The following is a 55,214-nucleotide window of genomic DNA, read 5'->3' on the forward strand; positions in this document are numbered from 1 at the left end:
CGACGGCGACCCGCGCACCTCGGTGATGTACGTGGGCGCGCCCATTCGCTGGAACAACGAGATCGTCGGCATGGTCAGCGTGGGCAAGCCGGTGCAGAGCTTCGGCCAGTTCGTGGAAGACGCGCGCGCCCGCACCATCTGGGTCGGCGTGGGTTCGGGCCTGGCGCTGCTGCTGCTCGCGCTCATCGTCTCGGTGTGGCTGGTGCGGCCCTTCGGGCTGATCCGCGACTACTGGACCTGGGTGCGCGCGCAGCACCGCGTGGGCACCCTGAGCATCGGGCGCATGGCGCGGCGCGCGGTCGACGGCGTGCGCGCAGGCTTCGGCGAGATGCGCGACGCGCTCACCGGGCGCAACTACGTGGCCGACTACGTGCAGACCTTCACGCACGAGGTGAAGAGCCCGCTGTCCGCCATCCGCGGCGCGGCCGAACTGCTGCAGGAACCGTCGATGCCGCACGCCGAGCGCGAGCGCTTCCTGACGAACATCGAGCGCGAGACGCAGCGCATCCAGGAAATCGTCGACCGCATGATGGAGCTCACCGCGCTGGAAACGCGGCGCCGCCTCGACCGCACCGAGCCGGTGGCGCTGGGCGCGCTGATCGAAGACATCGCGCTCAGCGCGCAGCCCGCGGCGGCGAAGCGCAACATCCGCCTGCTGGTCAACGTCCGCGGCGAGGCGCGCACCGAGGGCGACCCCTTCCTGCTGCGCAGGGCCATCAGCAACCTGCTGGACAACGCCATCGATTTTTCACCGCGCGACAGCGAGGTGCTGCTCACGCTGGAGACCACGTCGAAGCTCGCGCGCGTGAGCGTGCGCGACCACGGCCCGGGCATTCCGGAGTACGCGCAGGAAAAGGTCTTCCAGAAGTTCTATTCGCTCGCGCGGCCGCACACCCAGAAGAAGAGCACGGGGCTCGGGCTGGCGTTCGTGAAGGAGATCGCGGCATTGCACCGCGGTCGCATCGAACTGGGCAACGCGTCGCGCGGCGGTGCGGTGGCGACGCTGACCTTGCCGCTGCTGCCCTCCGCCCACCGCGGGCACTGAAAGCGCTGAGGGCGCTGCAGGCTTGCTGGCCGGTTAGCTACCCGTCAGCGTCCGGTACGCATTGCGCGTTTCCGGGCTCACCGCGGCCAGCAGCTGGTCGTACGACGTCTGGTGGCGCGCCAGCATGCGCGCCGACGCCACGGTCTTCGACTTGCAATACCAGTGGCAGGTGTGCTGCAGCAGGAACAGCTCGGCCGACATCGTGAAGGCCTTCGACTTGGGCGTGCGCCCCGCGTCGTTGCGCATCACGCCGGCCACGCCGCGCGCGTGGATGAGCAATGCCTGGCGCACATCGAAGGTGGCGGCCGGCAGGAGCTGGGTGGCCAGCGGCAGCGCCACCGGCAGCTTGCTCACGCGTGACACGGGTTCGGGCACGCGCGACATCTCGGCGGCGAAGCTCTCGAGCTGGCCGGCGATTTTTTCTTCGGTGGCGTCCAGCAGGTGCCAGATCTGCTGGCGGCGCTCGGCGTCGTCTTCGCCCAGGCAGCGCAGGTAGCCGGAAGTCAGGCTCTCCATGAGCCGTTCGATCTGGTAGCGCCCGAGGTGGCTGCCCAGCACGGCGATGCGCTGGCGCTGCTCCCGGGATTTGAGAATGTAGAAGCCAGCGGCAATCAATGCCACCAGGGTAAGAATTTCCATGGAGTCGTGGGGAAGAAAAAGAGAAGGCGGGACGCAGCACCGAGTGTAGGCACCGCGACCCGCCCTGTCGGCACGCTCTGTGGGTACGCCGTTCTTTTTGCGGCGTCCGCGGCTACCGGAAGAAGTCCAGGATCTTGTTGCGCTCCTCGGGCTGCGGCGGCGCCCCCAGCGGCGCGCCGGTGATCTCTTCCACCGGCGGCGGCGCCGCCTCGGTGTCCAGCCCCAGGCTGGCCACGTTGTGGCCCGGCGTGAAGTCGTCGAAGTACAGCTCGCCGTCGACGTTCACGATGCCCGGCGGCTCGGCCGGCAGCGTCACGGGCACGCCCTGCAGCGCGGTCTGCATGTAGCCGACCCAGATCGGCAGGCTCAGGCTGCCACCCGTTTCGCCGCGCACGCCGAGTTGGCGCGGCGTGTCGTAGCCGATCCACGCGATGCCGACCATGGTCGGCTGGAAGCCCGCGAACCAGGTGTCGAACGAGTCGTTGGTGGTGCCGGTCTTGCCGTAGAGGTCGTCGCGCTTCAGTGCCTGGTGCGCCTTGAAGCCGGTGCCGTTCTTCACCACGCTCTGCAGCAGCGACTCCATGACGAAGGCGTTGCGCTGCGGAATCGCGCGGCGCGTTTCGTCGAGCACCGGCGCCTCGGTTTCCATGATGACCTTGTCGCGCAGGTCGGTCACGCGCGTCACCAGGTACGGGTTCACGCGGTAGCCGCCGTTGGCGAACACCGAATAGCCCACGGCCATCTGCATCGGCGTGACCGAGCCGGCGCCCAGGCCCATCGGGAGGTTGGCGGGTTGCTTGTCCTTGTCGAAGCCGAACCGGGTGACCCAGTCTTGCGCGTAGGGCGCGCCGATGGACTGCAGCACGCGCAGCGTGACCAGGTTCTTCGACTTCATGAGCGCGGTGCGCAGCGGCATCGGGCCTTCGTAGGTGCCTTCGAAGTTCTTCGGCTCCCAGGGCTGGCCGCCGTTCTCGGCGGCGTCGAAGTGCAGCGGCGCGTCGTTCACCACGGTGGAGGGCGAGAAGCCTTTTTCCAGTGCGGCCGAATAGATGAAGGGCTTGAAGCTGGAGCCCGGCTGGCGCCAGGCCTGCGTGACGTGGTTGAACTTGTTCTTGCCGAAATCGAAGCCGCCCACCAGCGCCTTGATGGCGCCGCTGCGCGGGTCCATGCCGATGAAGGCGCCTTCCACTTCGGGCAGCTGCGTGATCTCCCAGGTGTTCTTCGGCGTGCGTGCCACGCGAATGACCGCGCCGCGTCGGATCTTGATGTTGGGCGGCGCCTTCGCGGCCAGGCCCGACTGCGCGGGCTTCAGGCCGTCGCCGGTGATCTGCACGGTTTCGCCGTTGGCGCGCACCGCGCTGATTTCCTTCGCGTTCGCATCGAGCACCACGGCCGCGACCACGTCGCCGTTGTCGGGGTGTTCGGCCAGCGCGTCGTCCACGGCTTCGTCGACTTCCTTCTGCTCGCTCGGCAGGTCGACGAACTTCTCGGGGCCGCGGTAGGGCTGGCGGCGCTCGTAGTCCATGATGCCCTTGCGCAGCGACTTGTACGCCGCGGCCTGGTCCGCCGCCACCAGCGAGGTGTAGACCTTCAGGCCGCTGGTGTAGATGCTGTCGCCGTACTGCGCGTACATCATCTGGCGCACCGTCTCGGCCACGTACTCGGCATGCAGGCGGCTCGGGTCGGCCGAATCGCGCAGGTGCAGTTCTTCCTTCTTGGCCTCGGCCGCCTGCTGCGCGGTGATGAAGCCGGTTTCCTGCATGCGGTCGATCACGTACAGCTGGCGCGCGCGTGCGCGGCGCGGGTTGGCCACCGGGTTGTTGGCGCCCGGCGCCTTCGGCAGGCCGGCCAGCATGGCGGCCTCGGCGATGGTCACGTTCTGCAGCGGCTTGCCGAAGTAGGTTTCCGAGGCGGCGGCGAAACCGTAGGCGCGGTTGCCCAGGTAGATCTGGTTCAGGTAGATCTCCAGGATCTGGTCCTTGGTGAGCTGCTGCTCGAGCCGCAGCGCCAGCAGGATCTCGTACGACTTGCGGCTCAGCGTGCGCTCCGAGCTCAGGTACACGTTGCGCGCCACCTGCATGGTGATGGTCGAGGCGCCCTGCTTGCGCCCGCCCTTCAGGCTGGCCACGGCGGCACGCAGGAAGCCCTTGTAGTCGACGCCGCCGTGGTCGTAGAAGCGCGCGTCTTCCACGGCCAGCACCGCGTCCTTCATCACCTTGGGAATGTTCGCGAAGGGCGTGAGGTTGCGGCGCTCTTCGCCGAACTCGCCGATCATCTGCCCCTCGCTCGAGTACACGCGCAGCGGCAACTTGGGGCGGTAGTCGGCCAGCTCCGATACATCGGGCAGCTTCGGGTAGATGGCCACCACGGCCACGATGGCCGCGACGATGGCCACCAGCGCGCCGGAGCCCACCACGATGGCGCCCCACCCCGCGATGCGTTTCCAGCGGCGGTTCGGATCGACCGGGCCGTCGCCGTCGATGCCTTCGTCGGAACCGTCGGGAGGGTTGGAGCTTGAACGTTTGAACATAGGAAGAGCTAGCTAGCGAAAGGATTGGAGCCGCTGCGCGCCGCGGCGTTCCGGCATCGGGAGATCGAGCGCACCGCGCCGCGTGGCGAGCCGGGCGGTCAGGCCGGCGGCCTGGTGCGCGCAGTGCATGGCATCGAAGTACTTGTCGTGGTCGAAGGCGATCAGCAGGAGGTCCACGCCCGCGTCGAGCGCTCGGACAGTGGCTTCGCACAGACCACGGTTGTAGGCCGCGCCCATCGTGAGGTCGTCGGTGACGAGCAGGCCCTGGTAGCCCCACTCGCCCCGAATCACCCGCTGCACGATTCTGCGCGAGAAAGAGACCGGGTATTCGGCGTCGAGTTCCGCAAGGATGACATGGCCCAGCATGATCGCTGCGTCAGATTGTTTCGACACTTCTTGAAATGGTTTCCAGTCTTTCGCGGCCAGCTGGGCGACCGGCGTTCGCAGTTCGGCGGCGAAATGGTGTGTGTCCGCAGTGACGCCCGCCAGCCCCGGAAAGTGCTTCAGCGTGCCGCGAACGCCAGCGGCTTCAAGGCCTTGCGCGTAAGCGAGCGCCACCTGCGTGGTGAGCGCGGGGTCGGCGGAGATGGCGCGTTCCTCGATGCGCGTGTGCAGGTCCCAGCGGCCCGGCGCGCGGCCCGGCCGCAGGTCGACCACCGGGCTGAAGTTGAGCGTGACGCCCAGGTCGGCCAGCGCCTTGCCTTGCTGTTCGCCGTACGCCCGGGCGCGTTCGGCGAGCTGGTCTTCGGGCACCTCCGCGTCGAGCAGGCTCGACAGCGCGGGCTGGCGCTCGACCAGTGGAGACAGCCGCGACACGCCGCCGCCCTCCTGGTCGGTCGCCACGATGAGCGGCGGCAGGCCGGCCTGCCGCCGCACGGCCTGCAACCCCTGGATTTCTTCGCGCAGGGCGTCGGCCGTGCGGCCCTTCACATTGCGCCCCGTCACGAAGATGCCGCCGATGAGGCCGCGGCGCGCGAGCTCGCGCACGTCGTTCGCATCGTCGTAGCCGACGATGAAGTGCGCGCCCAGCGCTTGCGCCGCAGGGCCCGACATCGCGCGCACTTCGGCGCGGTGCTGGCGCGAGGCGGCCTCGTTGCACAGCGCCATGAGCAAGGCCGCGCAGGCCAGGCCCAGCGCCAACGGGCGCAGCATGCCGCGCGCGAAGCGCCACGCGACGACGATGGCGGCGGCCAGTGCCGCGAGCAGCAGCGGCAGCTCCCAGCGGCGCATGAAGAGCAGGTGCGGGTCCTTCAGGTGCCAGGCCCAGAACCACAGCGTGGCCAGGGCCAGCCAGCCCGCGGCAGCGGCGATGGCCCGCAGCAGTTTCATGCGGGCTGCGCTTCGGCGGTGGTGTTGGTGGTGCCTGTGCTGGCTGTGCTGGCGGTGGCCGGCACCGCGTCGTTGCGCCGCGAGAGCGCATACCAGTCGACCTTGCGCGTCACCACCATCAGCACCGCCAGCATGCCGAAGATCAGCAGTGCGCCCAGCAGCAGTGCGTTGCTTTCCGAAGCCAGCAGCCCGTACAGCGCGCCATACAGCAGCGCCACGAACGCACCGAAGGACATGCCGCGACGCCAGCCGTCGAGCACCGCGCTGAAGTACACCGCCAGCAACGCGACGCTGGCCGTGGCCGCGCCCGCATAGGCCATCCAGAACGCGAACTTTTCCGACAGCGCCAGCAGCAGCAGGAAGAACAGCGCAATCGACAGCCCCACCAGCCCGTATTGCACCGGGTGCAGGCGCAGCTTGCGGAACAGCTCGAACATGAAGGCCGCCATCAGCACCAGGCCGATGAACAGCATGCCGTACTTGCCCGCGCGCGTGCTCATCGAGTAGACGTTGATGGGCTGCGCGAGCGACACGTCGAAGGTCTGCAGCGGGCCGAGGTTGCGGCGCGCCACGCGGTTGGCGCTGGCGCTGTCGCTGCTCATGGCAGCGCCCGCGGCCATCGCCACGTCGTTGCCCGAGCCGCTGCCGGAGCCCGAAAGACCGGCACGCACCTGTTCGCGCGCGGACGTCACCAGCGACGACACGCGCCAGTGCGCGTCGAAGCCCTGCGGTGTCACGCTGCGTTCGGCGGCAAGAAAGCGGCCGCCGAAGCTCGGGTGCGCCCAGGGCGAAATCAGGTGGGCGGTGGTTTCTTCCGCAATGGGCGCGATGGCCAGCGTGTCCTGCCCGACCAGGCCGATCTTCATGTCGAAGGGAATCGGCGTGCCGGCCTGCCAGGCCGCGAGCGCGGCGCCGGTCAGCGGCGCATGGATGCCGTCGGCAAACCAGGCGTCGTCGGCAATGCCCGGCACGCGCTGGCGAAAGCGCAGTGCCTCGCCGTTCATGGTGATCGCGGGCGAACCGTCGAGGCCGCGCAGGTCGCTCACGTTGAAGGCGATGAACGGTGCCTTGAACTCGATCTTGGAATCGGCCTCGCTGTGCGACACGGCCTTCGGGTCGAAGGCCGTGAAGCCGCCGCTGAGCGTGGCGTTCAGCGTGTAGAACGGAATCTTGAAGATGCCGCGGTAGCGCTCCTGCGGCGCCATGCTGCCTTCGATGTGCAGCTTGTCGGGGAACACCACGTGGGCCATTTCCTTGGCGCGCGCCTCCTGGCCGATGACCTTGCCTTGCGCGTCGCGTTGCGTTTCCATCCAGCGCTCCACGTACGGCACCAGCATCAGCGGGCCGACCACGGTCTGGCGGCCCGCGTAGGTGGCGGCGAGTTCCTGGGCGGCTTCGCGCTGGCTCTCGCCGCGCTCGCGGTTGATGGCGTCGATTTCCGCCAGCGGAATGCACAGCAGCAACACCAGCACGAACAGGCCGGCCACCTTCACCAGCATCGAGCTCTGCAGGGCCCTGAACAGCTGAAGCATTTTTCTTCTCCTTGGTTGTCGTCGATGGCGCGATGCTCGCGGCGCCACCCGAAGGCCGTGTGAAGCGCCGGCGCCGGGCGGCTTCACACAGACTTCACACAGCGGCGCGCGGGCGTTGCGCACTTCAAGAAGGCTTCCCACTGCCTTCTCGGGCGATGGCGAAAGTTGCGGCCGTGCAAGTTCGCACGGACAAGGACCCCCGCCATGGATGCCCACACCACCCCACGCCCCGGCCGCTGGCTCTGGCTCGCCACCGTGAGCCTGGCGGCCGCGGGTTTCATCGCCATGGGCGTTCGCCCGGTGCACGCGCAGGAGTCGTCCGCCGCGCCCCGCCTGAAGACCGAGAGCCCGTACTTCTTCGTGAAGAGCGACGACCCCTCGGTCGACCGCCTGCCGCTGAAGGGCACCGAGGTGTCGGTGAAGATCTCGGGCGTGATCGCCGACGTGACGGTCACGCAGACCTACCGCAACGAAGGCCGGCGCGCCATCGAGGCGAAGTACGTGTTTCCCGGCTCGACCAAGGCCGCGGTGAGCGGCATGAACGTGCGCCTGGCCGACCGCCTCATCACCGCGCAGATCCGAGAGAAGCAGCAGGCGCAGATCGAGTACGACACCGCCAAGAAAGAGGGCAAGACCGCCGCGCTGCTCGAGCAGCACCTGCCCAACGTGTTCCAGATGAACGTCGCCAACATCCTGCCCGGCGACGACGTGAAGGTGGAGCTGCGCTACACCGAGCTGCTGGTGCCGCAGTCGGGCAACTACCAGTTCGTGTTCCCGACCGTGGCGGGCCCGCGCTACAACTCGCCGCAGTCGGAGAACGCGCAGGCGAAATGGGTGGCACAACCCGTGTTGCCCGCTGGAGCCGCGTCGAGCACCAGCTTCAGGCTGAAGGCCAGCATCGACACGCCGATCGGCATCAAGGAGATTCGCTCGGCCACGCACACCATCGAGGTGAAGAAGAGCGACGAAGACCAGCACGCCGACATCGCCCTCGCCGCCGACGGCCGCCCCGCGGAAAACCGCGACTTCGTGCTCGACTACCGCCTGGCGGGCGAGAAGATCGAGTCGGGCCTGATGCTCTACAAGGGCCAGGGCGAGCATGCGGAAAACTTCTTCCTCGCGATGGTGGAGCCGCCCAAGGCCGTGGCGGCCAGCGCCATTTCGCCGCGCGACTACATCTTCGTGGTCGACATCTCGGGCTCGATGCACGGCTTTCCGCTGGACACCGCCAAGACGGTGCTCGAGCGGCTGATCGGCGGGCTGCGCCCGAGCGACACCTTCAACGTGCTGCTGTTCTCGGGCAGCAACAAGATGCTGTCGCCCAGGTCGGTGCCGGCCACGCGCGCCAACATCCAGCAGGCGCTGGCCACCATCCAGAACTACAGCGGCAGCGGCAGCACCGAGCTGATTCCCGCGCTCAAGCGCGTGTACGCCGAGCCGAAGGAAGAGAACGTGTCGCGCACCGTGGTGGTGGTGACCGACGGCTACGTGACGGTGGAGCGCGAGGCCTTCGAGCTGGTGCGCAACAACCTGTCGAAGGCCAACGTGTTCGCCTTCGGCATCGGCTCGACGGTGAACCGCAGCCTGATGGAAGGCATTGCGCGCGCCGGCATGGGCGAGCCCTTCATCATCACCGACCCGGTGCAGGCGCCCGAGCAGGCCGCACGCTTTCGCCGCATGGTCGAGTCGCCGGTGCTCACCAACGTGAAGGCCACCTTCGGCGGGCTCGACGTGTACGACGTGGAACCGCAGGTGCTGCCCGACGTGCTGGGCGAGCGCCCCGTCATCGTGTTCGGCAAGTGGCGCGGGGATGCGAACGGGCAGGCCAAGGGCCGCGTGATCGTCGAAGGCCAGAGTGCCAGCGGCCCGTACCGCGAAGAAGTGCGCATCGACGACCGCACCCGCCAGGACACGGCCGCGCTGCGCACGCTGTGGGCGCGCCACCGCATCCAGGGCCTGAGCGACCAGGAAACGCTGGAAGGCAACGGCGCGTTCAAGGAACGCATCACCGAGCTGGGCCTGAAGTACAGCCTGCTCACGCAGTACACGAGCTTCATCGCCGTCGACAAGGTGGTGCGCAACCTGGCGCCGCAAGACGCCGCGCAGGTGAACCAGCCTCTGCCCCTGCCGCAAGGCGTGAGCGAGCTGGCCGTGCCGAGCCTGGGCGCCGAAGTGCCGAGCACGCCGGAACCCGAATCGCTGGGCGCCATCGCGGTGGTGCTGTCGATGCTGGCCATGCTGCGCCGCCGCGCGCGCCGCAACGACACGCGGCGCTTCACGTCCTGAACAGAAAAAGAGAAAGAAAGAGAAGTCACATGTCGTTGGCAACACTTGCCCACCGCCACCCGCGCATCGTGGACTGGGGCATCCACATCGACCGCACGCCGGCCGCCGGCTGGCTCGCGCTGCAGTTCGCCGCGCTGACGCCGACTTGGGCCTGGATGGTGCAGCGCATGCGCGACGGCTCGGACGACCCGATGGGGCTGCTGGCGCTGGTCGCGCTCGCCGCGCTGGCCTGGAGCCGCCGGCGCGAGCTGCGCGCCTCGCCGCGCCTGGGCTGGCTCGCGTTGGCCGGCGCGGGCACCGTGCTGGCGACGCTGCTGCGCACGGGGCTCGGCGTGGTGCCCGCGCTGCCGCCGCTGGCGGCGGGGTTGCTGGCCGTGCTGGCGCTGGCGTGCGGCCTGCTCGCCTTTCTGCCGCGGCGCATGGCAGCGCTGCCGGTGGCGGGGCTGTCGGTGCTGGCGCTGCCGCTGCTGTCGTCGCTGCAGTTCTATGCGGGCTACCCGCTGCGCGTGGTCACGGCCGAGGTCAGCCGCTGGCTGCTGGCGCCGGGCTTCGAGGTGGCGCGCGAAGGCGCCACGCTGGTGATCGACGGCCGCCTGGTCATCGTGGACGCGCCCTGCTCCGGCGTGCAGATGGTGTGGCTCGGTTACTTCACGGCCTGCGCGGTCGCGCTGTGGGCCGGGCGCTCCGACCGCGGCTTCGCGCGCCGGCTGCCGCTGGCCGGGCTGTTGGTGCTGGCCGGGAACATCGTGCGCAACAGCGTGCTGATTGCCTTCGAAGGCGCCGGCCACCCGCTGGCGCCCTGGGCACACAACGCGCTGGGGCTGCTGGTGCTGGCGGTGGTGTGCGCGGCCATCGCGCGGCTGATGGTGCCGTCGAATCCATCTCGCTCACTTACATCGCGCTCACGTACATCGCGCGCACGTACGTCCCGTCAATCTGCCGAAGCGCCCGTCTCGATTCCGGGCCTCATCACCACCCAGGGAGGCCGCCGTGTCGACACCGTTCTTTGAGCGTTGGTTCGCGAACCATTTCATCAACCGCATCGGCCACAAGTCGGCCTTTGCGCTGGCGATGGTGCTGTGCATGGTGTGGTCGATCACGGCGGCGGTGCGCGCGCCGGCCGAACCGGCCGCGGCGCTGGCCTCGCATGAATGGCAAGCGGAGTGGCCTGCGCAATGGGACGGCGCCTCGCTGCGCCCGCTGGCGCTCAGCGAGGTCGAGCAGCGCTTTGCCGACCACTTTCCCGGCGCCATCGGCCGCATGACCGACGGCACGCAGACCCTGGTGATGCGCCAGGTGACGCAGCCCACGCGCATGCTGCACCCGGCGGTGGACTGCTACCGCGCGCTGGGCTACCGCATCGAGCAGGCGCGGCTGGAACGCGATGCGCAGGAACGCATGTGGCGCTGTTTTGTTGCGCAACGGCACGGGGCGCAAAAATTACGCGTCTGCGAGCGCATCGAGGATGCCCGCGGCACGGCTTTCACAGACACTTCAGCCTGGTACTGGGCAGCGGCCAGCGGCCAGTCGCATGGGCCGTGGCAAGCTGTCACCGTGGCAAGACCGATCTGAAGAAACGAGCCTGTGAAGAAGACCCTGAGATTTGTGCTTTTCGGGCTGCTGGCCCTCATCGTGACGGCGTTTGTGGCTATCTTTTTGATAGTCAAGCTGGCGCTCGCACCCGCCGCGGGCGAATGGAGCACCACGGTGAAGGCGGGCCCGCTGAATTTTGAAATCGGCGTGCCCACGGCATTGCGCGTGGCCACCTCGTCATGGTTCGCGCCCTACCTGGACGGCCGCACGCTGGACACCCGCTTCGGCACCGTGCGCTTTGCCTGGAAGCCGGCCGGCGAACTGCTCGAGATGCAGTGCGTGCCCTGCAGCGCCGAGGTGTCGGCGCTGGGCACCCAGCCGATCAAGGTGGAGCGCCTGGTCGCCACCGTGCGGCGCGACGGCAACACGCTCGCCGGCAGCTTCGAGGCCATGCCGCTGAGCACCGACACCACGCCGCTGCAGGGCCACTGGGACGGCAAGCTCACGCCGAAGAACCTGCAGCTCAACGCCAACGTGCAGGACGCCCCCATCGCCCGCTGGTACGCGGTGCTGGTGCCCACGCTGCCCGAGCTGCAGCGCGCGCGCATCGGCGGCACGCTGGCGTTGCGCGGCCAGCTGGTGCTGCCGGAGGCGACCTTCGCGGTGCAGCCGACCATCGGCCAGTTCACGGTCGAGGGGCTGGGCACCGAGGCCATGCTGAACGCGCGCACCAGCTGCGGGCCGTCGGCCAGGCTCACGAACGACAGCTGGCTGGCGCGCGCGGTCATCGCGGCGGAAGACCAGCGCTTTTTCACCCACACCGGCTACGACCTGACCGAGATCCTGGCGTCCATCGACAACAACCAGAAGCCCGGGCAGATCCGCCGCGGCGGCAGCACGCTCACGCAGCAGCTGGCCAAGCTGCTGGTCACGGGCAGCGACCGCACGGCCGAGCGCAAGCTGCGCGAGCTGCTGTACGCGGTCGAAATGGAGCAGACGCTGGGCAAGGCCCGCATCCTGCAGCTGTACCTGGACAACGCGCCCTGGGGCGGCAACCTGTGCGGCGCCGAGGCCGCGGCGCGGCGCTACTTCAAGCGCAGCGCGCGCACGCTGGAGCCGGCGCAGGCCGTGTGGCTGGCGGCCATGCTGCACAAGCCGCAGGCGGTGCTCGAACAATGGCGGCGCGACGGCCACATCGACGCCGACCGCATCAAGTGGGTGGCCGAGGGCATCCGCGGCATCAGCCGGGCCCAGCGCGAGGCGCTGCTGAAAGGCGTGGCCGCGGCGAAGTTCACGGCGCCTGAAGCGACGCCCTGAACACCATGCAATGACCGTCACGCCATGACAGCCGTGACAGCAATGACAGCCATGACATTGAGCATTCCCGACATCGAAGCCATCGAGCGCGCCACCGTCGCGGCCGTCTCGCCCGACCTCAGCGAAGAAATCGACGGCTGGCTGCTGCCCTTCGCCGAAGGCACCGTGAAGCGCGCCAAGTCGGCCGTGCCGCTGCACCGCAGCGCGGTCGAGCCCGCCACGCTCGACCGCATCGAGGACCGCTGCCTCAGCCGCCAGTCCGCGCCACTCTTGCGCCTGGCCGACGCCGCCTGCTTCGAGGGGTTGCGCGCCGAGCTGGAGCGCCGTCGCTACAGGCCCGAAACGCCGACCTGCGTGCAGGTCGGCTCGGCGCAGCGCATGCGCCAGGTGGCCGCGCCCGACGCCGCATTGGCGGACATCGACAGCGCCCCCGACGACGCCTGGGCCGCGCTTTTTCTCGGCGAGGGTTTCGACCCGGTCGATGGCGCGCACCGCGTGCGCACGCTGTCGCGCGCCAAGGGCACGCTCTACGCCAGCGTGCGCGAAGGCGGCCGCACGGTGGCGGCCGGCGCCATCGCGTTCAGCCACGGCTTGGCCAGCGTGCACGGCATGCGCACCGACCAGGCGCAGCGCGGGCGCGGCCTGGCCGGGCGGGTGCTGGCCGGCATGGCGCAGGCGGCGCTGGCGTGTGGGTTCGAGCGCGTGTTCCTGCAGGTGGACGCCACCAACCCGCCGGCGCTGGCGCTGTACCGCCGCGCCGGTTTCGAAACGCAGTGGAAGTACAGCTACTGGCAGCGCTGAGCTAGGCCTCGAAGCCGAAGCGCACGTCGTCCAGCGCCTTGTCGACCAGGGCGATCGGGTCGTCGAAATCGGGCGTCACCTTGATGATGCCGGGCAGGCGCTGGTCGATGAGCAGGATCGCCAGCCCGTGCACATAGCCCCAGGCGGCGGTGATGCGCATGGCCTCGGTGCCGCTGAGCGAAACGGGGGTGCCGTCGGGCGGCGCGTTCTTCGCGCCGATGATCGCGGCCATCACCCGCATCGCCTCGCGGGCCGCGTCGTTCAGCACGGGTCGCTGCATGTCGATCATCTCGTTGCGGAACATCAGGCCGAACATGGCGGGGTTGTCGTAGGCGAAGTGCACGTAGGCGTGCGCGATGGCGTTGCGGCGCGCGCGCAGCTCGTCGTGCGCGGCCGCGGCGTTGCGCATGGCGTCGCTCAGGCGGCCGTAGCCGACGGCGGCCAGCTCGCTCACCAGGCCCGTCATGTCGCCGAAGTGGTGCTTGGGCGCCGTGTGCGACACGCCCGCCTCCCGCGCGATGGCGCGCAGGCCCAGGCCGGGAATGCCGTCGCGCAGCAGCACGGTTTCTGCCGCGGCCAGCAGGGCTTCGGGCAGGGAACCGTGGTGGTAGCGCTTGGGCGAGGTGTCGGTGGTCATCGAGGGAAAAACGCGAAAAGGGGCAGCCAATAGGCCGCCGAAGCGAAGAAGCCGAAAAATCTTACCACTGGAAAAATTTCTTGACTTCGCCCGTCGAGTCGAAGATATTTCCACTGGAAAGATATTCGAAAGCACCTTCCCACCGACCCAAGGAGCCCCCGATGAACGACGCCATTCCCCGCAGCGCACCCCCGCCGAACATGGACCCCATCGACTTCGAGACCGAGGTGGCCGCGCTGCCGCTCAAGGGCACGCTGCCCGCCGGGCTGCGCGGCACGCTGGTGCGCAACGGCCCGAACCCGGTGGCGCCGGACCCCAAGGCGCACTGGTTCTCGGGCGACGGCATGCTGCACGCGTTCCGCATCGGTGACGGCCAGGTGCGATACCGCAACCGCTGGGTGCGCACGCAGCGCTGGCAGGCGGCGGCCGAGGGCAAGGACCTGTCGGGCGGCTTCCAGGAAGCACCGGTGAGCGAACAGCCCAAGCAGCAGCACGACGACGGTTCCGCCAACACCAACGTCATCGGCCACGCCGGGCGCATGCTCGCGCTCGAAGAAGCGCACCTGCCGGTCGAGATGGCCCTGCCCGCGCTCGACACGCTGGGCGCCACCGACTTCGGCGGCGGCCTGCACGGCAGCTTCACCGCGCACCCCAAGACCGACCCGAAGACCGGCGAGCTGCTGTTCTTCGGCTACGGCACGCCGGCACCGCTGTCCGCGGGCATGAGCTTCGGCGTGATGTCGCGCGAAGGCCGCGTCACGCGCTTCGAGCGCTTCGAGGCGCCCTACCCCAGCATGGTCCACGACTTCATGGTGACCGAGCGGCACGTGATGTTTCCCATCATGCCGCTCACCGCCAGCATGGAGCGCGCGCAAAGCGGTCGCCCGCCTTACGCGTGGGAGCCCGAGCACGGCACGCGCGTCGGCCTGATGCCGCGCGACGGCGGCACGCGCGACATCGTCTGGTGGAAGGGCCCCGCCTGCTACGTGTTCCACGTCATGAACGCGTGGGAGGCCGAGGGCAGCCTGTTCGCCGACGTGGTGCAGTTCCCCACGCCTCCGCTGTTCCCCAGGCCCGACGGCTCGCCCGTGAGCGACAAGCCGCCGATCAGCCGGCTGGTGCGCTGGCAGTTCGATCTGTCGAGCACCACGCACGAGTTCACCCAGACGCAGCTCGAGGAGATTCCGGGCGAGTTCCCGCGCATCGACGAGCGCGTGGCCGGCCTGCCCTACCGCCACGGCTGGTACGTGTGCCGCGGTGTGTCGCAGCCGGGCGAACCGCCGCGGCTGTACGCGGGGCTGGTGCACATCGACCACAGCACGCCGCACCGCGACATCTATCAGTTTCCGGCGCCCGACGTGGTGTCCGAAGGCGTGTTCGTGCCGCGCTCGGCCGATGCCGAGGAAGGCGACGGCTGGCTGCTGGCCACGGTGTGGCGCGGCGCCACCGACACCAGCGACCTGGTGGTGTTCGATGCGCGCGCGCTGGCGTCGGGCCCGCTGTGCGTGGCCTCGCTGCCGCACCGGGTGCCGGTGGGCTTCCACGGGAACTGGTTCCCGTCGAAAGAGGAACATGAGGAGCAGCGGCCATGAGCATGCTGCTGGCCTTCGCGCCCTTCATCGTCTTCGCGCTGTGCGACCGCCTGCTCGGCGTGGTGCCCGCGCTGTCGGCCGCGGCGCTGGTGTCGGCCGTGTTCCTGGTGCGCGACTGGCTCACGCCGGGCCGCTCGGTCAAGGTGCTGGAAATCGGCACGCTGGCGCTGTTCGGCGGCCTGGCGGTGTACGCCGTGGCCACGCACACCGAATGGTCGCTGCTGGGCGTGCGGCTGCGCGTGGATGCGGGCTTGCTCATCGTGGTGCTCGCGAGCATGGCCATTCGCCAGCCCTTCACGCTGCAGTACGCCAAGGAGCGCACGCCGCCCGAGGTGTGGACGCAGCCGGGCTTCAGGCTGGTGAACAACGTCATCACCGCGGCCTGGGCCGTGGCCTTCGGGTTGATGGTGCTGGCGGACGTGGCCATGGTCTACATGCCCGCGCTGCCGCTGTGGGTGGGCATTGCGGTGACGGTGGCGGCCATCGTGGGCGCGATCCGCTTCACGCAGTGGTACCCGGAACACATGCGCGCCAAGTTCCAGGCGGCCAGCTGATCACACCGACCTAGCGCCCGGCCGGCCGTCCGACACGGCCGCAGGGCTGACCGCGTCCCGGTGGCGCCGCCCGCGCGTTGGTGACACCATGGCCGCATGACGAACGCCAATCACCACGCCAACCACCCCACCGATCCCGTCGCCGCACCGCGCGGCATCGACCACATCGTGGCCGGTGTGTCCACCAGCGACGGCGACGGCGTCAAGCTCACCCGCGTGCTGCAGCAGCCGCTGCAGAAGCGGCTCGACCCGTACCTGATGCTCGACGCCTTCGGCAGCGACAACCCGGGCGACTACATCGGCGGCTTTCCCAACCATCCGCACCGCGGCTTCGAAACCGTCACCTACATGATCGCGGGCCGCATGCGCCACCGCGACAGCGCCGGCCACGAAGGCCTGCTGCAGAACGGCGGCGTGCAATGGATGACCGCCGGCCGCGGCCTGGTGCACAGCGAGTTGCCCGAGCAGGAAGAAGGCCTGATGGAAGGCTTTCAGCTGTGGCTCAACCTGCCCGCCAAGGACAAGATGCGCGAGCCCTGGTACCGCGACATCCAGAGCGAGGAGATTCCTGAATTCACCACCCCCGACGGCGTGCACGTGCGCGTGATCGCCGGCGCGAGCCACGGCATCGAAGGCGCGGTGCGGCGCGAGCACACCGAGCCGCTGTACCTGGACATCACGCTGCCGCCGGGCACCGACTTCGCTCAGCCGCTGCCGCACGATCACAACGCGCTGGTGTATGTGTTTCGCGAGTCGCTGTGGATCGCGGGCAGCGAGATTCCCACGCGGCGCATGGCCATCCTGGCGAACGACGCGGGCAGCGACGGCGTGCTGCTGCGCGCGGGCGCGACCAACCACAGCCCGGCGCGTGCGCTGCTCATCGCGGGCAAGCCGCTGCACGAGCCCATCGCGCAGTACGGGCCTTTCGTGATGAACACGCAGGAGCAGGTGAAGCAGGCGGTGCACGACTTCCAGAACGGCAAGCTGGGCTGAGCGGAAACCGGCCGCGGCGCCAAGAGGTGTAGTCGGCCACCTACCGCAAGACGGCATGCGGCACGCATGCGCCGCCGCGCACGCGCTGCCTAGATTGCAGCCATGCCCCCCACGATCCGAAAAGGACAGGCGCCAGACACGCTGCAGCGCGCCGAGTTCCATGAACGCTTCATGCAGCCTTTTCAAGACCCCGCCTTCAAGGCGGAGGCCGAGGCGCTCCAGCGCATCGAGGTCGTGGCCTGGGAGGCGTACCAGGACGGGCGCAAGGCACCGGTGACGCGCAAGGCCGGCCCCGGCTACGCAGACCCCGACTACGACCTGTCCGTCGACTGGCTCGAGGCCAAGGCGCGCATCGACGCGGCGCAGGCCGCCTGGGGCCAGCCGCAGACGCGCTCGCGCGTGCTGCTGGTCAACGGCTCGCCGCGCAACGACGGCACCTGCCCCGGCGAAATCTCCAAGACCTGGCGCATGGCCGAACTGGCGCGCGAGGTGCTCGAAGGCGGCGGCATCGAGGTCGACCTGCTCGACCTGAGCCTGGTCACCTCGGAGTACGGGCGGCAGATTCACCCGTGCAAGGGGTGCGTGTCTACCGCCATGCCGCTGTGCCACTGGCCATGCAGCTGCTACCCCAACCATTCGCTGCGCCAGACCGGCGACTGGATGAACGAGATCTACGAGCGCTGGGTGGCCGCGCACGGCGTCATCTTGCTCACGCCCACGCACTGGTACCAGGCCACGAGCCCGCTGAAGCTGATGATCGACCGGCTGGTGTGCGCCGACGGCGGCAACCCCGACCCGAGCAGCACGCACGGCAAGAAGCCCGAGGAGGCCAAGGCGCTGGAGCTCGAAGGCGGCGGCTGGGGCTACCCCAAGCACCTCGACGGGCGCGCCTACGGCGTGGTGGTGCACGGCGACGTGGCCGGCATCGAGAGCCTGCGGCGCAACCTGTGCGACTGGCTCGACTGGATGGGGCTCGTCGATGCCGGCACGCAGGCGCGGCTGGACCGCTACATCGGCTACTACGAGCCCTACGCCACCAGCCACGACGAACTCGACGCCGACGCCGACATGCAGGAAGAAGTGCGCAACGTGGCGCGCGCGGTGGCCCGCGCCGTGGGCGAGCTGCGCGCCGGCACGCTGCAGAAGCCCGACCGCGGGCTCAAGCGGCCGCGTCCGAAGTAAGAACCCGAGAGCCCAGAAGCCCCAGAAAGACCGATCGACGCTGCGCCCCGGCGCGCGTTCATTCTTCTTTACGCAAGCTCACGCTGGGCTAACGGGCGCGATACAGAGGTCTTCCACACTTCATCTCACCTGCTGCCCATCGGCGGCAGTCTTCGAAAGGAAGTATTTCTCATGATCTCTCTTCGCCAACGCATCGTCTGGGCCAGCCTGCTCGGTTCGGCCGCCCTCGCCTCTTCGGGCGCCTTCGCTCAAGCGCCGGCCGCTCCCACCGCAGCCGCACCCACGGCCGCGGTGGCCCAGGCCGACAACGCCGCCGCGCCCAAGGCGCAGCACAAGCGCATGGACCCGGCCAAGCGCATGGAGCGCATGCAGGAGCACCGCGCCAAGCGCCTGGCCGCGCTGAAGGAAAAGCTCAAGCTCAACGCCGGCCAGGAAGGCGCATGGAGCACCTTCACCGCCGCCAGCCAGCCGCCGGCCGGTGCCCGCCCGCCGCGCATGGACCGCGCCGAGTTCGCCAAGCTGACCACGCCGGAGCGCCTGGAACGCATGCAGGCCCGCCAGGCCGAGCGCAGCGCCATGTTCGCCAAGCGCGCCGACGCCACGAAGACCTTCTACGCCACGCTCACGCCTGAGCAGCAGAAGACCTTCGACGCCGAGACCGCCCACTTCGGCGGCCCGCGCGGTCACCACGGCCGCGGTGGCCCTGATGGCGGCCCGCGCGGTGCGGCACCTGCCAAGGGCTAAAGGCCAAGGCCAGGGCTGAGCCCGGCTGCCGATGCGCTCGCGAGCGCGCATCGGAAAAACAAAAACCCGCAACGCGCGAGCGCTGCGGGTTTTTTCCATTGAGGTGACCGATGGCGAAATTACTTCGGCGTGCCGGTCTTGTCCGTCGGGTTCGTCACCACTTCCGGGCGCTCGCCCTTCTGGCCGAACTGCGGCTTCACCTTGCGGCCGGTCTGGCTCACTTCGGCGCGCGACATCTCGCCCGTGGGCTGCGGCATCGCGTTGGGCTGGTGGTTCACCGTGGTGGTGGCCTCGCCCTTGGGCACGTTGTTGGTGGCGTTGCTGCGGTTGTGCGCGCGGGCTTCGGCCTTCACGGCTTCACGCGATGCGGGCATCGAGTTGTCGGGGCGTTGCGGCGGGTTGGGCACGCCGGCGGGCGTCATGGTGCTGGCCTGGCCGCCGACCGATGGGTCGGGCGAGGCGGGCACGGAGGTGGCCTGCGCCATCGCGAGGCCGGCGGTGCCGAGCAATGCGGCGAGAACCGTGGCGTGGAAAGTTGCGTGCTTCATGGTGTGTGCTCCTTATGGCTTGTCTCGAAGTCGATGAATGAGTCGATGGATAACAGCGTGGGCTCCCTCTGTCGTATCTCTCGAGCCCTGAAATCACCGTAGGAGCCGTGCAAATTCCGCCATGTGGGGGCGAGGCAGGCCTGCCTGTAGGAGCGGGCCGCCCGTGGCTGAAGGGTGCTGAGCGGGCGCTGAACGCGCGCGGACGGGATGCTTGAAAGGAGCGCTCGAATGGGGCGTGAGAAGGTGGCCCGTTCCTACAGTCAGGCTGCGTTCAGGCACGTACAACCCGCTCAACGATGTCTTCTTCGCCCAACTCCAACACCCTGACGCAAGCTGAAGTGCAGGCCGCAGCGCAGGCCGAACCCGCGCATGCGACGCTTGCCGCAGGCGCGCCCGCCACCACCTCGCTGAAGGTCATGACGGTGAACACCCACAAGGGCTTCACCGCGCTGAACCGCAGGTTCATCCTGCCGGAGCTGCGCGACGCCGTGCGCACGGTGGGCGCCGACGTGGTGTTCCTGCAGGAGGTGCTGGGCACGCATTCGCGCCACGAGCGCAAGGTGAGCAACTGGCCCGAGGCACCGCACTACGAATTCCTGGCCGACACCATGTGGCCGCAGTTCGCCTACGGGCGAAACGCCGTGTACCCCAAGGGCCACCACGGCAACGCAGTGCTGTCGAAATTTCCGATCGTGCATTTCCGCAACCACGACGTGTCGGTGAGCGGCCCCGAGAAGCGCGGCCTGCTGCATTGCGTGCTGCGGCTGCCGGGCCGCCCGGTCGACGTGCACGCCATCTGTGCGCACCTGGGCCTGGCCGAGGCGCACCGCCAGCAGCAGCTGGAGCTGCTGTGCCACATCGTGCGCGACGAGGTGCCGGCCGACGCGCCGCTCATCGTGGCGGGCGACTTCAACGACTGGCGCGGCCGCGCGCACGAGGTGCTCGAAAAAGGCGCCTCGTTGCGCGAGGTGTTCGTGCATGCCAACGGCCACGCGGCCAAGACCTTTCCCGCGCGCTTCCCGGTGCTGTCGCTGGACCGCATCTACGTGCGCAACGCGGGCGTGCATGCGCCGGTGGTGCTGCCGCGCAAGCCCTGGTCGCACCTGTCGGACCATGCGCCGCTGGTGGCGAACATCGATCTCTGAGAGCGCCATGAACAACAACCATTGGACCGCGGGCAACCGCGTCGAGCTGCTGGAGAACGGCGAGCAGTTCTTCCCGCGCGTGTTCGATGCCATTCGAAGCGCGCGGCGCGAAGTCATCGTCGAGACCTTCATCCTGTTCGAGGACAAGGTCGGCCTGCAGCTGCATGCGGCCATGCGCGAGGCCGCGCAGCGCGGCGTGAAGGTCGACCTGATGATCGACGGCTTCGGCTCGCCCGACCTCTCGCGCGAGTTCATCGAAGGGCTCACCTCGGTGGGCGTGAAGGTGCGGGTGTTCGACCCCGGTGCGCGCTTCATGGGCCAGCGGCTCAACGTGTTTCGCCGCATGCACCGCAAGATCGTGGTGATCGACGGCGAGCGCGCATTCGTGGGCGGCATCAACTACTCGGCCGACCACCTGCTCGACTTCGGGCCCAAGGCCAAGCAGGACTACGCGGTGGAGCTGGCAGGCCCCATCGTGGCGGAGATTCATCAGTTCGTGCTGCGCGCCATTGCGCTCGGCGGCAAGGGCGCGGGCTGGTTCCGCCGCCGCCTGAAGCAGGCGCCGCCGGTGGGGCAAAGCCATGCCGGCGACGCCGACGCGATGTTCGTCACGCGCGACAACCGGCGCCACACCAACGACATCGAGCGGCACTACCGCGCGGCCATTCGCTCGGCCAAGCACCGCATCGTGATCGCCAACGCGTACTTCTTTCCAGGCTACCGGCTCATCAAGGAGCTGCGGCGCGCCGCGCGCCGTGGGGTGGACGTGCGGCTCATCCTGCAGGGCGAGCCCGACATGCCCATCGTGAAGACGGCCGCGAGCATGCTGTACCACCACCTGATGCACGCGGGCGTGCGCATCTACGAATACTGCGAACGCCCGCTGCACGGCAAGGTCGCGCTCATGGACGACAAGTGGAGCACGGTGGGTTCGAGCAACCTCGACCCGCTGAGCCTGTCGCTCAACCTGGAGTCGAACGTAATCGTGCGCGACACCGCCTTCAACGGCGTGCTGTGGGAGCGCATGGACCACCTGATGCGCCACAGCTGCAAGCAGATAGAAGCCGCCGACCTCGCCAGCGAATGGAGCGGCTGGCGGCTGGTGCGCAGCTTCTTCGTGTTCCACATCCTGCGCTGGTATCCGGCGCTGCTGGGCCGCCTGCCGCGCCACGTGCCGCGCCTGACGCTGGCCGAAGCCACCGACCTTGCCAGCCGCCGCGACACCGGCCTGAGCAACCCGACCGGCGGCGCCACGCAGACGGAAGCCGCCTGAACGGCGGCGCACGCTGCCCGCGCTGCGACGACCGAATACGGAACAAAGGCTGCACATGAGCGCGATGGCCCTCTCCCGCACCGCCTGGTGGCCCTGGGCCCGCCGCGCGGTGGTTTGGGGCTTCTTCGCGCTGATCGCCTGGCTGCTGGTGACGCAGGCGCGCACCATCGACTGGGCCGAGGTGCTGGACGCCATTCGCGCATTGCCCGCGGCCACGCTGCTGTCGGCGGGCGCGCTGGTGGTCTGCAGCTTCGCGCTGTACAGCACCTACGACCTGCTGGGCCGGCACCTGACCGGGCACCGGCTGGGCACGGGCACGGTGATGGGCGTCACTTTCATCAGCTACGCCTTCAACCTCAACCTGGGCTCGCTGGTGGGGGGCGTGGCGTTTCGCTACCGGCTGTATTCGCGCCTGGGTCTGGGCAACGACACCATCACGCGCGTGCTGGGCTTCAGCATGCTGACCAACTGGTTCGGCTACCTGGTGGTGGCGGGCGCGGCCTTCTGCTTCTGGCCGCTGGCGCTGCCGCCGAGCTGGAAGATCGGCAACGAGGGCCTGCGCGTGCTGGGCGCGGTGCTGCTGATGGTGGCGCTCGCGTACCTGGTGCTGTGCGCCACGGCCAAGGGGCGCGTGTGGCGCGTGCGCGGCCATGCGTTCAAGACGCCGAGCCTGCCGATGGCGCTGCTGCAGCTGGCGATGTCGTGCGCCAACTGGTCGCTGATCGGCGGGGTGATCTGGTTCCTGCTGCAGGGCCAGGTCGACTACGTGCACGTGCTCGCGGTGTTGCTGGTGGCGGCTGTGGCCGGCGTGGTCACGCACGTGCCCGCGGGGCTCGGCGTGCTGGAGGCCGTGTTCGTCGCCCTGCTCGCGCATGCGGTGGCCGAGGCGCAGTTGCTGGGTGCGCTGCTGGCGTACCGGGGGTTGTATTACCTGCTGCCGCTGGTGGTGGCCACGGTGGGCTACCTGGTGACCGAGGCGCGCGCGAGGCGGCTGCGTGCCGCGTCAGTGCGCTGACTGTTGCCGATTTGCGCTGACTTGGGTTGATTTCAGAAGTGATACGTGTAGCGCACCCGCAGGAAGGTTTCGCCCGGGTTCGGCTTCTTGATGCCGGCGTTCGAAAAGTGCTGCACGCGCAGCGACAGCTCGTGCGCGCCGTTCTCGCCGAAGCTGCGCCCCACGCCCAGCACCTCGGTGAACTGGAAGGCGGTGCTGAAGCTGCGGTCGGGCGTCTTGTAGACGTGGTCCATCACGCTGCCGCCGATGCCGCCTTCGGCGAACCAGGGCGAGCTGCCCGCGCCGAAGCGGTAGCGCCAGGTGTAGAGGGCGCCGATCTGCGCGTAGTTGCGCGGGCCGTTGTCCAGCGCCGGGGCGTGCCAGTTGCTCACGAACACGTCCCAGTAGCCGGTGAGCGCGCCCGTGCGCGGGGCGCCGCCCGGCCACCAGGGAAAGGTCATGCCCGCCGTCACCGAGTTGGTGCTGCCCAGTTCGCCGTGCGCGGCGTGGCCGCCGTCGAAGTAGATGCCGGTGGCGTTGTCCTGGTAGGCGTTGGCTGCCGTGCCCGCCAGCCCGAGCAGGCCAGCCAGCACGGCGGTGCGAAGCGGAACGAGGTGGGGAATTCTCATGATGCGGCTCGTGAATGCATGAAGCGGAATGAAAGCGACATGATTAATTTCTGGCGCGTTCAGCATTCGCTCGGCACGTAATTTCCACATCCAAAGGTAGGACTATTGCCTCAACAATGCAGGAATGAAATTGTTGCGCTGCAGCAATTCCGACGTGAGAAGCCTATAGTGGTCCGACCTCCTTTCAAGCGCCAGCGCACCGCCCCATGTCATCGCTCACCTCCACCGCCAACGCCCTGGCCAACCCGCTCACGCAATGGTTCGACCTGGCGCTCAAGACCCACGAGATGCTGCTGTCGTCCGGCTCGGTGATCCGCATGCGGACCGAGCGCATCGCCAAGGCCGGGCTCGCGCCCAGCGCGGTCGACCTGGCCGAGTTCCAGCTCATGGGCCACGAAAAGCTCGCCGCCGCGAGCGAGTCGGGCATGGCGATGGCCCGGCAATGGCACCACAGCCATGTGTCCCTGGCCAGCCGCGCGTTGCAGCAGTGGGTGCAGGGCACGACCGCTTTCCTGCTGCTGGCCGGCAGCGTCACGCCGGCGCAGGCCGCGGCGAACGGCGACGCCTTCGTGCAATCGGCCGCGGGCACGGTCAGCGCGGCGAGCCAGCTGACGGACATGGCGGCGCGCATCGCCAGCGACGGGCTGAAGCCGATTCACGCGGCCGCGACGTCGAACGCGCGCAGGTTGGCCGAGCTCGAGGCCTGAAGAAGGCGAAAGGAAAGCGAGAGAAGGCGAACCGCGGCGAGAAGGCGCTCAGCCCTTCGCGGGCACCAGCGTCAGCAACGTGATTTCAGAAGGCGCGCCAAAGCGCTTGGGCGGACCCCAGTAGCCGGTGCCCCGGCTCACATACACCCACATGTCGTGCAAGCGGTGCAGCCCCGCCGTGAAGGGCTGCTGCATGGGCACGAACAGGTTCCACGGAAAGAACTGGCCGCCGTGCGTGTGGCCCGACAGCTGCAGCTGGTAGCCCGCGGCCGCCGCCAGCGTGGCGCTGCGCGGCTGGTGCGCCAGCAGCACGCGCGTGTGCACCAGCGGCGGTGCGTCGTGCAGCGCCAGGTGCGGGTCGCTGGCGTGCGCGGCATCGAAGTGGCCGGCGGTGAAGTCGGTCACGCCGGCCAGCACCAGGGCGCTCTCGAACAGCTCTTCGTCGGTCTGCGCGCCGCGCACGTTGCGCGTCTGCAGCACCACATGCTCGTTCAGCAGCACCTTCAGGCCGAGGCGGCGCAGCTCGTCGATCCAGGCGTGCGCGCCCGCGTAGTACTCGTGGTTGCCCGTGACCACGAAGGTGCCGTGGCGTGCGCGCAGGCCGGCCAGCGGCGCGATGTGCTCGCGCAGTTCGGGCACGCTGCCGTCGACCAGGTCGCCGGTGATCGCGATGGTGTCGGCGCCCAGCCGGTTGACCGCGTCGACGATGCGCTGGATGTACGCGCTCTTGATGGTCGGCCCGACATGGATGTCGCTGAGCTGCGCGATCGTGAAGCCCTCGAGCGCCTGCGGCAGGCCGGCGATGGGCACTTCGACCCGCTTCACGCTGGCCGTGCGGCGCGCGTTGAGAAAACCGATGGCCGAGGTGGCCGTGGCCACCGCCAGCACCGCCAGCGCGCTCCATGGTTTCAGCGTGGCCCACGGCACCTGCACGTTGCCCACGGTGCTGGCCAGCCAGGTGAGCGCCAGGCCCGCGTCGCGCGCCAGCGTCAGCACGAACATCGACGAGAACCAGCCCATGCTGATCAGGCCGACCCACTTGAGCACGGTGGACAGCGAGGCGTCGCGCGCGATGCTGCGCGAGAGAAAAGGCAGCGGAATGGTGAACGCCGACACCGCCAGCGCAAGCAGCGCCAGCGGCCACGCGGGCGTGAGCACGGCCAGCGCGGGTAGCAGGCGCAGCGCGAGGTAGACGTGCAACAGCGCGGTCAAGGCGCTCAGGGGACGGATCGGCATCGGGGCAATGGGATCGGGCACTGCCCGGGATACACCATCTGCAAGGCGCATGCCGCGCATTCAAGCGCCGCAACCGCTATTTTTTCTATAGCGCGGGGCGCCCGGATAGCGGGTGCCGGCGCGCCGCACAGCAGCTCGAACGGATGCCGGCCTTCTGCGATGCCGGCGCCCACTTGCGCGCGTTCCTGCCCGGCGATGCGCGCCAAGGCCGCTTACTGCACCGTGCGTGTGCCCATCGAGGCCATGTCGGTGCCCGCCGGCCACACGAAGTTCGCCTTGGCCGACGCGCCCTCGGGCACGCGCACCTGCTGCTTGAGCACCTGGCCGCCCAGCGTCGCTTCCACGTCGTAGTTGCCCGGCTCCAGCCGCGCCACCATGAACGGGCCGCCGGAGGTCACGTTGTCGATCAACGCCACGCCATGGGCGTCGCGCACCGTCACGTGCACGTTGGCCGCGAAGTCGGCGCTCTTGCCGTCCTTGACGGCGAACTCGAAGGTGGCGGGCCAGCGCGGCGACACCGTTTCCATCAACTGGGCTTCGTCGCTGCCGATGCCGCCGCTCATGTACTCGACGCCGTGGGACATGTAGATCGGCGGGTTCACCGCCGCCTGGGCCGAGGACAGCGCGCCCAGCAAGACGGCGCCGCAGAACAGCGCGGCCGCCACGGGCCGCATGCGCGAGGGAAAACGGGAGGTCATGGTCTGGATCCTTTCCTGGTCGACATGGCGAGAAGCCACCGTGCCACTGTGCGGGGCGCGACTTAGGAAAGGCTGACCTCGAAAGAAAACAGGCCGCGCCGGGTGGCGGGCCTGTAGCGGGCCTGTGGGGAGCCCAGGGCTCAGCGAACGGCGGCGGTGCTTTGCGCCAGCGTTTGCGGCATCTGCGGCGCCACCGAGGCCATGTCGAAGTTCGACGGCCAGACGAAGGCGGCGCGGGCCGGCACGCCGGCAATCACCACCAGCGACTGCGTCAGCGTGAGGCCGCCGAGCGTCACGTTCACGTCATAGGCGCCCGGGTTCAGGCGCGCGAGCATGTAGGGGGACTGCGTTTGCACGTCCATCACCACCTGGCCGGTGTATTTCTGGCGGATCTGCACATCGGCCTTGGCGGGAAAGCCGCTTTGCTGCGCGCCCTTGCCGTCGCTCACGCCGAGCGCGATGGTGGCGGCCCAGCGGGGCGACACCATTTCCATGAACGCGGCCTCGTCACGCGCGGCGCCGCCGCACATGTATTCGATGCCCTGCGCCACTTGGATGGGCGGGTTGGAGAACGCATGGGCCGGCGTGACCGAAGCCACGGCCCCGAGGAATGCTGCTGTGCCGCTCATTACCAGCGCGGCCAGGGGCCGGCGGAGACGCGAAGGGTTCATTGCTGTGTGGTCCTCGATCTTGCGTGACGTGAAATCCGACGAGGATTTTGCTTAGCAAGAGTCGGGCTAGATATAGCGTTTACGAGGAACGATCTGCGGTTGCGATTTGAATGCTATTGTTTTCATAGCTGATGACGCCCGTATGACGCCACGTTCGGCTACTTTTGTTAACAGGCTCCACGGAAACCCTGATCCGGTGGTTTTCGCGTTGTTTTGGCCCGTTTCTGCGCTGCTTTTGCGCCGAAATCTGCAAACGGGCATGGCGCAGGCCTACACCGGTGCATGGGGGCGCGCGATATGAACGGCTGAACAGACACAAACAGCCTCAAGGAGCTTCAGCCATGACCCTCGAATCGACGATCAACGAGTTCAAGAAAGTTGACGCCCAGCGCGCCGACTACCCGGGCGAGCACCTCGTGGTGCTGGGCGCGGGCGTGTTGCTGCTGTTGGCGGCGGGGCGCAGCCGCTCGTTCCTGACGCGGCTGGTAGCCGGCGCCGCCGGTGGCGCGTTGATCGGGCGGGCAGCCAGCGGAACCGGCGGCATCGCCAAGCTGGCGGGTGTGCTGCAAAGCGGGAGCTCGGCATGGCCGCGGCGCTGAGCGGCGCCCCGCACGCGGCCCCGGGGCCGCAGCGCTACTGGGCGCCCTGCCTGGCAGTGGCGCTGGTGGCGATGTTTTTCTTCTATGTGGCGCTGACGGACCTGGTGAAGGAAAGCGCGGCGCGCGCGCCCGCCCAGGCTGTCGCCATGCCGGCGGTCGTGCAGGCGCCTTTGTTGGCGGCTGCCAATGCGGCCGAGTTCACGCCGCCGCCTGCGCGGGTGGTGGCAGCGGTGCCGGCTCGCGTGGCACGGCCGGCGGCGGTGGTGTCCGAGCCCATCGTGGCGACGCCTGTCAGGTTCGAGGTGACCAAGTGCGTGACGCCGTCCGGCGAGGCGGAGTACTCCGACGGCGCCTGCTCCGAAGGTGCGCGCGCGACGACCTTGCGGCTGCAATGAGAAACGCCCGGCAATGCCGGGCGCGTCCAACGAAAACGCCCGGCTCTGCCGGGCATGTCCAAAGAAAAAACGCCCGGCTTTACCGGGCGTTGTGTCTTGGCATCCCGACCGCACGAAGCCGCCGGGCGAACCAATCAATCAATCAAACGTCGATGTTCGCCGCGCGCAGCGCGTTCTGCTCGATGAACTCGCGACGCGGTTCCACCTCGTCGCCCATCAGCATCGTGAACACGCGGTCGGCCTCGATGGCATCGTCGATCTGCACGCGCAGCAGGCGGCGCACGGTCGGGTCCATGGTGGTTTCCCACAGCTGCTCGGGGTTCATCTCGCCCAGGCCCTTGTAGCGCTGGCGCGAGGTGGCGCGTTCGGCCTCGCCGATCAGCCACTTCATGGCCTGGCGGAAGTCGTCTACCTTCTCTTCCTTGCCGCGCTCGCCTTCCCCGCGGCGCACCAGCGCGCCTTCGGGGCTCAGCAGGCCGCGGAAGGTGTCGGCCGCGCCGGCCAGGGCCGCGTAGTCGGCGCCGTGCACGAAGTCCTGCGTGATCACGCTGCTCTTGATGTTGCCGTGGTGGCGGCGGCTGATGCGCAGCAGCGGTTTGTCGGTGCGCGCGTCGAACTCGTTGCTCACCTCGGCGGGAATGCCGGTGGTGTTCAGTTCGCGCAGCTTGGCCTGCAGCGCCACGGCCGAGGCCTCGGCCGCGGGCGTGGTGTCCAGGTCGAGCGACACGCCGTCTGCAACGGCGCGCAGGGCCTCGGCGTCCATGAAGTTGCGCAGGCGCGCAATGACGGCCTCGGCCACCTGGTGCTTGCGCGCCAGCTCGGCCAGGGTGTCGCCGGTGAGCGTGGTGGAGTTGGCGCCGCCGGTCTGCAGGCTCGCGTCCTTCAGGGCCACCTTGAGCAGGAAGGCGTCCAGCGCGGGGCCGTCCTTCAGGTACTGCTCTTCCTTGCCGACCTTCACCTTATACAGCGGCGGCTGCGCGATGTAGATGTGGCCGCGCTCCACCAGCTCGGGCATCTGGCGGTAGAAGAACGTCAGCAGCAGCGTGCGGATGTGGGCGCCGTCGACGTCGGCGTCGGTCATGATGATGATGCGGTGGTAGCGCAGCTTGGCGACGTTGAAGTCGTCCGCGCCGCCGCCCGCGGTGGTCGCGCCGGCGCGGCCGATGCCGGTGCCCAGGGCGGTGATCATCGTCAGGATTTCGTTGCTGGTCAGCAGCTTCTCGTAGCGCGCCTTCTCCACGTTCAGGATCTTGCCGCGCAGCGGCAGGATGGCCTGGAACTTCCGGTCGCGGCCCTGCTTGGCGGAGCCGCCGGCGGAGTCGCCCTCCACCAGGTAGACCTCGCACAGCGCGGGGTCCTTTTCCTGGCAGTCGGCCAGCTTGCCGGGCAGGCCCATGCCGTCGAGCACGCCCTTGCGGCGCGTCATTTCGCGGGCCTTGCGGGCCGCTTCGCGGGCGCGGGCGGCCTCGACGATCTTGCCGCAGATGATCTTGGCGTCCGCCGGGCGCTCCTGCAGGTAGTCGGTCAGCAGCCGGCCGACGATGTCTTCCACCGGCGCGCGCACTTCGCTGGACACCAGCTTGTCCTTGGTCTGGCTGGAGAACTTGGGCTCGGGCACCTTCACGCTCAGCACGCAGCACAGGCCTTCGCGCATGTCGTCGCCGGTGACCTCGACCTTCGCCTTCTTGGCGAACTCGTGCTCTTCGATGTACTTGTTGATGACGCGGGTCATCGCGGCGCGCAGGCCGGTCAGGTGGGTGCCGCCGTCACGCTGGGGAATGTTGTTGGTGAAGCACAGCACCTGCTCGTTGTAGCCGCTGTTCCACTGCATCGCCACTTCCACGCCGATGTGCGTGCCGGGAATGCCGCCGTAGGTGTCGGCCGGCTTCTCGCCTTCCGCGTAGAACGAGTTCGGGTGCAGGACGGTCTTGCCCTTGTTGATGAACTCCACGAAGCCGCGCACGCCGCCGGCGCCCGAGAAATCGTCTTCCTTGCCGGTGCGCTCGTCCTTCAGGCGGATGCGCACGCCGTTGTTCAGGAAGCTCAGTTCGCGCAGGCGCTTGCTGAGGATTTCGTAGTGGAAGTCCGAGTTCTCCTTGAAGATCTCGGTGTCCGGCAGAAAGTGCACCTCGGTGCCGCGCTTGTCGGTGTCTCCGATGATCTTCATCGGTGACACCTCGATGCCGTTCACCGTGTCGAGCAGGCGGTTCTGCACGAAGCCGCGGCTGAACTCCAGCTCGTGGATCTTGCCTTCGCGGCGCACCACCAGTCGCAGCATGACGCTCAGCGCGTTCACGCAGCTCACGCCCACGCCGTGCAGGCCGCCGGAGACCTTGTAGCTGTTCTGGTTGAACTTGCCGCCCGCGTGCAGTTCGGTGAGAGCGATTTCAGCGGCCGAGCGCTTGGGCTCGTGCTTGTCGTCCATCTTCACGCCGGTGGGAATGCCGCGGCCGTTGTCGGTGACGGAGATCGAGTTGTCGCTGTGGATGGTCACGACGATGTCGTCGCAATGGCCGGCCAGCGCCTCGTCGATGGAGTTGTCCACCACTTCGAACACCAGGTGGTGCAGGCCGGTGCCGTCGGAGGTGTCGCCGATGTACATGCCGGGGCGCTTGCGCACGGCCTCAAGCCCTTCGAGGATCGTGATCGAACCTTCGCCGTAGCTGGTGTCGGCGGCCACGGTCTCGATCTCGGGGATGTAGACCGGCTCGGTGTGCGGCACTTCGGGCTTGTTTTCTTCTGCACTCATTCGGATATTCCTCTATCTCTCACGGCATTCACGTGATTTTTCGGGCTCTCAAAAGCTCAATTCGCCGCCTCTTGAAAGCGCAAACCCGCGGAGGGCCGCGGGCTGTGTGCGCAAGGCGCTTCGGGGTCTGTCTGCTAGATACGCATCGGCATCACGACGTACTTGAAGGATGCGTTCTCGGGGATGGTCAGTAACGCGGAACTGTTGGAGTCCGCCAAGTCGAGCTTGACCATGTCCTGGTCCATGTTCGACAGCGCGTCGATCAGGTAGGTCACGTTGAAGCCGATCTCGATGGCGTCGCCGCCGTAGTCGATGTCGAGCTCGTCCTGCGCTTCTTCCTGCTCGGCGTTGTTCGAGGCGATGCGCAGCGTGCCCGGCTCGATGTTCAGCCGCACGCCCTTGAACTTCTCGCTGGTCAGGATGGCGGTGCGCTGCAGGCTGGCCAGCAGCGGCGCGCGGCCGAGCGTGACGGTGTTCTTGTGGTTCTTCGGAATGACGCGGTTGTAGTCGGGGAACTTGCCCTCGACCAGCTTGGTGACGAATTCCATGCCGCCGAAGCTGAACTTGGCCTGGTTGTTGGCGAACTGCATCTCGATGGCGCCTTCGGCGTCGGACAGCAGGCGCTGCATTTCGAGCACGGTCTTGCGCGGAAGAATGACTTCTTGCCGTGGCACTTCGACGTCGAGCGTGGCCGACGAGAACGCCAGGCGGTGGCCGTCGGTGGCCACCAGGCTCAGCTGCTTGCCTTCGGCCACGAACAGGATGCCGTTCAGGTAGTAGCGAATGTCGTGCACGGCCATGGCGAACGACACTTGCGAGAGCAAGTCCTTCAGCGTCTTCTGCGGCACGCTGAACACGGGGCCGAAGTTGGCGGCCTCCTGCACCAGCGGAAAGTCTTCGGCCGGCAGCGATTGCAGCGTGAAGCGGCTCTTGCCGCCCTTGAGCACGAGCTTGCTGGCGCTCGACTCGAGGCTCACGGTCTGGTCGGCCGGCATGGTGCGCAGGATGTCGATGAGCTTGCGCGCGCCGATGGTGGTGGTGAAGTTGCCTTCGTCGCCGCCGAGCTCGGCGGTGGTGCGGATCTGGATCTCGAGGTCGCTGGTGGTCAGCTGAAGCTGGCCGCCGGTCTTGCGAATCAGCACGTTCGCCAGGATAGGCAGGGTGTGACGCCGCTCGACGATGCCCGCTACCGACTGCAGCGCGGCGAGGACTTTGTCTTGGTTTGCCTTCAAAACGATCATGTCTTCTTCCTCTTCTCTATCTCTTTGAATCAGCTTGTAAGAACGCCATTCTCCGCTGTCGCGAGGGGCGTTCCTGATGACATCCGGCTTCTTCAGCCCTTGAGCGTCTGTTCGAGCACGTGGAGCTGCTGGTTGAGCTCGGTGAGCTGCTGGCGCTCGCCCGAGATCTTGCGCACCGCGTGCAGCACCGTCGTATGGTCGCGCCCGCCGAACAGCTCGCCGATTTCGGGCAGGCTCTTCTGCGTGAGTTCCTTGGCCAGGTACATCGCGATCTGCCGCGGCCGCGCAATGCTGGCCGGGCGCTTCTTGCTGTACATGTCGGCGACCTTGATCTTGTAGTAGTCGGCCACCGTCTTCTGGATATTCTCGACCGAGATCTGCCGGTTCTGGATCGACAGCAGGTCGCGCAGCGCCTCGCGCGCCAGGGCGATCGAGATCTCCTTCTGGTTGAAGCGCGAGTACGCCAGGATCTTGCGCAGCGCCCCTTCGAGCTCGCGCACGTTGGAGCGCACGTTCTTGGCGACGAAAAAGGCCACTTCTTCCGGCATTTCAGCCGATTCGGCGCGCGCCTTGTTGATCAGGATGGCCACGCGCATTTCGAGCTCGGGCGGCTCGATGGCCACCGTGAGGCCCGAATCGAAGCGCGAGACCAGCCGCTCGTGGATGTCCGCCAGGCCCTTGGGGTAGGTGTCGCTGGTCATCACGATGTGCGACTTCTTGGCGAGCAGGGCCTCGAACGCGTTGAAGAATTCTTCCTGCGTGCGGTCCTTGTTGGCGAAGAACTGCACATCGTCGATCAGCAACAGATCGAGCGAGTGATAGCGCTCCTTGAACTCGTCGAAAGTCTTGCGCTGATACGCCTTGACCACATCCGACACGAACTGCTCGGCGTGGATGTAGAGAACTTTGGAATCCGGCTTGTCGGCGAGCAGCCGGTTGCCCACGGCGTGCATCAGGTGGGTCTTGCCCAGACCGACGCCGCCGTAGATGAAAAGCGGGTTGTACAGATGGCCCGGCATGCCGGCCACGTGCATGGCCGCGGCGCGCGCCATGCGGTTGGCCGTGCCCTCGACCAGGGTGTCGAAAGTGAGGCCGGAATTCAGCCGGTTCTTGAAGCCGGCGGCGGCGGGCTCCTCGCCCGGGCCGGCCACGTCGCGCGGCACATCGGTCTCAGCCATGACCGTGACGGGTGCAGAACGCACGGGGGTTTCGCGAGGAGCAAGCGCTAACTCGACAGCCACCGGCTGGCCGTACATCTTCTCGGCCATGGCTGCGATCTTGCCGGCGTACTGGGCCCGGATCCAGTCGAGCTTGAACCGGTTGGCGACGAACACGGTCATGCGCGACAGGTCGTCGGCGACCTGTGCGGTCAGGGGCTTGATCCAGGTATTGAACTGTTGCTCGGACAGCTCCTGCGCGAGCTGGTCGACGCAGGCCTGCCAGAGGCTTTCGCCGATGCCGTCAGTGGACATGGGCGCTTGGAAAAGTGGTGTGACCCTCGGGCATTTTTTGGTATAGGTATTGTGGATATTCTCTGCTGGAAGGCGCCCGGCATTCTAACTTGTCAAAACCTTATCCACACGCTGGCAAGGTCGCCGAAAGGCCCGCAAATCTGCTCGAAGATTGTCCCGGCGGCCAATGTTTGCGATAATTGCGGGTTTCCCTGAAAACCTTCTTGCGTTCGTCACTAGGAGCTCAGGGGTCATCCCAATACGCTCCCCCGGCGCCCCGCAGGTTCTTCATGCCTTCCGTACGAAGAGCCCGCGCGAACAGGGAATTAGGAAATCACCATGAAACGCACTTATCAAGCATCCAAAGTCCGCCGCGCCCGTACCCACGGCTTCCTGGTCCGCATGAAGACCCGCGGCGGCCGTGCCGTCATCAACGCACGCCGCGCCAAGGGCCGCAAGCGCCTGGCCGTCTGACGGCAGCCCACCTGCCGTTGCCAGCAGCCGACACGTCAGCGCCAGCTCCCGCAGCCAGTGCGCCCGGTTCCGCCGGGCATGACGTGCGCGGCCCGGCTTCCATGCAGCGGCTGCAGACCCGCGCGCAATTCCAGGCCGTCCTCGCAGGTGCCACCGTGGCGCGCACTGCTCATTTCGCATTGCACCGCTGTGCGCTCGATCTCGCATCGAGCGCACAGCCGTTGTTCGCGTCCGACGATGTCTGGCTGGGTGCCATGGTGCCCAAGCGCTGGGCGCGTCGCGCGGTCACGCGCAACGCCATCAAGCGCCAGATCTACGCCGTGAGCGCTGCTCCCGGCGTCGTCTTGCCACGTGCCGCGCACGTGGTGCGGTTGCGCTCGGGCTTCGATCGCAAGGAATTCGTGAGCGCCTCCTCGGACAAGCTCAAGGCCGCCGTGCGCGCCGAACTCCAGCAGCTGCTGGAGCGTGCCGCACGCCCCGCGCCCTCGCCGCGCGAGCGCTCCGAACGCGAACGCTCGCCGAGGCCTGCGATTTCTCCTGGGTCGCCTGGTTCTCCCGGCTCCTCGGCCCCGTCCGCTCCATCGGCCCCCTCCTCATCTTCCTCATGAAACGCCTGCTGATCGGCCTCGTGAAAGGCTACCGCCTGCTGCTGAGCCCCTGGCTCGGCCAGTCGTGCCGCTTCACGCCGACCTGCTCGGTGTATTCGATCGAGGCGCTCGAGGTGCATGGCGCGCTCAAGGGCAGCTACCTGACCCTGCACCGCATCGCGCGCTGCCAGCCCTGGTGCCAGGGCGGCCACGATCCGGTTCCACCGAAATCAAAGCGTCGCACTGACAAGTCAGGATCGCTGTTTTCGTCTCTTCTCTCCTCCGACAAGAAGTCTTCGTCATGAACGATATCCGCCGCACGATCCTGTGGGTGATTTTTGGTTTCTCGCTGGTGTTGCTGTGGGACCAATGGCAGGTCTTCAACGGCAACAAGCCGACCTTCCTGCCGTCGAGCAAGCCGGCCGCCACGGCCGCTGCCCCCGCCAACGCACCTTCGGCCAACGGCGTGCCGACCGCGTCCGGCACCGGCGGCAACGCGGCTGCCGTGCCCACGCAGGCCGCCGCGGCCGCGCCGCGCGAACAGGTCAACGTGACCACCGACCTGTTCAAGGCCACGATCGACAGCGAAGGCGCCACGGTCAACCGCCTCGAGCTGCGCAAGTACGACGAAGCCGACCGCACCACCCACGTGGTGCTGTTCGAAAACGGCTCGCCGGCCACGCGCTACGTTGCACAGACCGGCCTGCTGAACACGGTCGACACCGGTGAACGCTTCCCCAACCACCTGACGCCGATGACGCCGAAGGCCGGCCCGCGCGAACTGGCCGACGGCCAGAACACGCTGGAAGTGAGCTTCGAGAGCGCCCCCGTCGGCGGCCTGAAGTACATCAAGACCTACGTGTTCCACCGCGGCGACTACGCCATCGGCGTGCGCCACGAAGTGGTCAACGTGAGCGACCAGCCGCGCGACGCGCAGCTGTACATGCAGCTGCTGCGCCACGGCACCGTGGCCGCCGGCACCATGTTCGGCACCAACACCTTCACTGGCCCTGCCGCGTACACCAACGAGAAGAAGTTCCACAAGCTCGCCTTCGCGGACATCGCCAAGAACAAGGTCGAGCCGCCGCCCGCGGCCAACGACGGCTGGGTGGCCATGGTGCAGCATTACTTCGTGTCAGCCTGGCTGCTCAAGGGCGACCCGGTCAGCGAGCAGCTGCGCCGCGAGTTCCGCGTGAAAGACCTGGGCGACAACCTGTTCACCGTGGCCATGGTCGCCACGCTGCCCAAGCTGGCCCCGGGCGCCACGCAGGTCGTGAACAGCACGCTGTTCGCCGGCCCCGAGGAAGAAAAGAAGCTCGAAGCCATCGCCCCCGGCCTGGACCTGGTGAAGGACTACGGCATCTTCGCGATCATTTCCAAGCCGCTGTACTGGCTGCTCAACCAGCTGCACGGCCTGCTGGGCAACTGGGGCTGGTCGATCGTGGCGCTGGTGGTGCTGCTGAAGGCGGCCTTCTACTGGCTCAACGCCAAGGCCTACGCCAGCATGGCCAAGATGAAGGCCATCAACCCGAAGATCATGGAAATGCGCGAGCGGCTGAAGGACAAGCCGCAAGAAATGCAGCAGGAAATGATGCGGATCTACAAGACCGAGAAGGTCAATCCGATGGGCGGCTGCTTCCCCATCGTGATCCAGATCCCGGTGTTCATCGCGCTGTACTGGGTGCTGCTGTCGTCCGTCGAGATGCGCCACGCACCGTGGATCGGCTGGATCACCGACCTCTCGGCACCGGACCCCTGGTACATCCTGCCGGTCGTGATGACGGCCACCTCGCTGTTCCAGACCTGGCTCAACCCGACGCCGCCGGACCCGATGCAGGCCAAGCTGATGTGGATCATGCCGCTGGCTTTCAGCGTGATGTTCATCTTCTTCCCGGCCGGCCTGGTGCTGTACTGGATCACGAACAACACGCTGTCCATCGCGCAGCAGTGGTTCATCAACAAGCGCCTGGGCGTGCTCGGCAAGAAGTAGCCGCGGCCGAACCCCGTCATCCCTCGAAGGGCCGCGTCAGCGGCCCTTTTTTGCTGAAAGAATCCGCCATGCTCGCCCGCACCTCCGATCCCATCGTTGCCATCGCCACCGCCTCGGGCCGCGGCGCGGTCGGCATCGTGCGGGTGTCGGGCGCCAGATTGGCACCGCTGATCGAGGCGCTCTGCGGCCGCGCGCTCAAGCCGCGCGAGGCAACCTACCTTCCTTTCAAGGACGCGCACGGCGAGCCGGTCGACCACGGCCTGGCCATTCACTTTCCCTCGCCGCACTCGTTCACCGGCGAAGACGTGCTCGAACTGCAGGCCCACGGCGGCGCGGTCGTGCTGCAGCTGCTGCTGGCGCGCTGCCTCGAGGCGGCGGCCGAGCCCGATGCCGTCACCGGCCGACCTCGTCTGAACGGCCTGCGCGTGGCCGAGCCCGGCGAGTTCAGCCAGCGCGCCTTTCTCAACGGCAAGATCGACCTGGCGCAGGCCGAGGCCATCGCCGACCTGATCGACGCCAGCACCGAGGCCGCCGCGCGCAGCGCCGGGCGCTCTCTGTCGGGTGCCTTCTCGCGCGAGATCCACACGCTGCGCGACGCGCTGATCCATCTGCGCATGCTGGTGGAGGCCACGCTCGACTTTCCCGAAGAAGAAATCGACTTCCTGCAGAAGGCCGACGCCAGCGGGCAGCTGGAGCGGCTCCAGTCGCAACTGGCCGCCGTGCAGCAGCGCGCGCGCCAGGGCGCCCTGCTGCGCGAGGGCATCAAGGTGGTGATCGCGGGCCAGCCCAACGCGGGCAAGAGCTCGTTGCTCAACGCACTGGCCGGCGCCGAGCTGGCCATCGTGAGCGCGGTGGCGGGCACCACGCGCGACGTGGTCTCGCAGACCATCCAGATCCACGGCGTGCCGCTGCATGTGGCCGACACCGCCGGCCTGCGCGAGAGCACCGACGAGGTCGAGCAGATCGGCGTGGCGCGCGCGTGGGGTCAGATCGAAAGCGCCGACGCCGTGCTGTTCCTGCACGACCTCACGCGTGCCCACCTGCCGGACTACGCCTCGGCCGACGCCGACATCCTGGCCGGCCTGCGCCGCAAACTGCCCGCGAGCGTGCCGGTGCTCGACGTGTGGAACAAGCAGGACGCCGCACCCGATGCCGCCCCGCCTGCGGAAGGCATCGCCCTGTCGGCCAAGACCGGCTTGGGCATCGAGGCCCTGCGCGAGCAGCTGCTGGCCATGGCCGGCTGGCAAGCCGTGCCCGAGGGCGTGTACCTGGCGCGGGCGCGCCATGTGCAGGCGCTGGCGCAGGTCGAGACGCACCTCGGGCTGGCCGCCGCGCACCTCGCGGCGCAGGCGCAACTGCTCGACCTGCTGGCCGAGGAACTGCGCCTGGCGCAGAACGCGCTGAATGAGATCACGGGCGAGTTCGGCGCGGACGACCTGCTGGGCGTCATCTTTTCGCGCTTCTGCATTGGCAAATAGCGACAGGCACCGGGTAAATCCGTAAACAGTTGTAGCCGAATCTTGTGGCGTTCGCGGATACTTCGGCTCACTTGCGGGGTTGAGAAAAACATGTCCATCCAGAACCTGAGCCGAGTCATCGCCCAGAACACGAGCAACGACGCCTTTGCGCTGACCTTCACCGTCCAGCAGTGGGACACGTTCGCGGGTTACCTGCAGCCCATCGAGACCAGCGTGGGCGACGTGCTGATCGAGCAGGGCACGCCGGACCGCTCGGTTTTCTTCATCGAAAGCGGCGCCATCAGCGTGCACAAGGTGAGCAGCAAGGAGCAGATGAAGCTGGCCGTGCTGACACCGGGCTCGGTGGTCGGCGAAGGCTCGTTCTTCTCGCGCCTGCCGCATTCGGCCAATGTGGTGGTCACCGGCGCGGGCCGCGTGTGGCGGCTCAACGCGATCCGCTTCTCGGAGCTGTCGAACCGCCAGCCCAACATGGCGCTGGAAGTCGCGATGGCGCTGGGCGCCGTGATCGCCAAGCGCATGGCGCACCGCTCCAAGCGCGTCGCCGTCACCTGAGGCCGCTTGCCTTCCACCGCCAGACCGTTTTCCAGAAGGGGCCTGGTGCCCCGTTTTTGTTTTTGATCGCAAGAGTAGTCAGTCGCAAGCCATGGCCTTGATCTGTCCGGTCTGCAGCACGGAAAACCGTGACGGCGCCCATTTCTGCCGGAGTTGCGGCGTTGCCCTTTCCACATCGGCCGCCTCGGTGGCCACGGCCGAGCGGATTCCCCCGCCGCCGAGCCCGGAGCGCGAATGGGCCACCACCGCGCCCGCCCAGCTGCGCGCGCCGACCATTCCGGCGCTGTTGTTCGATCCGGGCGAACAGCCGCCCGCTCCCGCGCGGTCGTTCTTCGGCCGCACGGCCGCCGCGCCGCGCGACGACGAGCAGACCGTGCTGATGGTTCACGACGACGGCCTGCCGCACGCCCCGGCGCCACGCGCGATTTCGCCGACCTTCGAGTCGGAGCAGGCCGCGAAGGCCGACCTCAGGAAGCCGCGTGGCAGGGGTGCGCGGCCGGTGCCGGCGGACAGGCCGCCGCGCAAGCGCGTGGGCCTGCTGTGGCTGGGCCTGCTGGTCGTGGCGGTCGCGATGGTCGTCGCGGGCTGGTACGGCTACGGCACGCGCAAGGCGCCCGCGGCGGTCGAGCAGGCTGTGTCGCCGGTCGCTGCGCCGGTCGCCTCACCGGTTATCGCCGCGCCGGTGCTAGCGGCCGAGCCGTCGCCCGCGCCCGCGCCGGCTCCGGTCCCTGCTCCGCAGGCTTCCGAATCGGTCGAGGCGCCCCCGGCGGCAGACACCACGGCCGCATCGGCTGTCGCCGCACCGAAGCCGGTCGCCAAGCCGCGCAAGCAGGCGACCGCCGCCGCGCCGGCACCGACCGCACCCGAGCCCGCGCCAGCCGTCGCCGCACCCGCCGCGCCGACGCCCGCCCCCGCCCCACCGGCCGAACCCCAGGCCCAGTGCGGCGACCGCAACTTCATCGCCAAGGCGCAGTGCATGGCCGCGCAGTGCCTGAAACCCGAATTCAAGGCCCACGCGCAATGCGAAGCCGTGCGCCGCCAGCAGCGGCTCGAAGAAGAAAAGCGCAACCCGACATTGGTCAACTGACCCACCCCGGGGGCCGCGACCGGTGGCTGCGCGCCGGCCGCTTCAGCCCTTCTGAAGCCGCTCGATGGCCATGGCCAGCGCCGCCGGCTTGCCCGACAGCACCAGCGTGTCGCCGTCCGACAGCACCGTGTCCCCGGCCGGCGTGCGCGGCTGGCCGTCGAGGCGGCGCAGGCTGGCCACCCGCACGCCCAGCGTGGGCAGCGCGATGCCTTCCAGCGTCTGACCGATGGCGCGCGCGCCGGCGCTCAGCGTGAAGCTGTTGAGCCGCTCGTGGTTGATCTCGTCGGCGTTGTCGTCGTCGGCGCCGTGGAAGTAGCCGCGCAGCAGGTTGTAGCGCGCGTCGCGCTGGTCTTGCACCACGCGGATCACGCGGCGCATCGGCACGCCGACCAGCGCCAGCGCATGGCTGGCGAGCATCAGCGAGCCTTCGATGGCCTCGGGCACCACCTCGGTGGCGCCGGCGGCCTGCAGCTTCTCGAGGTCGTGGTCGTCCTGGGTGCGCACGATGACCGGCACATGCGCCGCGTGGGCGCGCGTGTTGGCCAGCACCTTCATCGCGCCCGGCACGTCCAGGTAGGTGACCACCACCGCGCTGGCGCGCGCCAGGCCCGCGGCCATCAGCGCCTGCAGCCGGGCCGCGTCGCCGAACACCACCGAGTCGCCGGCGGCGGCGGCCTGGCGCACGCGGTCGGGGTCGAGGTCCAGCGCCATGTAGGGAATGCCTTCGCGCTCCAGGATGCGCGCCAGGTTCTGCCCGCAGCGCCCGTAGCCGCAGATGATCACGTGCCGGGCGGTGTTGATGGTCTTGCGCGCGATGCTCGTCATCTGCAGCGACTGCTGCATCCAGTCGCTGGCCACCAGCTTTCGCACGATGGTGTTGCTGTACATGATGATGAACGGCGTGGCCAGCATCGACAGCACCATCGACGCCAGCACCGGGTTGGCCAGCCAGGGCGGCAGCAGGCTGCGCTCCTGCGCCAGCGTGAGCAGCACGAAGCCGAACTCGCCGGCCTGCGCCAGGTACAGGCCGGTGCGCAGCGACACGCCCGAGGTCGCGCCCAGCACCCTGGCCAGCACCGTCACCAGGCCCAGCTTGAAGGCCAGCGGCACCAGCAGCAGCACGCCCACCAGCAGCCAGCGCTCGACCACGATGTGCCAGTCGAGCGACATGCCCACGGTGATGAAGAACAGGCCCAGCAGCACGTCGTGGAAGGGGCGGATGTCGGTCTCGACCTGGTGCTTGTATTCGGTTTCCGACACCAGCATGCCCGCGATGAACGCGCCCAGCGCCAGGCTCAGGCCGGCCAGCTCGGTCAGCCAGGCCAGGCCCAGCGTGACCAGCAGCACGTTGAGGATGAAGAGCTCCTCGCTGCGCCGCCGCGCCACCAGCGTGAGCCACCAGCGCATCACGCGCGGGCCGCCGTACAGCAGCACGCCGATGAGAAAGCTGGCCTTCAGCAGCGCGAAGCCCAGCGCCTTGGCCAGCGCCTCGGGTGGTGCGCCCAGCGCCGGAATCAGCACCAGCAGCGGCACCACGGCCAGGTCTTGAAAGAGCAGCACGCCCATCACGCGCTTGCCGTGCTCGCTTTCGAGTTCGAGGCGCTCGGCCATCAGCTTGACCACGATGGCGGTGCTGCTCATGGTGAGCGCGCCCGACAGCGCCAGCGCTGTTTGCCAGCCCAGCCGCCAGGCCGGCGGCAACTGCGTGGCGATCAGCAGCGCGCCGACCGTGGCGACGGTCATGGTCAGCAGCACCTGCAGCAGACCGAGCCCGAACACGTGCTTGCGCATGGCGCGCAGCTTGGGCAGGCTGAACTCCAGCCCGATCACGAACATGAGGAACACCACGCCGAACTCGCCCAGGTGCTGGATGCCTTCGGTGTTCTGCGCCAGCGCGAAGGCGTGCGGCCCGATGAGCACGCCGGCCGACAGGTAGCCGAGCATCGGCGGCAGCTTCAGCGACCGGCATGCGACAACGCCGATCACCGCGGCCAACAGATACAACAGCGTGAGATCGAACGAAGACATAGGCGTTGATGCTAGAGCAATGTCCGTGCCCCGGGCTTCGCCCGGGCATGGGATGTCCCTGAGTTGGCCGGCCCGTAAAATCAGAAAATGAGCTCCCGCCCCGCCCCGGCCCCCGTGGTCGACCCCGACGCGATCCTCGCGCGGGCACGCCTGACTTTCGACATCGAAGCCGAAGCCGTTCTCGGCTTGAAGAGCCGCGTCGGCCCGAGCTTCGTCGAAGCCGTGCGCAAGATCCTCGAGGTGCGCGGCCGCGTGGTCGTGATGGGCATGGGCAAGAGCGGCCACGTGGGCCGCAAGATTGCCGCCACCCTCGCCTCCACCGGCACGCCGGCGATGTTCGTGCACCCGGCCGAGGCCAGCCACGGCGACCTCGGCATGATCAAGGCGGTCGACCTGGTGCTCGCCATTTCGAACAGCGGCGAGGTCGACGAACTCACCGTCATCCTGCCGGTCGTCAAGCGCCAGGGCGTGCCCCTGATCGCCATGACCGGTCGCCCCGAATCCACCCTGGCGCGCCACGCCGACATCGTGATCGACGCAGGCGTGGCCAAGGAAGCCTGCCCGCTCAACCTCGCCCCCACCGCGAGCACCACCGCCCAGATGGCGATGGGCGACGCGCTGGCCGTGGCACTGCTCGACGCGCGCGGCTTCGGCTCCGAAGACTTCGCGCGCTCGCACCCGGGCGGCGCGCTCGGGCGCAAGCTGCTCACGCACGTGAGCGACGTGATGCGCTCTGGCGACGAGGTGCCGCGCGTGCCGCCCACGGCGACCATCAGCGAGCTGATGCGCGCCATGAGCATCAAGGGCTTCGGTGCCGCCGCGGTGGTCGAGCCCGACGGCCGCGCCGCGGGCATCTTCACCGACGGCGACCTGCGCCGCCTGATCGAAGCCGGTGCCGACCTGCGGAGCCCCAAGGCCGCGGAGGTGATGCACCACAACCCGCGCACCATCCGCGTGGACGCGCTGGCGGTGGAAGCCGCCGAGCTGATGGAGCAATGCGGCATCACCCGCCTGTTCGTGATCGACGGCGCGGGCGTGATCGTGGGCGCGATCAACACCAACGACCTGATGCGCGCGAAGGTCATCTGATGGCGCTCGACTTCCAGGCCGAGACCCTCATCGCCGCGCAGGACGTGCGCATCGTTTTCTTCGACATCGACGGCGTGCTGACCGACGGCGGCGTGTACTTCACCGAGCACGGCGAGACGCTCAAGCGCTTCAGCATCCTCGACGGCTACGGCCTGAAGCTGCTGCGCAAGGCGGGCATCGTGCCGGCGGTGATCACCGGGCGCGACTCCAAGCCGCTGCGCGTGCGCCTGGAGGCGCTGGGCATCGAGCACGTGCGCTACGGCACCGAAGACAAGCTGCCCGCCGCGCAGGCCATGCTCGACCAGCTGGGCTTCACCTGGGCGCAGGCCGCCGCCATCGGCGACGACTGGCCCGACCTGCCCGTGCTCGCGCGCGTCGGCTTCGCGGCGGCGCCGGCCAACGCGCACGCCGAAGTGCGCGGCATCGCACGCTACGTGACCCAGGCGCGCGGCGGCGAAGGCGCGGCGCGCGAGCTGTGCGACCTGCTGCTCACGGCCTGCGGCCAGTACCGCGCCATGCTCGACGCGGCACTGGGCCGCAGCGATCACCGGGACCCGAACACATGAACAACGTGAAACGCGCATGGGGCATGGTGCGCGACGTGCTCGATCGCACCACGATCTACCTGCCGATCATCCTGACGGCGGCCGTCGCGCTCGGCACCTACTGGCTGGTGCGCAACGCCCCCAAGCTGCTGGAGCCCACGGCCAAGGCCGCGCCCACGCACGAGCCCGACTACTTCATGCGCGATTTCGTCATCAAGAACTTCCTGCCCAACGGCGACCTGAAGAGCGAGCTGCACGGCACCGAAGGCCGCCACTACCCCGACACCGACACCATGGAAGTCGACCAGGTGCGCGTGCGCTCGGTGTCGCCCGAGGGCCTGGTGACCCGCGCGACGGCCAACCGGGGCCTGTCGAATTCCGACGGCAGCGAGATCCAGCTCTTCGGCAACGCCATCGTCATCCGCGACCCGGCCGTGGCGCCCAACGGCACGCCGCTGCCGCGCCTGGAGTTCCGTGGCGAGTTCCTGCATGCCTACGTGGACACCGAGCGCGTGACCTCCAACAAGCCCGTGACGCTCATTCGCGGCACCGACAAGTTCACCGGCGACACGCTCGACTACGACAACCTGAGCGGCGTGGCCAACCTGAACGGGCGTGTGCGCGGGGTTCTGATTCCGTCGGCCGCCGCCGGCCCGGCACCGGCGAAGAAGCGCTGAAGATGGCTGCATCTCCCCTTGTTTTCATCACCGGCGCATCGAGCGGCATCGGCCAGGCCATGGCCGCGAGCTTTCATGACGCGGGCTACCGGCTGGCGCTGGTCGCACGCCGCACGGCGGAAATCGAAGCGTGGGCGCAGGCACGCCACATCGGCGCGGACCGCTACCGCATCTACAGCGCCGACGTGGCGCAGATCGACAGCATCGTGGCCGCCGGCAACGCCTGCATCGCGCAGCAGGGGCTGCCGGACGTGGTGATCGCCAATGCCGGTATCAGCGTGGGCATCGACACCGCCGAGCGCTCCGACCTCGACGTGCTGACGCAGACCTTCGCCACCAACAACGTGGGGCTGGCGGCAACCTTCCATCCCTTCGTGAAGGCGATGGTGCAGCGCGGCAGCGGGCGGCTGGTGGGCATCGGCAGCGTGGCGTCCATTCGCGGGCTGCCGGGGCATGGCGCGTACTGCGCGAGCAAGGCCGGCGTGGTGGCTTATTGCGAAAGCCTGCGTGGCGAGCTGCACGGCAGCGGAGTCAAGGTGGTCACGCTGTGCCCGGGCTACATCGACACGCCGCTCACGCAGGGCAACCGCTACGGCATGCCCTTTCTCATGCAGCCGCAGGACTTTGCCGCCCAGGCGCTGCGGGCCATCGAATCGGGCACCAGCTACCGCGTGATTCCGTGGCAGATGGGCGTGATCGCCAAGATCATGCGCATGCTGCCCAATGCCGTGCTCGACCGGGCGGTGCAGGGGCGCGGGCGCAAGAAGCGCAGCGGGGAAGCCTGAAGCCAGGCTGCGCGCTGCATCGGGCCGAACGAAGCGGCCCGCCCATGAAAAAAGGCTCCCGAGGAGCCTTTTGTCTTTTTGTGCGTTGGAGTTGCAGGGCTCAGTAGCCGCTGTTGCCGCCGCCGCCGTAGCCACCGCCACCACCGCCGCTGCGACCACCGCCGCCACCGCCACGGGGGCCGGCGCCGTAGGGGCTGCGGAAACCGCCATCGCCACCACCGCCGCCGCCACCACTGCGGCCACCGCCGCCGCCGTAGCCGCCACCACCGGAACGGCCACCGCCGCCACCGCTGCGATCGCCGCCACCACCACCGTAGCCACCACCGCCGCCGCCGTAGCCACCGCCACCACCGCCGCCATAACCGCCGCCGCCACCACCATAGCCGCCGCCACCGCTGCGCGGGGGACGTGCCTCCATGGGACGTGCTTCGTTGACGACGACGCTGCGGCCGCCCAGGGGCTGGCCGTTCATGCCGTTGATGGCTGCCTGTGCTTCCGCGTCACTGCCCATCTCGACGAAGCCGAAGCCCTTCGAGCGGCCGGTATCACGTTCCATCATGACCTTGGCGCTGGTCACCGCGCCGAACTGCCCGAAAGCCTGTTCGAGATCTCCATCGCGCACCGAGTAAGGCAGGTTGCCCACGTACAGTTTGTTGCCCATCAAGGGACTCCTATAAACACACACCAAGAAAAGCGATGGAGTCCCGAAAGCATCACTCAAACGAGAGCCGTCGAGTCGCGCGAAACTGACCGATCACCGAACTGTCTCCCCACCAAAATGAAGAGGGAGGCTCGTGCATTATGGGTGAAATATTTGAAAAGCAAGCGGGAATTTGCGTCTTGAGGTAGCACCTGTGAAAACGCCTGGAAAGCTAGCGTTCGCTTACAAAAACTAAGAATGCGCGGGCACTGCCTGTAGAATTCCGCCCGTCATTGGGGAGTAGCCGCCTTCCGATCTGCGAGAAGGGCCCGCGTCAACAGACTTGTCCTGCCCCACACGGGACATGGCGCGTGCAGTGAACACACCTGGCGAGACCTTTGACCATGCAATTTCGGAAATATGGCCGAAGGGTTGCATGGTCAATTGCGTCCTTCGGCCCAAGGAACCCCACGTCATCATGGAAGCTTTTCTCGTTGCAACCGGCGTAGTTGCGCTCGCCGAAATGGGCGACAAGACCCAACTCCTGGCCCTCTTGCTCGCAGCCCGTTTCAGGAAACCCTGGCCCATCGTGCTCGGCATCTTTGCCGCCACCATCATCAACCACGCGCTCGCGGGCGCGGTCGGCAACTACATCACGCGCTGGCTCGGGCCCGAGGTGCTGCGCTGGATTCTTGGCGGCTCGTTCATCGCCATGGCGGTGTGGATGCTCATTCCCGACAAGCTCGACGACGACGACGCCCCGGGCGTGTCGAAGTTCGGCGTGTTCGGCACCACCGTCATCGCCTTCTTCCTGGCCGAGATGGGCGACAAGACGCAGATTGCCACCGTCATGCTGGCCGCGCGCTTCACGCACGACTACTTCTGGGTGGTGGCCGGCACCACGCTGGGCATGATGCTGGCCAACGCGCCGGTGGTATGGCTGGGCGAGAAGATCGTGCGGCGCGTGCCGATCAAGCTGGTGCACGCCATCTCGGCGGCCATCTTCCTGGTGCTGGGCGTGATCATGATCGTCGGCTGGTAGTGGCTGCCCATTGAAGGACGGGGCGATATACTGCCCCTCGCGCCGATTTGCTACAGCTTGCGGGCGCTTTATAAATCCAGCTAAAGACAGGCGCGGCAGACCCGGCTCGTTTTTGGCGAGGCCGGGTTTTTTCATTCATGTCGTCCTTGTCTTCCGTGTCGTCATCTCCACCCTTGGTCGTCACCCCGCAGTCGATGCAGTTCGCGGGCCCCCTGGCCTTGCGCAGCGGCGCATCGATCAGCGACTACACGCTCGCCTACGAAACCTACGGCACCCTGAACGCCGACCGCAGCAACGCGGTGCTGGTGTGCCATGCGCTCAACGCCTCGCACCACGTGGCCGGCGTGTACCAGGGCCAGGCCCGCTCCGAGGGCTGGTGGGACAACATGGTGGGCCCGGGCAAGCCGGTGGACACCGAGCGCTTCTTCGTCATCGGCGTGAACAACCTCGGCTCCTGCTTCGGCTCGACCGGTCCGATGCACGTCAACCCCGCCACCGGCCGCGTCTACGGCGCCGACTTTCCGGTGGTCACGGTCGAAGACTGGGTCGACGCCCAGGCCGTGCTGCTCGACGCGCTCGGCATCCAGACCCTGGCCGCGGTGATGGGCGGCAGCCTGGGCGGCATGCAGGCGCTGTCGTGGACGTTGCAGTACCCGCAGCGCGTGCGCCACGCCGTGGTGGTGGCCAGCGCGCCCAACCTCACGGCCGAGAACATCGCCTTCAACGAGGTGGCGCGCCGCGCCATCGTGACCGACCCCGACTTCCACGGCGGCCACTTCTACGAGCACGGCGTCGTGCCCAAGCGCGGCCTGCGCATCGCACGAATGATCGGCCACATCACCTACCTGAGCGACGACGTGATGAACGCCAAGTTCGGCCGCATCCTGCGCAGCGCCGTCGAGGGAGAAGCGGCGGCGCTCGACTACCGCTACTCCACGCAGGACGTGGAGTTCCAGATCGAGAGCTACCTGCGCTACCAGGGCGACAAGTTCAGCGAGTACTTCGACGCCAACACCTACCTGCTGATCACCCGTGCGCTCGACTACTTCGACCCCGCGCGCAGCCACGGCGGCCTGCTGAGCACCGCGTTCGCGCGGGCCACGGCCAAGTTCCTGCTCGTGAGCTTCAAGACCGACTGGCGCTTCTCGCCCGCGCGCAGCCGCGAGCTCGTGAAGGCGCTGCTGGACAACCGCCGCAACGTGAGCTACGCCGAAATCGACGCGCCGCACGGCCACGACGCCTTCCTGCTCGACGACGTGCGCTACATGGGCGTGGTGCGCTCCTACTTCGAGCGCGTGGCCAAGGAGTTTCAATGAGCGATCTCGACCACCAGCGGCTCATCGCCGAACTCGTTCCCCAGGGCTCGCGCGTGCTCGACCTCGGCTGCGGCGACGGCGCCCTGCTCGACCTGCTGCAGCGCGAGCGCGGCTGCACCGGCTACGGCGTGGAAATTGCCGACGGCAACGTGCTGCAGTGCATTCGCCGCGGCGTCGACGTGATCCAGCTCAACCTCGACGAAGGCCTCGCGATGTTCGACGACGCCTCGTTCGACGTGGTGCTGCAGATCGACACGCTGCAGCACTTGCGCAATGCCGAGGTGATGCTGCGCGAGACCGCGCGCGTGGGCCGCACCGGCATCGTGGCCTTCCCCAACTTCGCGCACTGGCCCAACCGGCTGAGCATCGCGCGCGGCCGCATGCCCGTGACGCGTCGGCTGCCCTACCAGTGGTACGACACGCCCAACATCCGCGTGGGCACCTTCAAGGACTTCGAGGTGCTGGCCGGCAAGAACAACCTGCGCGTGCTCGATGCCTTCGGCCTGCAGAACGGGCGCGACGTGCGCTGGCTGCCCAACGCGCGCGCCAGCACGGCGGTGTTCAGGTTCGAGCGCGGCGGCAGCTGAGCCCGCTTCGCCGCCCGCGATGAGCTTCACGCTGGCAGGGCCGGTCCACAGCGACCTGCTCATCAAGAAGAGCCGCTTCATCGGCTGCGTGCAGCCGGTGGCCGACCGCGCGGCCGCGCTGGCCGTGGTTGCTTCGCTGCGCGCCGAACACCCGGCGGCCGCGCATGTCTGCTGGGCCCTGATGGCCGGCGGCCAGTCGGCCGCGAACGACGACGGCGAGCCCGGCGGCACCGCCGGCCGGCCGATGCTCGAGGTGCTGCGCCACCAGCAGGTCGAAGGCGCGCTCGCGACGGTGGTGCGGTATTTCGGTGGCGTGAAGCTGGGCGCGGGCGGCCTCGTGCGGGCCTACACCGATGCGGTCGCGCAGGCGCTGCTCGGCACCACGCTCGTGCCGCTGGTGCGCCTGCGCAGCGTGCGCTGCACGGTGGCCTATGCGCTCGAGGGGCTGGTGCGCAGGGAGCTCGCCGCGGCGGGCGCGGTGCTCGAGAGCGTGGCGCACGGCGACGACGTGGCCTTCGCCTTTTCGCTGCCCGAGCCCGATGCGGATGCGTTCATCGCTCGCCTCGGCGACGCTGCGCAAGGGCGCGCCGCCTGGCCGCGGGAGTGATGCGCTTGGCCGGCACGGCAGGCACCGCAGGTGGGGGCGGCGTCATCGACAGGATGCCGCGCGAGGCAATCGGCACGGACACCGATCCAGACCCGGGCAGCGCTTCGTCGTCGGGCCCACGCCGCGCCATCTCGGCCGTCACGATGCCGGTCGGCACCGCCAGCACGCCCCAGCCCAGCAGCATCATCACCGAGGCGATCGCGCGGCCCAGGTCGGTCTTGGGCACCAGGTCGCCGAAGCCCACGGTGGCCATGGTCGAGATGGCCCAGTAGATGGCCACCGGAATGCTGGTGAAGCCGTGCTGCGGCCCTTCGACCACGTACATCAGCGTGCCCATCACCAGCACCACCAGCATCACGAAACCGACGAACACCGTGATCTTGCGGCGGCTCGCATGCACCGCCGACACCAGCGCGCGGTACTCTTCCGAGTAGCGCGACAGCTTGAAGATGCGGAACACCCGCAGCAGCCGCAGGATGCGCACGTCGATCAGGTACGCGAGCCCCGGCGTGAGCACCGCCAGGAAGGTCGGCAGCAGCGCGAGCAGGTCGATCACGCCGTAGAAGCTGCCCGCATAGCGCGCGGGCCGTTTCACGCACAGCAGCCGACCGATGTACTCGAGCGTGAAGAGCGCGGTGAACACCCATTCGAGCACGCCGAACACATGGCCGAAGCGCAGATGGATGGCCTGCACGCTGTCGAGGATGACCACGCCCACGCTGGTGACGATCACCGCGATCAGCATCAGGTCGAAGAGCCGCCCCAGGCGCGATTCCGATTCGAAGATCACCGAGAACAGGCTGCGGCGCCAGCCGTGCTCGGGCTTGCCGAAACGCGCGTCGCCAAGGGCCGCGTCGGGCGCGATGGCCGCGGGGATGTTGGCGGAGATCGATGCTGTATTGCGCGAGGGGGTCGTCATCTGCCTTGGTTTCGGGTCTACTGGAAAGCCATTGTCGGCGGCGTATATCGTCTTACTCGGTTACGCCTCTTGCGCAATGAAGTACGGCAGGCCGCAAGTGCGTTCTTACGATAGTCCCTTTCCTTGAGGAGCTCCCCATTGGCTACACAGTCCCCCTTCTTCGGCAAGCGTGACCGAGACACCGATTCTTTGAACTCCCGCCCCGCTCCGCTGGTCGGCGCAGGCACCAATCTCTCGGGTACCCCCGTCAATCCCTCGTCGCTCACTGCGCAGCAAGGCGGCCTGAACGCGGCAGCCGCCGCACCCGTCGCCAAGGAAGGCGGCAGCAAGCTCACCGTCGGCCCGAACATCAAGCTCAAGGGCGTGGAAATCACCGATTGCGACACGCTCGTGGTCGAAGGCCTGGTCGAAGCCACCATGGATTCGCGCCTGATGCAGATCGCCGAACAGGGCGAGTTCAAGGGCTCGGCCGAAATAGACATCGCCGAGATCCGCGGCGTGTTCGACGGCAGCCTCACCGTGCGCGAGAAGCTCGTCATTCATTCGACCGGTAAGGTCACCGGCAAGATCCGCTACGGCAAGATCGTCATCGAAGAAGGCGGCCAGCTGTCGGGCGAAATCAGCTTCGGCACCAAGCCGTCGCTGCAGGCCGCGGCCTGACCCGACCCGGCTCCCGCAGCTCCGGGCTTCAGGGCTCGGGCGGGGTCCACCCCAGGCGCTCCAGCAAGGCACCGGCCGCGGCCGGTGCTTTTTCTTTGGCGCCATTGATGAAGTACACGAACACGTCGCGCTTCTTCGGCGACGCGGCCCAGCCCTTCGCGCGCTCGGCCCAGGTGTCGAGCGCCTTCGGCGCGTAGCCGGCCTTGAGCTTGGCGTCGGCCATCATCAGCCGCGCATAGGCCACGTCCCCTTCGGGCTCCTCGAACGACGGAAACTTGTCGGCGTCGGTGAACACCGTCGACACCTTGTGCTTCTTCGCGAGCGCCTTGTATTCGGGGGTGATGAAGCTCTCGTGGCGCACGTCCATCACGTGGCGCAACACCCGGCTGCCCTCCTTCTTCGGCAGCAGCTGCAAAAAGGCCTCGAAGTCTTCCGCGTCGAACTGCTTGGTCGGCATGAACTGCCACACGATGGGCCCCAGCTTGTCGCCGAGCTCGGCCACGCCGCTGTCGATGAAGCGCGTGATCGATTCGCCCGCGCCCGAGAGCAGCTTGCGGTTGGTGGCGAAGCGCGAGGCCTTCAGCGAGAACACGAAGTCGGCCGGCGTGTCGTCGTGCCACTTCTTGAAGGTCTCGGGCTTGAAGGTGCTGTAGTAGGTGCCGTTGACCTCGATGGCGCTGACCTTGCGGCTCGCGTAGTTCAGCTCCTTCGCGTGCGCCAGGCCCTTGGGGTAGAAGTTGTCGCGCCAGGGCTCGTAGGTCCAGCCGCCGATGCCCGCCTTGATGTTTGCCTTGCTCACATGGCCCTCCCGGTTTGAGATCGCCCGCACTCTACGGCTACACGCGCGCGCGTCAAGGCGCAAAATGCGTTTTTTTCGTCACCCCGCGGAGAACCCCCCGATGAACGCCCCCCTGCACCGCGAAATGCCCGCCGGCACGCTCGACGCCGCACGCGCCCTCTCCGATGTCACCGCCCAATGGGACGGCGACATCGTCAAGCAGCTCACCGACTACATCGCCATTCCGTCCAAGTCGCCCGGCTTCGACAAGGACTGGCTGGCCAACGGCTACCTGGAGACCGTGCTGCGCAACGCCGCGGCCTGGGTCGAGGCGCAGAAGGTCGAAGGCCTGAAGCTGGAAATCGTGCGCCTCGAAGGCCGCACGCCGGTGCTGTTCTTCGAAGTGCCGGCCTCCGGCACCGCCATGGACGAGACCGTGCTGATGTACGGCCACCTCGACAAGCAACCCGAATTCACCGGCTGGCGCAACGACCTCGGCCCGTGGACGCCCAAGTACGAAAACGGCCTGCTCTATGGCCGCGGCGGCGCCGACGACGGCTACGCGGTGTATGCCAGCGTGGCCGCGCTGCAGGCGCTCAAGGCGCAGGGCGTGGCGCACCCGCGCATCGTCGGCATCATCGAGACCTGCGAGGAAAGCGGCTCCTACGACCTGCTGCCCTATGTGGACGCGCTGCGCCCGCGCCTGGGCAATGTCGAGCTGGTCATCTGCCTGGACTCCGGTGCCGGCAACTACGACCAGCTGTGGCTCACCACCTCGCTGCGCGGCATGGCCAGCGGCACGCTGAAGGTCGAGGTGCTCACCGAAGGCATCCACTCAGGCGACGCCTCGGGCCTGGTGCCTTCGAGCTTTCGCATCATGCGGCAGGTGCTCGACCGGCTCGAGGACAGCGCCACCGGCCGCCTCCTGCCCGCCAGCTTCCACTGCGAAGTGCCCGCCGACCGCCTGGCGCAGGCCAAGGCCACCGCGGCCATCCTCGGCGACGAGGTGTACAAGCGCTTTCCGTGGGCGCACTACGACTGCGGCGGCTCGACCATGTTCGCCCTGCCCACCACCACCGACCCGGTGGAAGCGCTGCTCAACCGCACCTGGAAGCCCACGCTGTCGGTGACCGGCGCCGAAGGCTTTCCGGCACTGAAGGACGCGGGCAACGTGCTGCGCCCCTACACCGCCTTCAAGCTGTCGCTGCGCCTGCCCCCGCTGGTCGACGCGGCCGAGACGGTGCAAAAGCTCAAGGCGCTGCTGGAAGACAACGCGCCCTACCAGGCCCGCGTGACCTTCGAGAGCGGCGGCGGCGCCACCGGCTGGAACGCTCCGACCATCACCCCGTGGTTCGAGGACGCGCTGAACAAGGCCTCGCGCGCGCACTTCGGCGCCTCGTGCGGCTACATCGGCCAGGGCGGCACCATTCCGCTGATGAACATGCTCAGTGCCGGCTTCCCCAAGGCGCAGATGATGGTCTGCGGCGTGCTCGGCCCGAAGAGCAACGCGCACGGCCCCAACGAGTTCCTGCACGTGCCCTACGCCAAGAAGCTGACGGCCGCCGTGGCCGAGGTGATTGCCGCGCTGCCGGTGGCGCACAGCGCCGCCGCGGCCGAACCCGCTGCCGCTTGAGCGACCCCCTGCCCCTGCCGCAACGCGTGTCGCTGTCCACCCCGGACGGCGAGACGCTGGTGCTGCGCCGCCTGCCAGCATCGAGTGCATCGAGTGCATCGAGTGCATCGGGTGCATCGGGTGCACACAGCTCGGCCCGGGCCGTCATCGTGGTGGTCCACGGGCTCGGCGAGCACGCGGGCCGCTACCACGCGGTGGCCGAATGCCTGCACGAATGGGGCTTTGCCGTGTGGGCGCACGACCACCACGGCCATGGCGAATCCAGCGGCGCGCGCGGCGGCCTGCCCAGCGAGCTGCGGCTGGTCGACGACCTGGCGCTGGTGATCGACGATGCGCGCCGGCTGAACCCCGGCGTGCCGCTGGTGGTGCTGGGGCACAGCCTGGGCGGACTGGTCGCGGCAAGCCTGGTCGCGCGCCACGTGCGGCCGGTCGATGGGCTGGTGCTGTCGTCGCCGGGGCTCGACCCGGGCCTGAGCGGCGTGCAGAAGGCGCTGCTCGCGGTGCTGCCGCGCATTGCGCCCAACCTGCGCGTGGGCAACGGGCTGGACGACAACTACCTCTCGCACGACCCGGCCGTGGTGCAGGCCTACCGGGACGATCCGCTCACGCACGACCGCATCGGCAGCCGGCTGGCGCGCTTCCTGGCGAGCGAAGGCGCCACGGTGCAGCAGCGCGCCGCCCACTGGCCCGTGCCGACGCTATTGCTCTACGCGGGCGACGACCACCTCGTGCGGCCCGTGGCGAGCCGGGCATTTGCCGCGGCCGCCGCGCCCAGCGGCATGGTCGAGGCGCACGGCTTCGACACGCTGTACCACGAGATCTTCAACGAGCTCGACAGCGAGCCGGTCTTCGCGGCCCTGCAGCGCTGGCTCGACGCGCGCTTTCCACCCGCCTGAACGCAGGGCCGCGCCGGCGGGTCAGGCTGCTTCGCGGATCACGCGCTGCAGGTCGCGCTCGATCTCGCTGAAGGCGATCGGCGGCAGGTCGCCCAGCGTGCCCCTGTTTGCTTGAATGGTGTCGGTGGCCTGTGTGGCCCGGGCGGAATCCGTGCCGTCCAGCGCCACCGCGCGCACCGTCTGCAGCGCCTTGCCGTCGGGCACGTCCTGCACGAACCAGCCCTCTTCCAGCTGCACGCACAGCCGCCGCCCGCCGGGCAGCGCCTTGTTGAAGCTGTCGACCATGCCGCCCTCGCCCACCTCGCGCAGCCAGCCGCGCGACTCCAGCCCCATGAGAGCGGCGTTCGACACCTGCCGGCCCGCCCACTGCGGGAGCTCGCGGCGCATGCGCAGCGAGGGGTCGAGCGCGAAGGTCTGGCGCGTCAGCTGCTCGAAGGGCTGCATGATTTCGTAGTCGGCCAGCACCGCGCTCCAGGCGGCGGCCAGCGCTGGGTCTTTCGCGGCCAGCTCCAGCGGATGCGGCAAGCCGATGCGCGCGCCCTCGGGCAGCTTCACCGGGTCGTCCTGCAGGTCGCTCAGCTCGCCCTCGGCGCTCACGCGGAACGTGCCTTCGAGCCGGTTCGACGCGTCGAACAGCCCCCACACCAGCGGCCGGCTGAACACGCGCAGCACCGGGTGGTTCGCGAAGAAGGGCATGAACTCGTCTGCGCTCCAGCGGCGCTGCGCGCACATCGCCGCCTCGAGCCGAAGCAGCTGCGTGGTGGCGACGGTCTTGGCCAGCTTGCGCAGCTCCTTCAGCTGCGTGGTCGCGGCGGCGGCCTTGCCGGGCTCGTCGTTCGCGCCGGGCTTGGGCAGGGTCTTCAGCGCCTTGCCGCGGGCGTCGTGCACCACGGGCTGGAAGTGGTCGTCCATGCGCACTTCGAAAGTGCGCGGGCCGAAGTCGAGCGTGAGCCGCGCGCGCGCGTCCAGGCCCAGGTCGGGCACGGTGCGGTCGGCCAGCTGGTCGAGGCTCAGGCCGCGCTGCTCGGCCACCTCGCCCAGCATGCGGTCGGCGCGGGTGCGCAGGTCGTCGTAGCGAGTCTGGCGCGCCAGCTCGGCCAGGTGCATGAGCGCGGCGTCGCTGCCGATGTCGCCCAGCATCGCCATGGCGTCGTAGGCGCGCACGCGGTCGAGCGCGGCGCGCCACTGGCGCAGCAGGCCGTAGAGCTGGCGGGCCGTTTCGTCGTCGCCCAGGCGGCCCTGCAGCGCGAACATCCAGCGCTCCTTGCTCGGGCGGCCGTTGCCGATCCACCAGGCCAGCAGGGCGCGGCCGAAGCGCGCGAGCGAATCGGGCGCCAGCGCGTCCAGCAGCGCGGGCAGCCCCGGGTAGGGGGCGTCGGGCTTGCCGAGCATCATCGCCATCAGCACGTCGGGCACGCAGGCCTGCGGCAGCGCGTGGCCGCTGTTCTTCAGCAGCAGGCGGGGCAGCGCCGCGAGCGGCAGGGTCTTGGGCAGCGCCGGCAGCTCGTCGGGCAGCAGCTCTTCGGGGGCGATGGCCAGCAGCGTGGCAACCGCGGCCGCGGCCTCGCTGCCGTAGGCTTCGGCCTGGCGGTGCACGGCATCGGTGTTGCCTTCGGCGTGCAGCCAGCGCAGCGCGGCTTGCGCCGCCTCGTGCGCCGGGCCGGGCTCGCCCAGCGCCGCGGGAATGAGCCCGCGCGCCGCGGTGTCGGGGTAGCGGGCCAGCCATGCGGCGGCCTCGCGCCGCACCCAGCGGTTGGTGTGGAAGCCCCTGGCGATCCAGCCGGCCAGCGGGTC

53 protein-coding genes and 1 riboswitch (2 of these 54 only partly in view) are annotated in these 55,214 nt (G+C 68.4%); of the genes, 35 read left to right on the plus strand and 18 right to left on the minus strand.

Annotated elements, in window-relative coordinates; all coding sequences use genetic code 11:
* Positions 1 to 1,045, plus strand: partial view of a two-component system sensor histidine kinase CreC gene (creC, locus tag QTI51_RS27830; protein WP_116911738.1) — the 3' portion only. 416 nt of this gene lie to the left of the window's left edge; the window shows 1,045 of its 1,461 coding nt (coding positions 417-1,461); the start codon falls outside the window, past its left edge; its stop codon occupies positions 1,043 to 1,045.
* Between the two features lie 33 nt (positions 1,046 to 1,078).
* Here the strand turns inward: creC and QTI51_RS27835 are convergent, their stop codons facing one another.
* From QTI51_RS27835 to creD, 4 genes are all read right to left on the minus strand, one after another.
* Positions 1,079 to 1,684 (minus strand): hypothetical protein, encoded by a 606-nt coding sequence (locus QTI51_RS27835; RefSeq protein WP_116911737.1) that lies wholly within the window; start codon positions 1,682 to 1,684, stop codon positions 1,079 to 1,081.
* Between the two features lie 112 nt (positions 1,685 to 1,796).
* Positions 1,797 to 4,214, minus strand: coding sequence for a penicillin-binding protein 1A (locus tag QTI51_RS27840; protein WP_207786768.1), 2,418 nt, complete (start codon positions 4,212 to 4,214; stop codon positions 1,797 to 1,799).
* 12 nt (positions 4,215 to 4,226) lie between these two features.
* Positions 4,227 to 5,543 carry a glycoside hydrolase family 3 N-terminal domain-containing protein gene (locus QTI51_RS27845; RefSeq protein ID WP_116911736.1) on the minus strand — a complete coding sequence of 439 codons (1,317 nt, stop codon included), beginning with the start codon at positions 5,541 to 5,543 and terminating at the stop codon, positions 4,227 to 4,229.
* A complete protein-coding gene (gene creD, locus QTI51_RS27850; RefSeq protein WP_116911735.1) occupies positions 5,540 to 7,075 on the minus strand; it encodes a cell envelope integrity protein CreD in 1,536 nt (511 codons plus the stop codon). The genes QTI51_RS27845 and creD overlap by 4 nt, the downstream gene beginning before the upstream one ends.
* Positions 7,076 to 7,279: 204 nt before the next feature.
* Here creD and QTI51_RS27855 point away from each other — a divergent pair, with 204 nt between their 5' ends.
* The 5 genes from QTI51_RS27855 to QTI51_RS27875 are packed head-to-tail and all read left to right on the plus strand — an operon-like array spanning position 7,280 to position 13,012.
* On the plus strand, positions 7,280 to 9,361 hold the full coding sequence (locus QTI51_RS27855; RefSeq protein WP_116911734.1) for a VIT and vWA domain-containing protein: 2,082 nt from the start codon (positions 7,280 to 7,282) through the stop codon (positions 9,359 to 9,361).
* Positions 9,362 to 9,390: 29 nt separating this feature from the next.
* Positions 9,391 to 10,371, plus strand: a complete 981-nt coding sequence (gene xrtQa / locus QTI51_RS27860) for an exosortase Q (protein WP_116911733.1) — start codon at positions 9,391 to 9,393, stop codon at positions 10,369 to 10,371.
* Positions 10,352 to 10,933, plus strand: coding sequence for an exosortase Q subunit 2 (gene xrtQb, locus QTI51_RS27865; protein WP_116911732.1), 582 nt, complete (start codon positions 10,352 to 10,354; stop codon positions 10,931 to 10,933). The genes xrtQa and xrtQb overlap by 20 nt, the downstream gene beginning before the upstream one ends.
* 12 nt (positions 10,934 to 10,945) lie before the next feature.
* Positions 10,946 to 12,211, plus strand: coding sequence for a biosynthetic peptidoglycan transglycosylase (locus tag QTI51_RS27870; RefSeq protein ID WP_116911731.1), 1,266 nt, complete (start codon positions 10,946 to 10,948; stop codon positions 12,209 to 12,211).
* Between the two features lie 42 nt (positions 12,212 to 12,253).
* On the plus strand, positions 12,254 to 13,012 hold the full coding sequence (locus QTI51_RS27875) for a GNAT family N-acetyltransferase (protein WP_286516861.1): 759 nt from the start codon (positions 12,254 to 12,256) through the stop codon (positions 13,010 to 13,012).
* Position 13,013: 1 nt separating this feature from the next.
* On the opposite strand, the gene QTI51_RS27880 is transcribed toward QTI51_RS27875, so the two are convergent.
* Positions 13,014 to 13,649 (minus strand): TetR/AcrR family transcriptional regulator, encoded by a 636-nt coding sequence (locus QTI51_RS27880; RefSeq protein ID WP_116911730.1) that lies wholly within the window; start codon positions 13,647 to 13,649, stop codon positions 13,014 to 13,016.
* A 161-nt stretch (positions 13,650 to 13,810) separates the two neighbouring features.
* On the opposite strand from QTI51_RS27880, the gene QTI51_RS27885 reads away from it, so the two are divergent.
* The 5 genes from QTI51_RS27885 (at position 13,811) to QTI51_RS27905 (ending at position 18,714) form a co-directional block, all read left to right on the plus strand.
* Positions 13,811 to 15,241 carry a carotenoid oxygenase family protein gene (locus QTI51_RS27885; RefSeq protein WP_116911729.1) on the plus strand — a complete coding sequence of 477 codons (1,431 nt, stop codon included), beginning with the start codon at positions 13,811 to 13,813 and terminating at the stop codon, positions 15,239 to 15,241.
* Positions 15,238 to 15,795 carry a hypothetical protein gene (locus QTI51_RS27890; RefSeq protein ID WP_116911728.1) on the plus strand — a complete coding sequence of 186 codons (558 nt, stop codon included), beginning with the start codon at positions 15,238 to 15,240 and terminating at the stop codon, positions 15,793 to 15,795. The genes QTI51_RS27885 and QTI51_RS27890 overlap by 4 nt, the downstream gene beginning before the upstream one ends.
* Positions 15,796 to 15,891: 96 nt before the next feature.
* Entirely contained in the window at positions 15,892 to 16,788 is an 897-nt protein-coding gene (locus tag QTI51_RS27895; protein ID WP_116911727.1) for a pirin family protein, read from the plus strand.
* A gap of 102 nt (positions 16,789 to 16,890) precedes the next feature.
* Positions 16,891 to 17,970: a flavodoxin family protein gene (locus tag QTI51_RS27900; RefSeq protein ID WP_116911726.1), complete on the plus strand. Its 1,080-nt coding sequence runs from the start codon at positions 16,891 to 16,893 to the stop codon at positions 17,968 to 17,970.
* A gap of 171 nt (positions 17,971 to 18,141) precedes the next feature.
* Positions 18,142 to 18,714, plus strand: coding sequence for a Spy/CpxP family protein refolding chaperone (locus tag QTI51_RS27905; protein WP_116911725.1), 573 nt, complete (start codon positions 18,142 to 18,144; stop codon positions 18,712 to 18,714).
* A gap of 119 nt (positions 18,715 to 18,833) precedes the next feature.
* On the opposite strand, the gene QTI51_RS27910 is transcribed toward QTI51_RS27905, so the two are convergent.
* Positions 18,834 to 19,262: a serine/threonine protein kinase gene (locus tag QTI51_RS27910; RefSeq protein ID WP_116911724.1), complete on the minus strand. Its 429-nt coding sequence runs from the start codon at positions 19,260 to 19,262 to the stop codon at positions 18,834 to 18,836.
* A gap of 296 nt (positions 19,263 to 19,558) precedes the next feature.
* On the opposite strand from QTI51_RS27910, the gene QTI51_RS27915 reads away from it, so the two are divergent.
* The 3 genes from QTI51_RS27915 to QTI51_RS27925 are packed head-to-tail and all read left to right on the plus strand — an operon-like array spanning position 19,559 to position 22,695.
* Complete coding sequence (locus tag QTI51_RS27915; protein WP_503011547.1) at positions 19,559 to 20,407, plus strand: endonuclease/exonuclease/phosphatase family protein; 849 nt, start codon at positions 19,559 to 19,561, stop codon at positions 20,405 to 20,407.
* A 7-nt stretch (positions 20,408 to 20,414) separates the two neighbouring features.
* A complete protein-coding gene (clsB, locus tag QTI51_RS27920) occupies positions 20,415 to 21,680 on the plus strand; it encodes a cardiolipin synthase ClsB (protein WP_116911723.1) in 1,266 nt (421 codons plus the stop codon).
* 55 nt (positions 21,681 to 21,735) lie between these two features.
* Complete coding sequence (locus tag QTI51_RS27925; protein ID WP_116911722.1) at positions 21,736 to 22,695, plus strand: lysylphosphatidylglycerol synthase domain-containing protein; 960 nt, start codon at positions 21,736 to 21,738, stop codon at positions 22,693 to 22,695.
* Positions 22,696 to 22,727: 32 nt separating this feature from the next.
* On the opposite strand, the gene QTI51_RS27930 is transcribed toward QTI51_RS27925, so the two are convergent.
* Positions 22,728 to 23,303, minus strand: a complete 576-nt coding sequence (locus QTI51_RS27930) for an acyloxyacyl hydrolase (RefSeq protein WP_116911721.1) — start codon at positions 23,301 to 23,303, stop codon at positions 22,728 to 22,730.
* A gap of 206 nt (positions 23,304 to 23,509) precedes the next feature.
* Between QTI51_RS27930 and QTI51_RS27935 the strand changes: the two genes are divergently transcribed.
* Positions 23,510 to 24,010 carry a polyhydroxyalkanoate granule-associated phasin gene (locus tag QTI51_RS27935; protein WP_116911720.1) on the plus strand — a complete coding sequence of 167 codons (501 nt, stop codon included), beginning with the start codon at positions 23,510 to 23,512 and terminating at the stop codon, positions 24,008 to 24,010.
* Positions 24,011 to 24,058: 48 nt separating this feature from the next.
* On the opposite strand, the gene QTI51_RS27940 is transcribed toward QTI51_RS27935, so the two are convergent.
* From QTI51_RS27940 to QTI51_RS27950, 3 genes are all read right to left on the minus strand, one after another.
* Complete coding sequence (locus QTI51_RS27940) at positions 24,059 to 25,306, minus strand: metallophosphoesterase (protein ID WP_116911719.1); 1,248 nt, start codon at positions 25,304 to 25,306, stop codon at positions 24,059 to 24,061.
* A 152-nt stretch (positions 25,307 to 25,458) separates the two neighbouring features.
* On the minus strand, positions 25,459 to 25,944 hold the full coding sequence (locus tag QTI51_RS27945; protein ID WP_116911718.1) for a hypothetical protein: 486 nt from the start codon (positions 25,942 to 25,944) through the stop codon (positions 25,459 to 25,461).
* 140 nt (positions 25,945 to 26,084) lie between these two features.
* Positions 26,085 to 26,615, minus strand: coding sequence for a hypothetical protein (locus tag QTI51_RS27950; RefSeq protein WP_116911717.1), 531 nt, complete (start codon positions 26,613 to 26,615; stop codon positions 26,085 to 26,087).
* Positions 26,616 to 26,956: 341 nt separating this feature from the next.
* Between QTI51_RS27950 and QTI51_RS27955 the strand changes: the two genes are divergently transcribed.
* Both QTI51_RS27955 and QTI51_RS27960 read left to right on the plus strand, forming a co-directional pair.
* Positions 26,957 to 27,214 carry a hypothetical protein gene (locus tag QTI51_RS27955; protein WP_116911716.1) on the plus strand — a complete coding sequence of 86 codons (258 nt, stop codon included), beginning with the start codon at positions 26,957 to 26,959 and terminating at the stop codon, positions 27,212 to 27,214.
* A complete protein-coding gene (locus QTI51_RS27960; RefSeq protein ID WP_116911715.1) occupies positions 27,199 to 27,609 on the plus strand; it encodes a hypothetical protein in 411 nt (136 codons plus the stop codon). Before QTI51_RS27955 ends, QTI51_RS27960 begins: the two co-directional genes overlap by 16 nt.
* Positions 27,610 to 27,751: 142 nt before the next feature.
* On the opposite strand, the gene gyrB is transcribed toward QTI51_RS27960, so the two are convergent.
* The 3 genes from gyrB to dnaA form a co-directional block, all read right to left on the minus strand.
* Positions 27,752 to 30,358 (minus strand): DNA topoisomerase (ATP-hydrolyzing) subunit B, encoded by a 2,607-nt coding sequence (gene gyrB, locus QTI51_RS27965; protein WP_286516862.1) that lies wholly within the window; start codon positions 30,356 to 30,358, stop codon positions 27,752 to 27,754.
* Positions 30,359 to 30,492: 134 nt separating this feature from the next.
* The gene (gene dnaN / locus QTI51_RS27970) at positions 30,493 to 31,599 is read right to left on the minus strand and encodes a DNA polymerase III subunit beta (RefSeq protein ID WP_093054972.1); all 1,107 of its coding nucleotides are present in this window, start codon (positions 31,597 to 31,599) and stop codon (positions 30,493 to 30,495) included.
* A gap of 92 nt (positions 31,600 to 31,691) precedes the next feature.
* Positions 31,692 to 33,071, minus strand: a complete 1,380-nt coding sequence (gene dnaA / locus QTI51_RS27975) for a chromosomal replication initiator protein DnaA (RefSeq protein ID WP_116911713.1) — start codon at positions 33,069 to 33,071, stop codon at positions 31,692 to 31,694.
* A gap of 318 nt (positions 33,072 to 33,389) precedes the next feature.
* Between dnaA and rpmH the strand changes: the two genes are divergently transcribed.
* The 7 genes from rpmH to QTI51_RS28010 all read left to right on the plus strand — a co-directional run bounded on the left by rpmH (position 33,390) and on the right by QTI51_RS28010 (position 39,218).
* Positions 33,390 to 33,524: a 50S ribosomal protein L34 gene (gene rpmH, locus QTI51_RS27980; protein ID WP_007834827.1), complete on the plus strand. Its 135-nt coding sequence runs from the start codon at positions 33,390 to 33,392 to the stop codon at positions 33,522 to 33,524.
* A gap of 101 nt (positions 33,525 to 33,625) precedes the next feature.
* Entirely contained in the window at positions 33,626 to 34,132 is a 507-nt protein-coding gene (locus QTI51_RS27985) for a ribonuclease P protein component (protein ID WP_116911712.1), read from the plus strand.
* Positions 34,129 to 34,416, plus strand: coding sequence for a membrane protein insertion efficiency factor YidD (gene yidD / locus QTI51_RS27990; protein WP_116911711.1), 288 nt, complete (start codon positions 34,129 to 34,131; stop codon positions 34,414 to 34,416). Before QTI51_RS27985 ends, yidD begins: the two co-directional genes overlap by 4 nt.
* A complete protein-coding gene (gene yidC / locus QTI51_RS27995) occupies positions 34,413 to 36,101 on the plus strand; it encodes a membrane protein insertase YidC (RefSeq protein ID WP_116911710.1) in 1,689 nt (562 codons plus the stop codon). The genes yidD and yidC overlap by 4 nt, the downstream gene beginning before the upstream one ends.
* Before the next feature lie 68 nt (positions 36,102 to 36,169).
* Complete coding sequence (mnmE, locus tag QTI51_RS28000) at positions 36,170 to 37,579, plus strand: tRNA uridine-5-carboxymethylaminomethyl(34) synthesis GTPase MnmE (RefSeq protein WP_116911893.1); 1,410 nt, start codon at positions 36,170 to 36,172, stop codon at positions 37,577 to 37,579.
* A 90-nt stretch (positions 37,580 to 37,669) separates the two neighbouring features.
* Positions 37,670 to 38,131, plus strand: coding sequence for a Crp/Fnr family transcriptional regulator (locus QTI51_RS28005; RefSeq protein ID WP_116911709.1), 462 nt, complete (start codon positions 37,670 to 37,672; stop codon positions 38,129 to 38,131).
* Positions 38,132 to 38,318: 187 nt separating this feature from the next.
* Positions 38,319 to 39,218, plus strand: coding sequence for a zinc ribbon domain-containing protein (locus tag QTI51_RS28010; protein ID WP_286516863.1), 900 nt, complete (start codon positions 38,319 to 38,321; stop codon positions 39,216 to 39,218).
* Between the two features lie 42 nt (positions 39,219 to 39,260).
* Here the strand turns inward: QTI51_RS28010 and QTI51_RS28015 are convergent, their stop codons facing one another.
* Complete coding sequence (locus QTI51_RS28015; RefSeq protein WP_116911707.1) at positions 39,261 to 41,246, minus strand: monovalent cation:proton antiporter family protein; 1,986 nt, start codon at positions 41,244 to 41,246, stop codon at positions 39,261 to 39,263.
* Between the two features lie 87 nt (positions 41,247 to 41,333).
* On the opposite strand from QTI51_RS28015, the gene QTI51_RS28020 reads away from it, so the two are divergent.
* Genes QTI51_RS28020 through QTI51_RS28035 form a run of 4 tightly spaced genes read left to right on the plus strand, consistent with a single transcriptional unit; the run spans position 41,334 to position 44,342 of the window.
* Complete coding sequence (locus QTI51_RS28020; RefSeq protein ID WP_116911706.1) at positions 41,334 to 42,335, plus strand: KpsF/GutQ family sugar-phosphate isomerase; 1,002 nt, start codon at positions 41,334 to 41,336, stop codon at positions 42,333 to 42,335.
* Complete coding sequence (locus QTI51_RS28025) at positions 42,335 to 42,901, plus strand: KdsC family phosphatase (RefSeq protein ID WP_116911705.1); 567 nt, start codon at positions 42,335 to 42,337, stop codon at positions 42,899 to 42,901. Before QTI51_RS28020 ends, QTI51_RS28025 begins: the two co-directional genes overlap by 1 nt.
* Entirely contained in the window at positions 42,898 to 43,557 is a 660-nt protein-coding gene (lptC, locus tag QTI51_RS28030; protein ID WP_165840418.1) for an LPS export ABC transporter periplasmic protein LptC, read from the plus strand. Before QTI51_RS28025 ends, lptC begins: the two co-directional genes overlap by 4 nt.
* Positions 43,558 to 43,559: 2 nt before the next feature.
* Complete coding sequence (locus tag QTI51_RS28035; RefSeq protein ID WP_116911704.1) at positions 43,560 to 44,342, plus strand: SDR family oxidoreductase; 783 nt, start codon at positions 43,560 to 43,562, stop codon at positions 44,340 to 44,342.
* A gap of 100 nt (positions 44,343 to 44,442) precedes the next feature.
* Here the strand turns inward: QTI51_RS28035 and rbp are convergent, their stop codons facing one another.
* The gene (gene rbp / locus QTI51_RS28040) at positions 44,443 to 45,003 is read right to left on the minus strand and encodes an RNA-binding regulator (RefSeq protein ID WP_116911703.1); all 561 of its coding nucleotides are present in this window, start codon (positions 45,001 to 45,003) and stop codon (positions 44,443 to 44,445) included.
* A gap of 262 nt (positions 45,004 to 45,265) precedes the next feature.
* Positions 45,266 to 45,444: riboswitch (yybP-ykoY riboswitch) on the plus strand.
* Between the two features lie 16 nt (positions 45,445 to 45,460).
* Between rbp and QTI51_RS28045 the strand changes: the two genes are divergently transcribed.
* From QTI51_RS28045 to QTI51_RS28060, 4 genes are all read left to right on the plus strand, one after another.
* Entirely contained in the window at positions 45,461 to 46,024 is a 564-nt protein-coding gene (locus QTI51_RS28045; protein WP_116911702.1) for a TMEM165/GDT1 family protein, read from the plus strand.
* Positions 46,025 to 46,161: 137 nt separating this feature from the next.
* Positions 46,162 to 47,340, plus strand: a complete 1,179-nt coding sequence (metX, locus tag QTI51_RS28050; RefSeq protein WP_116911701.1) for a homoserine O-succinyltransferase MetX — start codon at positions 46,162 to 46,164, stop codon at positions 47,338 to 47,340.
* On the plus strand, positions 47,337 to 47,927 hold the full coding sequence (metW, locus tag QTI51_RS28055; protein WP_116911700.1) for a methionine biosynthesis protein MetW: 591 nt from the start codon (positions 47,337 to 47,339) through the stop codon (positions 47,925 to 47,927). Before metX ends, metW begins: the two co-directional genes overlap by 4 nt.
* Positions 47,928 to 47,946: 19 nt before the next feature.
* Complete coding sequence (locus tag QTI51_RS28060; RefSeq protein WP_116911699.1) at positions 47,947 to 48,534, plus strand: IMPACT family protein; 588 nt, start codon at positions 47,947 to 47,949, stop codon at positions 48,532 to 48,534.
* On the opposite strand, the gene QTI51_RS28065 is transcribed toward QTI51_RS28060, so the two are convergent.
* A complete protein-coding gene (locus QTI51_RS28065) occupies positions 48,479 to 49,453 on the minus strand; it encodes an ion transporter (protein ID WP_116911698.1) in 975 nt (324 codons plus the stop codon). The genes QTI51_RS28060 and QTI51_RS28065 overlap by 56 nt on opposite strands.
* 138 nt (positions 49,454 to 49,591) lie before the next feature.
* On the opposite strand from QTI51_RS28065, the gene QTI51_RS28070 reads away from it, so the two are divergent.
* Complete coding sequence (locus QTI51_RS28070) at positions 49,592 to 50,113, plus strand: bactofilin family protein (protein WP_116911697.1); 522 nt, start codon at positions 49,592 to 49,594, stop codon at positions 50,111 to 50,113.
* Positions 50,114 to 50,141: 28 nt separating this feature from the next.
* Here QTI51_RS28070 and QTI51_RS28075 read toward each other — a convergent pair whose 3' ends face one another.
* Positions 50,142 to 50,912 carry a DUF72 domain-containing protein gene (locus QTI51_RS28075; RefSeq protein WP_116911696.1) on the minus strand — a complete coding sequence of 257 codons (771 nt, stop codon included), beginning with the start codon at positions 50,910 to 50,912 and terminating at the stop codon, positions 50,142 to 50,144.
* A 100-nt stretch (positions 50,913 to 51,012) separates the two neighbouring features.
* Here QTI51_RS28075 and QTI51_RS28080 point away from each other — a divergent pair, with 100 nt between their 5' ends.
* Both QTI51_RS28080 and QTI51_RS28085 read left to right on the plus strand, forming a co-directional pair.
* Positions 51,013 to 52,524: a M20 family metallopeptidase gene (locus QTI51_RS28080; RefSeq protein ID WP_116911695.1), complete on the plus strand. Its 1,512-nt coding sequence runs from the start codon at positions 51,013 to 51,015 to the stop codon at positions 52,522 to 52,524.
* On the plus strand, positions 52,521 to 53,420 hold the full coding sequence (locus QTI51_RS28085; RefSeq protein WP_116911694.1) for an alpha/beta hydrolase: 900 nt from the start codon (positions 52,521 to 52,523) through the stop codon (positions 53,418 to 53,420). Before QTI51_RS28080 ends, QTI51_RS28085 begins: the two co-directional genes overlap by 4 nt.
* 21 nt (positions 53,421 to 53,441) lie before the next feature.
* On the opposite strand, the gene QTI51_RS28090 is transcribed toward QTI51_RS28085, so the two are convergent.
* Positions 53,442 to 55,214, minus strand: partial view of a DUF4132 domain-containing protein gene (locus tag QTI51_RS28090; protein WP_116911693.1) — the 3' portion only. The gene runs 1,260 nt beyond the window's last position; the window shows 1,773 of its 3,033 coding nt (coding positions 1,261-3,033); its start codon lies beyond the right edge, outside the window; it ends in the stop codon at positions 53,442 to 53,444.

Origin of the sequence: Variovorax sp. J22G73 (assembly GCF_030317035.1) — a bacterium.
Taxonomy (GTDB): Bacteria; Pseudomonadota; Gammaproteobacteria; order Burkholderiales; family Burkholderiaceae_C; genus Variovorax.

Excerpts from the sequence above, each read along its gene's own strand:
- QTI51_RS27835 (WP_116911737.1), bottom strand. The coding sequence starts at position 1,684 with ATGGAAATTCTTACCCTGGTGGCATTGATTGCCGCTGGCTTCTACATT.
- QTI51_RS27840 (WP_207786768.1), bottom strand. The coding sequence starts at position 4,214 with ATGTTCAAACGTTCAAGCTCCAACCCTCCCGACGGTTCCGACGAAGGC.
- QTI51_RS27845 (WP_116911736.1), bottom strand. The coding sequence starts at position 5,543 with ATGAAACTGCTGCGGGCCATCGCCGCTGCCGCGGGCTGGCTGGCCCTG.
- creD (WP_116911735.1), bottom strand. The coding sequence starts at position 7,075 with ATGCTTCAGCTGTTCAGGGCCCTGCAGAGCTCGATGCTGGTGAAGGTG.
- QTI51_RS27855 (WP_116911734.1), top strand. The coding sequence starts at position 7,280 with ATGGATGCCCACACCACCCCACGCCCCGGCCGCTGGCTCTGGCTCGCC.
- xrtQa (WP_116911733.1), top strand. The coding sequence starts at position 9,391 with ATGTCGTTGGCAACACTTGCCCACCGCCACCCGCGCATCGTGGACTGG.
- QTI51_RS27875 (WP_286516861.1), top strand. The coding sequence starts at position 12,254 with ATGACAGCCATGACATTGAGCATTCCCGACATCGAAGCCATCGAGCGC.
- QTI51_RS27880 (WP_116911730.1), bottom strand. The coding sequence starts at position 13,649 with ATGACCACCGACACCTCGCCCAAGCGCTACCACCACGGTTCCCTGCCC.
- QTI51_RS27885 (WP_116911729.1), top strand. The coding sequence starts at position 13,811 with ATGAACGACGCCATTCCCCGCAGCGCACCCCCGCCGAACATGGACCCC.
- QTI51_RS27890 (WP_116911728.1), top strand. The coding sequence starts at position 15,238 with ATGAGCATGCTGCTGGCCTTCGCGCCCTTCATCGTCTTCGCGCTGTGC.
- QTI51_RS27895 (WP_116911727.1), top strand. The coding sequence starts at position 15,892 with ATGACGAACGCCAATCACCACGCCAACCACCCCACCGATCCCGTCGCC.
- QTI51_RS27900 (WP_116911726.1), top strand. The coding sequence starts at position 16,891 with ATGCCCCCCACGATCCGAAAAGGACAGGCGCCAGACACGCTGCAGCGC.
- QTI51_RS27905 (WP_116911725.1), top strand. The coding sequence starts at position 18,142 with ATGATCTCTCTTCGCCAACGCATCGTCTGGGCCAGCCTGCTCGGTTCG.
- QTI51_RS27910 (WP_116911724.1), bottom strand. The coding sequence starts at position 19,262 with ATGAAGCACGCAACTTTCCACGCCACGGTTCTCGCCGCATTGCTCGGC.
- QTI51_RS27915 (WP_503011547.1), top strand. The coding sequence starts at position 19,559 with ATGTCTTCTTCGCCCAACTCCAACACCCTGACGCAAGCTGAAGTGCAG.
- clsB (WP_116911723.1), top strand. The coding sequence starts at position 20,415 with ATGAACAACAACCATTGGACCGCGGGCAACCGCGTCGAGCTGCTGGAG.
- QTI51_RS27925 (WP_116911722.1), top strand. The coding sequence starts at position 21,736 with ATGAGCGCGATGGCCCTCTCCCGCACCGCCTGGTGGCCCTGGGCCCGC.
- QTI51_RS27930 (WP_116911721.1), bottom strand. The coding sequence starts at position 23,303 with ATGAGAATTCCCCACCTCGTTCCGCTTCGCACCGCCGTGCTGGCTGGC.
- QTI51_RS27935 (WP_116911720.1), top strand. The coding sequence starts at position 23,510 with ATGTCATCGCTCACCTCCACCGCCAACGCCCTGGCCAACCCGCTCACG.
- QTI51_RS27940 (WP_116911719.1), bottom strand. The coding sequence starts at position 25,306 with ATGCGCGGCATGCGCCTTGCAGATGGTGTATCCCGGGCAGTGCCCGAT.
- QTI51_RS27945 (WP_116911718.1), bottom strand. The coding sequence starts at position 25,944 with ATGACCTCCCGTTTTCCCTCGCGCATGCGGCCCGTGGCGGCCGCGCTG.
- QTI51_RS27950 (WP_116911717.1), bottom strand. The coding sequence starts at position 26,615 with ATGAACCCTTCGCGTCTCCGCCGGCCCCTGGCCGCGCTGGTAATGAGC.
- QTI51_RS27955 (WP_116911716.1), top strand. The coding sequence starts at position 26,957 with ATGACCCTCGAATCGACGATCAACGAGTTCAAGAAAGTTGACGCCCAG.
- QTI51_RS27960 (WP_116911715.1), top strand. The coding sequence starts at position 27,199 with ATGGCCGCGGCGCTGAGCGGCGCCCCGCACGCGGCCCCGGGGCCGCAG.
- gyrB (WP_286516862.1), bottom strand. The coding sequence starts at position 30,358 with ATGAGTGCAGAAGAAAACAAGCCCGAAGTGCCGCACACCGAGCCGGTC.
- dnaN (WP_093054972.1), bottom strand. The coding sequence starts at position 31,599 with ATGATCGTTTTGAAGGCAAACCAAGACAAAGTCCTCGCCGCGCTGCAG.
- dnaA (WP_116911713.1), bottom strand. The coding sequence starts at position 33,071 with ATGTCCACTGACGGCATCGGCGAAAGCCTCTGGCAGGCCTGCGTCGAC.
- rpmH (WP_007834827.1), top strand. The coding sequence starts at position 33,390 with ATGAAACGCACTTATCAAGCATCCAAAGTCCGCCGCGCCCGTACCCAC.
- QTI51_RS27985 (WP_116911712.1), top strand. The coding sequence starts at position 33,626 with ATGCAGCGGCTGCAGACCCGCGCGCAATTCCAGGCCGTCCTCGCAGGT.
- yidD (WP_116911711.1), top strand. The coding sequence starts at position 34,129 with ATGAAACGCCTGCTGATCGGCCTCGTGAAAGGCTACCGCCTGCTGCTG.
- yidC (WP_116911710.1), top strand. The coding sequence starts at position 34,413 with ATGAACGATATCCGCCGCACGATCCTGTGGGTGATTTTTGGTTTCTCG.
- mnmE (WP_116911893.1), top strand. The coding sequence starts at position 36,170 with ATGCTCGCCCGCACCTCCGATCCCATCGTTGCCATCGCCACCGCCTCG.
- QTI51_RS28005 (WP_116911709.1), top strand. The coding sequence starts at position 37,670 with ATGTCCATCCAGAACCTGAGCCGAGTCATCGCCCAGAACACGAGCAAC.
- QTI51_RS28015 (WP_116911707.1), bottom strand. The coding sequence starts at position 41,246 with ATGTCTTCGTTCGATCTCACGCTGTTGTATCTGTTGGCCGCGGTGATC.
- QTI51_RS28020 (WP_116911706.1), top strand. The coding sequence starts at position 41,334 with ATGAGCTCCCGCCCCGCCCCGGCCCCCGTGGTCGACCCCGACGCGATC.
- QTI51_RS28025 (WP_116911705.1), top strand. The coding sequence starts at position 42,335 with ATGGCGCTCGACTTCCAGGCCGAGACCCTCATCGCCGCGCAGGACGTG.
- lptC (WP_165840418.1), top strand. The coding sequence starts at position 42,898 with ATGAACAACGTGAAACGCGCATGGGGCATGGTGCGCGACGTGCTCGAT.
- QTI51_RS28035 (WP_116911704.1), top strand. The coding sequence starts at position 43,560 with ATGGCTGCATCTCCCCTTGTTTTCATCACCGGCGCATCGAGCGGCATC.
- rbp (WP_116911703.1), bottom strand. The coding sequence starts at position 45,003 with ATGGGCAACAAACTGTACGTGGGCAACCTGCCTTACTCGGTGCGCGAT.
- QTI51_RS28045 (WP_116911702.1), top strand. The coding sequence starts at position 45,461 with ATGGAAGCTTTTCTCGTTGCAACCGGCGTAGTTGCGCTCGCCGAAATG.
- metX (WP_116911701.1), top strand. The coding sequence starts at position 46,162 with ATGTCGTCCTTGTCTTCCGTGTCGTCATCTCCACCCTTGGTCGTCACC.
- metW (WP_116911700.1), top strand. The coding sequence starts at position 47,337 with ATGAGCGATCTCGACCACCAGCGGCTCATCGCCGAACTCGTTCCCCAG.
- QTI51_RS28060 (WP_116911699.1), top strand. The coding sequence starts at position 47,947 with ATGAGCTTCACGCTGGCAGGGCCGGTCCACAGCGACCTGCTCATCAAG.
- QTI51_RS28065 (WP_116911698.1), bottom strand. The coding sequence starts at position 49,453 with ATGACGACCCCCTCGCGCAATACAGCATCGATCTCCGCCAACATCCCC.
- QTI51_RS28080 (WP_116911695.1), top strand. The coding sequence starts at position 51,013 with ATGAACGCCCCCCTGCACCGCGAAATGCCCGCCGGCACGCTCGACGCC.